General features: G+C 42.8%; 51 protein-coding genes and 2 tRNA genes (1 of these 53 running past the window's edge). 25 read left to right on the forward strand and 28 right to left on the reverse strand.

Annotated features, from left to right (window positions below; genetic code table 11):
• Positions 1-104: 104 nt before the first annotated feature.
• A tRNA-Asp gene (locus tag AYW75_RS09790) sits at positions 105-181 on the forward strand.
• A gap of 45 nt (positions 182-226) precedes the next feature.
• Positions 227-302, forward strand: a tRNA-Val gene (locus tag AYW75_RS09795).
• Positions 303-505: 203 nt separating this feature from the next.
• Here AYW75_RS09795 and AYW75_RS09800 read toward each other — a convergent pair.
• The 5 genes from AYW75_RS09800 to AYW75_RS09820 form a co-directional block, all read right to left on the reverse strand.
• The gene (locus tag AYW75_RS09800) at positions 506-1495 is read right to left on the reverse strand and encodes an NAD(P)/FAD-dependent oxidoreductase (protein WP_331709524.1); all 990 of its coding nucleotides are present in this window, start codon (positions 1493-1495) and stop codon (positions 506-508) included.
• 121 nt (positions 1496-1616) lie between these two features.
• On the reverse strand, positions 1617-2648 hold the full coding sequence (locus AYW75_RS09805) for a methionine synthase (protein WP_067099597.1): 1032 nt from the start codon (positions 2646-2648) through the stop codon (positions 1617-1619).
• A 25-nt stretch (positions 2649-2673) separates the two neighbouring features.
• The gene (locus tag AYW75_RS09810) at positions 2674-3651 is read right to left on the reverse strand and encodes a DUF1852 domain-containing protein (RefSeq protein WP_067098914.1); all 978 of its coding nucleotides are present in this window, start codon (positions 3649-3651) and stop codon (positions 2674-2676) included.
• A 360-nt stretch (positions 3652-4011) separates the two neighbouring features.
• Positions 4012-5853 carry an MFS transporter gene (locus AYW75_RS09815; protein ID WP_067098917.1) on the reverse strand — a complete coding sequence of 614 codons (1842 nt, stop codon included), beginning with the start codon at positions 5851-5853 and terminating at the stop codon, positions 4012-4014.
• 397 nt (positions 5854-6250) lie between these two features.
• Positions 6251-7075 carry a methylenetetrahydrofolate reductase gene (locus tag AYW75_RS09820; protein WP_067098920.1) on the reverse strand — a complete coding sequence of 275 codons (825 nt, stop codon included), beginning with the start codon at positions 7073-7075 and terminating at the stop codon, positions 6251-6253.
• A 280-nt stretch (positions 7076-7355) separates the two neighbouring features.
• On the opposite strand from AYW75_RS09820, the gene cydB reads away from it, so the two are divergent.
• Entirely contained in the window at positions 7356-8360 is a 1005-nt protein-coding gene (gene cydB, locus AYW75_RS09825; protein ID WP_067098922.1) for a cytochrome d ubiquinol oxidase subunit II, read from the forward strand.
• Positions 8361-8386: 26 nt separating this feature from the next.
• Here cydB and AYW75_RS09830 read toward each other — a convergent pair whose 3' ends face one another.
• Positions 8387-9799, reverse strand: a complete 1413-nt coding sequence (locus tag AYW75_RS09830; RefSeq protein WP_067098925.1) for an aminotransferase-like domain-containing protein — start codon at positions 9797-9799, stop codon at positions 8387-8389.
• Between the two features lie 237 nt (positions 9800-10036).
• Between AYW75_RS09830 and ccoG the strand changes: the two genes are divergently transcribed.
• Entirely contained in the window at positions 10037-11386 is a 1350-nt protein-coding gene (ccoG, locus tag AYW75_RS09835) for a cytochrome c oxidase accessory protein CcoG (protein WP_067098928.1), read from the forward strand.
• Between the two features lie 154 nt (positions 11387-11540).
• Here the strand turns inward: ccoG and AYW75_RS09840 are convergent, their stop codons facing one another.
• From AYW75_RS09840 to AYW75_RS09850, 4 genes are read right to left on the reverse strand one after another with little or no spacing between them, the layout of a single operon-like run.
• Positions 11541-12560: an ABC transporter substrate-binding protein gene (locus tag AYW75_RS09840; protein WP_067098931.1), complete on the reverse strand. Its 1020-nt coding sequence runs from the start codon at positions 12558-12560 to the stop codon at positions 11541-11543.
• Entirely contained in the window at positions 12541-13482 is a 942-nt protein-coding gene (locus tag AYW75_RS18645; protein WP_082856475.1) for a sensor histidine kinase, read from the reverse strand. Before AYW75_RS18645 ends, AYW75_RS09840 begins: the two co-directional genes overlap by 20 nt.
• Positions 13446-13997, reverse strand: coding sequence for a sensor histidine kinase N-terminal domain-containing protein (locus AYW75_RS18650; RefSeq protein ID WP_082856476.1), 552 nt, complete (start codon positions 13995-13997; stop codon positions 13446-13448). The genes AYW75_RS18645 and AYW75_RS18650 overlap by 37 nt, the downstream gene beginning before the upstream one ends.
• Positions 13984-14817 carry a response regulator transcription factor gene (locus tag AYW75_RS09850; RefSeq protein WP_231886181.1) on the reverse strand — a complete coding sequence of 278 codons (834 nt, stop codon included), beginning with the start codon at positions 14815-14817 and terminating at the stop codon, positions 13984-13986. Before AYW75_RS09850 ends, AYW75_RS18650 begins: the two co-directional genes overlap by 14 nt.
• On the opposite strand from AYW75_RS09850, the gene AYW75_RS09855 reads away from it, so the two are divergent.
• Genes AYW75_RS09855 through AYW75_RS09870 form a run of 4 tightly spaced genes read left to right on the forward strand, consistent with a single transcriptional unit; the run spans position 14816 to position 17041 of the window.
• The gene (locus AYW75_RS09855) at positions 14816-15736 is read left to right on the forward strand and encodes a Bug family tripartite tricarboxylate transporter substrate binding protein (RefSeq protein ID WP_231886182.1); all 921 of its coding nucleotides are present in this window, start codon (positions 14816-14818) and stop codon (positions 15734-15736) included. The two genes, AYW75_RS09850 and AYW75_RS09855, sit on opposite strands and share 2 nt — an antisense overlap.
• A gap of 15 nt (positions 15737-15751) precedes the next feature.
• Positions 15752-16243 (forward strand): tripartite tricarboxylate transporter TctB family protein, encoded by a 492-nt coding sequence (locus AYW75_RS09860; protein ID WP_067098939.1) that lies wholly within the window; start codon positions 15752-15754, stop codon positions 16241-16243.
• Positions 16244-16280: 37 nt separating this feature from the next.
• A complete protein-coding gene (locus AYW75_RS09865; protein WP_067098941.1) occupies positions 16281-16745 on the forward strand; it encodes a cupin domain-containing protein in 465 nt (154 codons plus the stop codon).
• Positions 16746-16780: 35 nt separating this feature from the next.
• Positions 16781-17041, forward strand: a complete 261-nt coding sequence (locus tag AYW75_RS09870; protein WP_269447781.1) for a helix-turn-helix domain-containing protein — start codon at positions 16781-16783, stop codon at positions 17039-17041.
• A 25-nt stretch (positions 17042-17066) separates the two neighbouring features.
• On the opposite strand, the gene AYW75_RS09875 is transcribed toward AYW75_RS09870, so the two are convergent.
• From AYW75_RS09875 to AYW75_RS09885, 3 genes are all read right to left on the reverse strand, one after another.
• Positions 17067-17909 (reverse strand): sigma-70 family RNA polymerase sigma factor, encoded by an 843-nt coding sequence (locus AYW75_RS09875; protein ID WP_067098948.1) that lies wholly within the window; start codon positions 17907-17909, stop codon positions 17067-17069.
• Between the two features lie 5 nt (positions 17910-17914).
• Positions 17915-18313: a hypothetical protein gene (locus tag AYW75_RS09880; RefSeq protein WP_067098950.1), complete on the reverse strand. Its 399-nt coding sequence runs from the start codon at positions 18311-18313 to the stop codon at positions 17915-17917.
• Between the two features lie 160 nt (positions 18314-18473).
• A complete protein-coding gene (locus tag AYW75_RS09885; RefSeq protein ID WP_067098952.1) occupies positions 18474-19328 on the reverse strand; it encodes an SDR family oxidoreductase in 855 nt (284 codons plus the stop codon).
• A gap of 128 nt (positions 19329-19456) precedes the next feature.
• Here AYW75_RS09885 and AYW75_RS09890 point away from each other — a divergent pair, with 128 nt between their 5' ends.
• From AYW75_RS09890 to AYW75_RS09930, 9 genes are all read left to right on the forward strand, one after another.
• On the forward strand, positions 19457-20359 hold the full coding sequence (locus tag AYW75_RS09890) for a LysR family transcriptional regulator (RefSeq protein ID WP_067098956.1): 903 nt from the start codon (positions 19457-19459) through the stop codon (positions 20357-20359).
• Positions 20360-20816: 457 nt separating this feature from the next.
• A complete protein-coding gene (locus AYW75_RS09895) occupies positions 20817-22256 on the forward strand; it encodes a tripartite tricarboxylate transporter permease (protein ID WP_067098959.1) in 1440 nt (479 codons plus the stop codon).
• 373 nt (positions 22257-22629) lie between these two features.
• Positions 22630-23625, forward strand: a complete 996-nt coding sequence (locus AYW75_RS09900) for a LysR family transcriptional regulator (protein WP_067098962.1) — start codon at positions 22630-22632, stop codon at positions 23623-23625.
• 471 nt (positions 23626-24096) lie between these two features.
• Positions 24097-25269, forward strand: coding sequence for a glycine betaine/L-proline ABC transporter ATP-binding protein ProV (gene proV, locus AYW75_RS09905; protein WP_067098963.1), 1173 nt, complete (start codon positions 24097-24099; stop codon positions 25267-25269).
• A 33-nt stretch (positions 25270-25302) separates the two neighbouring features.
• Positions 25303-26280, forward strand: coding sequence for a glycine betaine/L-proline ABC transporter permease ProW (proW, locus tag AYW75_RS09910; RefSeq protein WP_067098966.1), 978 nt, complete (start codon positions 25303-25305; stop codon positions 26278-26280).
• 25 nt (positions 26281-26305) lie between these two features.
• Positions 26306-27328: a glycine betaine/L-proline ABC transporter substrate-binding protein ProX gene (gene proX, locus AYW75_RS09915; protein ID WP_082856477.1), complete on the forward strand. Its 1023-nt coding sequence runs from the start codon at positions 26306-26308 to the stop codon at positions 27326-27328.
• Between the two features lie 72 nt (positions 27329-27400).
• Positions 27401-28369: a GlxA family transcriptional regulator gene (locus AYW75_RS09920; RefSeq protein WP_231886183.1), complete on the forward strand. Its 969-nt coding sequence runs from the start codon at positions 27401-27403 to the stop codon at positions 28367-28369.
• Positions 28370-28403: 34 nt separating this feature from the next.
• A complete protein-coding gene (locus tag AYW75_RS09925) occupies positions 28404-29159 on the forward strand; it encodes an SDR family NAD(P)-dependent oxidoreductase (protein ID WP_067098972.1) in 756 nt (251 codons plus the stop codon).
• 125 nt (positions 29160-29284) lie between these two features.
• A complete protein-coding gene (locus AYW75_RS09930) occupies positions 29285-30277 on the forward strand; it encodes an isopenicillin N synthase family dioxygenase (RefSeq protein ID WP_067098975.1) in 993 nt (330 codons plus the stop codon).
• Positions 30278-30430: 153 nt separating this feature from the next.
• Here AYW75_RS09930 and AYW75_RS09935 read toward each other — a convergent pair whose 3' ends face one another.
• The 6 genes from AYW75_RS09935 to AYW75_RS09960 form a co-directional block, all read right to left on the reverse strand.
• Complete coding sequence (locus AYW75_RS09935) at positions 30431-32047, reverse strand: BCCT family transporter (RefSeq protein ID WP_067098978.1); 1617 nt, start codon at positions 32045-32047, stop codon at positions 30431-30433.
• A gap of 115 nt (positions 32048-32162) precedes the next feature.
• Positions 32163-33272, reverse strand: coding sequence for a hybrid-cluster NAD(P)-dependent oxidoreductase (locus AYW75_RS09940; RefSeq protein WP_067098979.1), 1110 nt, complete (start codon positions 33270-33272; stop codon positions 32163-32165).
• Positions 33273-33318: 46 nt separating this feature from the next.
• Positions 33319-34665, reverse strand: coding sequence for an NAD(P)/FAD-dependent oxidoreductase (locus AYW75_RS09945; RefSeq protein ID WP_067099601.1), 1347 nt, complete (start codon positions 34663-34665; stop codon positions 33319-33321).
• Between the two features lie 94 nt (positions 34666-34759).
• Complete coding sequence (locus AYW75_RS09950) at positions 34760-36277, reverse strand: aldehyde dehydrogenase (RefSeq protein ID WP_067098982.1); 1518 nt, start codon at positions 36275-36277, stop codon at positions 34760-34762.
• A gap of 2 nt (positions 36278-36279) precedes the next feature.
• Positions 36280-37230, reverse strand: a complete 951-nt coding sequence (locus AYW75_RS09955) for a dihydrodipicolinate synthase family protein (RefSeq protein WP_067098984.1) — start codon at positions 37228-37230, stop codon at positions 36280-36282.
• Positions 37231-37556: 326 nt separating this feature from the next.
• On the reverse strand, positions 37557-38765 hold the full coding sequence (locus tag AYW75_RS09960; protein WP_067098987.1) for an aromatic ring-hydroxylating oxygenase subunit alpha: 1209 nt from the start codon (positions 38763-38765) through the stop codon (positions 37557-37559).
• Positions 38766-39252: 487 nt separating this feature from the next.
• Between AYW75_RS09960 and AYW75_RS09965 the strand changes: the two genes are divergently transcribed.
• Entirely contained in the window at positions 39253-40590 is a 1338-nt protein-coding gene (locus tag AYW75_RS09965) for an MmgE/PrpD family protein (protein ID WP_067098989.1), read from the forward strand.
• 245 nt (positions 40591-40835) lie between these two features.
• Complete coding sequence (locus AYW75_RS09970) at positions 40836-41774, forward strand: hypothetical protein (protein ID WP_067098992.1); 939 nt, start codon at positions 40836-40838, stop codon at positions 41772-41774.
• 4 nt (positions 41775-41778) lie between these two features.
• Here the strand turns inward: AYW75_RS09970 and AYW75_RS09975 are convergent, their stop codons facing one another.
• Positions 41779-42282 (reverse strand): GAF domain-containing protein, encoded by a 504-nt coding sequence (locus AYW75_RS09975; protein WP_082856478.1) that lies wholly within the window; start codon positions 42280-42282, stop codon positions 41779-41781.
• Positions 42283-42422: 140 nt separating this feature from the next.
• On the opposite strand from AYW75_RS09975, the gene AYW75_RS09980 reads away from it, so the two are divergent.
• Positions 42423-42695: a hypothetical protein gene (locus AYW75_RS09980; RefSeq protein ID WP_067098995.1), complete on the forward strand. Its 273-nt coding sequence runs from the start codon at positions 42423-42425 to the stop codon at positions 42693-42695.
• A gap of 91 nt (positions 42696-42786) precedes the next feature.
• Here AYW75_RS09980 and AYW75_RS09985 read toward each other — a convergent pair whose 3' ends face one another.
• The 6 genes from AYW75_RS09985 to AYW75_RS10010 form a co-directional block, all read right to left on the reverse strand.
• Positions 42787-45069: a bifunctional diguanylate cyclase/phosphodiesterase gene (locus AYW75_RS09985; protein ID WP_067098997.1), complete on the reverse strand. Its 2283-nt coding sequence runs from the start codon at positions 45067-45069 to the stop codon at positions 42787-42789.
• 117 nt (positions 45070-45186) lie between these two features.
• Positions 45187-46299: a DUF1513 domain-containing protein gene (locus AYW75_RS09990; protein WP_067099000.1), complete on the reverse strand. Its 1113-nt coding sequence runs from the start codon at positions 46297-46299 to the stop codon at positions 45187-45189.
• 6 nt (positions 46300-46305) lie between these two features.
• The gene (locus AYW75_RS09995; RefSeq protein ID WP_067099002.1) at positions 46306-47361 is read right to left on the reverse strand and encodes an imelysin family protein; all 1056 of its coding nucleotides are present in this window, start codon (positions 47359-47361) and stop codon (positions 46306-46308) included.
• On the reverse strand, positions 47361-48707 hold the full coding sequence (locus AYW75_RS10000) for a di-heme oxidoreductase family protein (protein ID WP_067099005.1): 1347 nt from the start codon (positions 48705-48707) through the stop codon (positions 47361-47363). Before AYW75_RS10000 ends, AYW75_RS09995 begins: the two co-directional genes overlap by 1 nt.
• A gap of 67 nt (positions 48708-48774) precedes the next feature.
• Positions 48775-50067 carry an imelysin family protein gene (locus AYW75_RS10005; protein WP_067099008.1) on the reverse strand — a complete coding sequence of 431 codons (1293 nt, stop codon included), beginning with the start codon at positions 50065-50067 and terminating at the stop codon, positions 48775-48777.
• Positions 50068-50233: 166 nt separating this feature from the next.
• Positions 50234-50809 (reverse strand): hypothetical protein, encoded by a 576-nt coding sequence (locus AYW75_RS10010; RefSeq protein WP_067099011.1) that lies wholly within the window; start codon positions 50807-50809, stop codon positions 50234-50236.
• A gap of 309 nt (positions 50810-51118) precedes the next feature.
• On the opposite strand from AYW75_RS10010, the gene AYW75_RS10015 reads away from it, so the two are divergent.
• Positions 51119-52300, forward strand: coding sequence for a BaiN/RdsA family NAD(P)/FAD-dependent oxidoreductase (locus AYW75_RS10015; RefSeq protein ID WP_067099014.1), 1182 nt, complete (start codon positions 51119-51121; stop codon positions 52298-52300).
• A gap of 199 nt (positions 52301-52499) precedes the next feature.
• Here the strand turns inward: AYW75_RS10015 and AYW75_RS19175 are convergent, their stop codons facing one another.
• Positions 52500-52637 (reverse strand): phage integrase N-terminal SAM-like domain-containing protein, encoded by a 138-nt coding sequence (locus AYW75_RS19175; RefSeq protein ID WP_331709523.1) that lies wholly within the window; start codon positions 52635-52637, stop codon positions 52500-52502.
• A 347-nt stretch (positions 52638-52984) separates the two neighbouring features.
• On the opposite strand from AYW75_RS19175, the gene AYW75_RS10020 reads away from it, so the two are divergent.
• The 4 genes from AYW75_RS10020 (at position 52985) to cyaB (ending at position 56659) form a co-directional block, all read left to right on the forward strand.
• Positions 52985-54448, forward strand: a complete 1464-nt coding sequence (locus AYW75_RS10020; protein ID WP_067099017.1) for a hypothetical protein — start codon at positions 52985-52987, stop codon at positions 54446-54448.
• 114 nt (positions 54449-54562) lie between these two features.
• A complete protein-coding gene (locus AYW75_RS10025; protein WP_067099019.1) occupies positions 54563-55330 on the forward strand; it encodes a hypothetical protein in 768 nt (255 codons plus the stop codon).
• A 126-nt stretch (positions 55331-55456) separates the two neighbouring features.
• Positions 55457-55975, forward strand: coding sequence for a hypothetical protein (locus AYW75_RS10030; RefSeq protein ID WP_067099023.1), 519 nt, complete (start codon positions 55457-55459; stop codon positions 55973-55975).
• 132 nt (positions 55976-56107) lie between these two features.
• A complete protein-coding gene (gene cyaB / locus AYW75_RS10035) occupies positions 56108-56659 on the forward strand; it encodes a class IV adenylate cyclase (protein WP_067099026.1) in 552 nt (183 codons plus the stop codon).
• Between the two features lie 583 nt (positions 56660-57242).
• Here the strand turns inward: cyaB and AYW75_RS10040 are convergent.
• Positions 57243-57671 carry the 3' portion of a hemerythrin domain-containing protein gene (locus tag AYW75_RS10040; RefSeq protein WP_067099029.1) on the reverse strand. The gene runs 102 nt beyond the window's last position, so only the last 429 of its 531 coding nucleotides appear in the window; the start codon falls outside the window, past its right edge — the gene reads right to left on this strand; the stop codon is at positions 57243-57245.

The raw sequence follows: 57671 nt of genomic DNA on the forward strand, positions 1-57671 counted from the left end.
GTAGCTCAGTTGGGAGAGCGTCGCCCTTACAAGGCGAATGTCGGGAGTTCGAACCTCTCCACACCCACCACTTATAGAACAGTGGCTAAACAATCTATGACAACGGAGTGGTAGTTCAGTTGGTTAGAATACCTGCCTGTCACGCAGGGGGTCGCGGGTTCGAGTCCCGTCCATTCCGCCATTTACTTTTCCCCAAAGTAAATGCGAGCGTTACCATCATTGCGATGGGTGTGTAGCTCAGTTGGGAGAGCGTCGCCCTTACAAGGCGAATGTCGGGAGTTCGAACCTCTCCACACCCACCAATATCGTAATCAAGAACATTCAATCCCCCCTAAAATGCGCTAAAACTCTTTCCATCTAATCCTTTATATTACTTCAGATTAAAATTTTTTCGCGTTTAGTTCTTAATATGTCTTTATATCTTCACCAAGTTTATGACAAAAAAACCAGCATACTCTAGGTACCACTGGCTGAGCGCAACTTAATATTTCGTTTGAGGGTGATCTTAGAGCCGCTCGAATTTATAAGGAGTAGGATCAATAATTGGTTCAGCGTTAGTGACAATGTCAGCGGCAAGCTGCCAAGCTGCCCAGCTGCCCAGCTGCCCAGCTGCTGGGCCTGTGCCAACCCCTTGACCTGAAAAACCTGTGGCAATAGTTAATCCAGGAAGTGTATTAGTTCTATCAATTATTGGGTTCGAATCAGGTGTTATATCAATCACCCCAGCCCACGACTCTTCTATGATTGCTTGGTTAAAAATAGGCCATGCTTTTCTTAAATTTGTTAGCGCTTCATTATTTAGTCCTGGGTTAGCAGCAGGATCTAGCGTTCTAATTTGCTCAAAAGGGGACTTCGAATTTGCTTTCCAGCGATGAGCCAGTTTCAGGTCTCTAAAGAACTCTTTGCCAAATGAGGTGCGTAAGAAGCCTCCTTGGGTTCGTAGCTGACTAAGATAGCGCCAACCAATTAGTAAATGATCAAGAGTAATGTGAGCGTCGAGTGCACTTCGTTGCGTGATGATAAAACCACCATCTTGATGTTTTCTGAATAAAAAATCTGGACCGCCCACTGAAATTTCACTTGGTCCTTCCATCGGTTTGGTTCGTAATACCGAGCAGACCAAAGGCAGTGTTGGTAGCGAAATACCATGATTGCCAAGAAAACGGCGCGACCACGCTCCGCCTGCAAGTAGCACCTGATCACATCGAATCTCACCCTTTTCTGTTACGACGCAACATACTTTCCCTGCGGAAGTAGATAAAGTTCGTACGGCACAGTCTTGTACCATAATCGCACCTTTAGCGATGGCAGATCTGGCCATAGCGGTGGTTGCGATAGATGGTTCTGCACGACCATCAGAAGGGGTGTAGATACCTCCACGCCAATCGCCTTTGCCTCCTGGAACTAAGTCGTCGATTTCTTTTGAACTAAGCATTTTTGAATCAAGAGACAGAGATAATTCGCGAGTTTCTAACTGGTACAGTTCGCAATGTATTGATCACATGGAACACGAAATGACAGAGTAAGTTCGCGTTTGAAAAAGGGTCATAGTTTGCATTTCATAGCGTTATCAAAAAAGGAGGATAACGCTATGAATGAGAACTTTGTTGATAAAACTAAGCAGCACCTAGCTCTTTGCGAATGATTTCTGCACCTGCGTTTAGAGCGGCCAGTTTACCGCTTGCGACCTTTCGAGACAAAGGTGCCATGCCACAGTTTGTGCAGGGATATAACTTATCAGCATCGACGTATTTCAATACATTACGCAAGGTGTCTGCAACTTCTTCAGGTGTTTCTATGTGATTAGTTGCCACGTCAATGGCACCAACCATAACCTTCTTACCTCGGACCAGTTCTAAAAGCTCAGTTGGTACTCGCGAGTTATGGCACTCAAGCGAAATGATATCAATATTAGAAGCTTGAAGTTTTGGGAAAATTTCTTCGTACTGACGCCATTCTGATCCCAGCGATTCTTTCCAGTCAGTGTTGGCCTTGATCCCGTATCCATAGCAAATATGCACGGCAGTCTCACACTTAAGACCTTCAATGGCACGTTCTAAACAGGCTATTCCCCAGTCATTGACCTCGTCAAAAAACACGTTAAAGGCAGGCTCATCAAACTGAATAATATCAACCCCTGCAGCCTCTAATTCTTTGGCTTCCTCATTTAGGATTTTAGCGAATTCCCAAGCTAGTTTTTCACGGCTTTTGTAGTGGTCGTCGTAAAGTGTATCAACCATTGTCATTGGTCCAGGCAGTGCCCATTTAATCGGTTGTTTTGTTTGCTGACGCAAAAATTTAGCGTCTTCAACGAATACTGACTTCTGACGCGAAACAGCGTTGATGACAACTGGTACGCTAGCATCATAACGATCACGTATTTTGACTGTTTTGCGATTGTCAAAATCCACACCGTTAAGGTGCTCAATAAATGTGGTTACAAAATGTTGGCGAGTTTGTTCGCCATCGCTGATGATATCAATACCAGCGTGTTGTTGTTCTTGAAGAGCAATGCGAAGAGCGTCTTGTTTACCGCTTACTAATTGGTCGTCTTGTAGTTTCCATGGTGACCAAAGCGTTTCAGGTTCAGCAAGCCAAGAGGGTTTTGGTAGGCTGCCAGCGGTCGATGTTGGTAATAGTGTCATAATAACTTGTCTTCTCTTATAAGGGTAATTAGTAAGTGATTTGCGCCGACCATTGTTCAAGGATGGCTTGGTAAGGCTTAATAAAGTGCTCTTCCGTTAACTTCCCTTGTTTCACTGCTAGTTGGCTACGTTCTTCACGATCATACTGGATATGTGTCAATGAATGATCTGGGTGCTTCAGGCTTGGCTTGAAAAGCTCACCAGCGACAGCGTTGGCATTGTAAATCTCAGGACGATAGATTTTTTGGAATGTCTCCATCGTGCTAATAGTGCTGATCAGTTCTAGGTTCGTATAGTCATTTAATAAGTCACCAAAGAAATAGAACGCTAATGGCGCAGCGCTGTTTGGTGGCATGAAGTAGCGAACGTTCAGACCCATTTTTTTGAAGTAGTTTTCTGTTAAAGAAGACTCATTTACGTGGTATTCCACACCAAGTATTGGGTGTTGATTTTTGGTACGGTGATAGGCTTTATTTTCAGAAACGCTCAGGCATATTACGGGCAGCTTGTTAAAATTTTCTTTATAAGTTTTTGAGGTAATAAATGACTGAAAGATATTGCCATGCAACTCGCCAAAGTCTGTTGGAACACTAAAATGTTCTTGGTTTTTATTATGCTCTTGAAGTAATACGCTGAAATCATAATCTCTGACATACGACGAAAAATTGTTGCCGACGATGCCTTCAACACGCGTATCTGTTTTATGGTCGAGGATATGTGTCTTCAACACTTCGATGGTTGGGAAGGTCTGACCATTCCCTTCGATATCGATCTCTACAGAGACAATTTCAAGCTCAACTGAATAGCGATTGCCATTTGTATTATCCCAATCGGCCAAGGCATTAAAGCGGTTATTAATCATTCGCAAGGTGTCACGAAGATTATCTTGACGCCTTTCACCTCTTGCCAAATTCGCAAAATTTGTTGTAGCGCGAGTGTTGTTTGATGGCTGATAGTGCTCATCGAAGGGGGTCGTTTGAATTGAAAAACTAAAATTCTGGCTCATGGTCTGTTGTCCTATTTCATGGGGCGAACCCCGAGTTAATTCCCTGCTTTCTATGGCCTGTTTCAAGCTTCGATGTCTCAGCAGCAATGTTGTATAGGACGTATTTATACGTAACTTTTTAATATGAGTAAAATTCTCTTAATTCAGGTGGTGTTGAATATTATTAATAGTTAAGGGTGCGGAAAGATTTCTTGGGTCGTTTTGATGTAAAACGAAGTGCAAGTTTTCATAAATGTTCTCTTGCGAGAATTTACGGAAGGAGAGGCCGGGCAGGGCTCTTTTTCAATTTAAGAGAGCCTGAATGAGGCTTGAGTATCCTGCATCTGAAAATAGAAACAGGATACCCGTTCAATAAGCGTATTAAGATGATTCGTCTTTGTATTTCAATGTGTCAGGAATCACCGATTCGATATCTTCAACGTGCTCGGGAGTGTTTTCAGAGATGTAGTCAACCATACCGGTGATAGTTTCTTCAACATGACTCTCTTCGGCTAACCGGTCAGCGTAGCGCATTTCCTCTAAGTGTGTCGCAGCAGACGTAGCATAGGCCTCAGCAATGTCTACGACAGTTTCAGGGTGCTCTTCCATGACTGACTCGGCAGCAGCCTCAAAGATTTCTTGACTGTGTTCAGGGTCTGCGTCGGTTATCATGGTAGTCAGCTCAGGCACTTCTTCGTAATCTGCTTCTTTAAAGACAAGGTCTACTAATTCCGAGGTAGATCCAGATGCATTAGTGATAATCGTTTGGATTAGCTCTTGCTGGTTCTCATGATTAGGGTCGTACTTATTCAATCGCTGGTACAGTTCTGTTACATCAATTCCTTCGATACTGGCCAGGGCTTTTGCAAAATCTAATACTTGCTCAGGATAGGAACGTGCCAAAATGCTGACCATTTTCAACGCAAGTTTAGGTTGTAATTGAGCAATATCGACCGCGATCGCCACCTCATGACTTAGCATAGAAGTATCAACATATTCTAAACGAGGGTCTAATTCACTACTAACCCAACCCATCGCAGCCCCTTGTGGTACGAAGGATTCTTGTTCTTCAAGCGGAATAGACTTACGGACCTTGCTTCGGTAGACAACAAATAATGCAAAGGTTAACTGAATAAGGCCCAGTGCAATAAAGAAATAGTCAATGCCAATGTGCTCCATTACAAGACCGATTACATAAGGTCCAATAATACCGCCAGCGGCATATATGATAATGATGGCACCAATGGCACCGCTCATTTGGTTTTGTTGCAATCGGTCAAATGTTTCAGAGATACCCAGTGGATAAAGGCTTGAAACGATTCCACTACTGATACTAATCAAGATCAATGAGGCAATGAAAAAGTCAAAGCCCAGAATGGTAGGGATGAGTAACGTACATACGATCGAGAACATGACGATATACAAGATCACTTTTCGTCGCTCTAACCGATCGGCAAGATAGCCGATGGGGAATTGCAGCGCCGCACCACCAATGATAGCAGCACCAACCAATAGTGATAAGTTGACACCAGAAATGCCTTTGGAATCAGCATAGACGGACAACATACTAAGTAGGGAGCTTAATACTAAGCCACAGACCAGTACCGAGCTGGCACCTACTGGGGATGTGCGAATCAGTTGAAGCATTGGCATAGGCACGGTGTCTTCGACTTGAGGTGCTGTTGCTTTGCCCATGGCAATGGGGACAACCCCGCCACACAGAAGTAGACCTGCGATGATGTACAGCGTTGCATGAGTAACATCGGCTATGTTAACGACAAATGACCCTAAGAACATTGATAACAGCACTACAATTTGGTTAGTAGCCAGGATTCTTGAACGTGTTTCAGATGTAGAACGCTCACTTAACCAACCATCAGAAACAATGTTGGTTGCGGCAATACAAAACCCCATGAGAATGCGCATAACGGCCCAGACCCACTCATTAAACCATAGGTAGCAAATTAAGATACTGATAGCGGCGAGTGCTGCTGAAGCCGTGTACATACGAATATGTCCAACACGTGTCATCAATCGCCTAGTAAACATGCCACCTAATAATAGCCCGACTGAAAACATGGACATGATTAAGCCAATATTTCCGGTACTGACTTGTTCAAAATTTAATCGTAACGGAAGCAGGACGTTAATGAGTCCATGACTTATGTAGATGAAGAAGCCGCTAGCGAATAAAGCCAATAATGAAAATAGCGTTGCTGACATAAGTTTTGGACCTGGTAAGCTTTGAGAGTTCGAAAAACGGTTAATACAAGATGTTAAAAAAATGGTAGATCAGTGCTATCTCATTAGAATAGAAACAACTTGTTTATCATGCTAGTTATGATTTAAGAGCAATAAGTGTTTTTGTCTTATAAAGATAAAAATAGGCGGATTACATCGAATTAAAACATAGTCTAAGAAAGGCAAAGGTAGCTGAATGTTGGCATTTAGACCAGACTTTTTAGCTTACTTTAGAGCATTAATCATGACAAAAGCGATGCAATCAATAAATTGATCTACTAGGCGATATGGTAGTATACGTTTCATTCTTGTTTTGAGTGTCGAATCTAGGTTGTGCTCTGTTGATTTTACGGCTTTATGGAGTTGAGCTGATTGGTCACTATAGATGTTTCTGTATCCATAATGTGTTTTTATTTACACCATCTAGAGTGTAAAGATGAAAATAGGCATTTTTAATACCCAGTCTTTCAATCTGCTGAGCCAGTCCAACGAAAATTGAGTCAGTATTCGCATCAAGCTGCAGGTTAGCGGTATCCATCTCATAATTAGCGAGTGAGTCAGCCGTAATAGGCACACCAAATAGGTTAGCGAAGTGGCGTATTGTTTTCACCTTTGTTGGGCAAGGCACGCCGATTCGAATAGTCTCTATTATCCCCATTGCCCTGATTTCTTGAACCCACTTAATAATACGTGTTGTACAAAACGCCAGCTGCGTAGTGATCTCTATCTTGTATTGATTTTTTCTTAGAAATGCGATTTTCCACTTTAATGCAACCATTAGCTGATTTGACGTTATATGAGGGTGTCCTTCTGGATAGCCCGCTATAACGATGGTTTCAACATCACAAGTCTTCAATATATTGCTTTCAAATAGCGCCAGTGAATTTTCATACGGTCCTTCAGGCGCCACTGGGTCACCGCCAACAAACATAAGTCGTTTAATGTCAGCGCGATATTTTAGCTCATTCACGAAATAGTCAAGGTCTGCTTTTGATGAGACCCTTCTTGAAGAAAGGATAGGTGTCGGCTCTAAACCGAGCGATTTAATCGTGACAGCGGCCTGAATTCTTTGCTCGTGCGTTTCATTGCCAAGAAAAGCGATATTAACGGGTGTACGAGTTGGCAACATGTCGGCAACCGTTGAGAGCTCCTTTACGCTCTTGCCTGTCGTCTCAAGGCTGAATTTAGGTAGGCAAGTAGTCATTATATGTCCAATAAAAGTCATCTCATAAACTGAATATTGGTGCTGTTTTTGCTCAATTAGTAGGGGCAGATGTTAAATAAATGATGGTGACAGAAACTGAAAATTCGCTGAGCGCTTATATCTGTCCCTATTTATTCTCTTCTTTTTTGTGCCTGTACTGAAATCTTAAATAGCCTATTATCAGCTTGTTTAGAAGCACAGCAGAGATCCCTTACATTGGTACAGCATCCTGTCAAATCACTGTCTGTTGTGAAGGTTTTATTGATTAAGAGGTAACATTATGGGATTCGACTTAATGATCATCTGGGCAATCGTGATTGGCTTTGCGCTAATGATGTATGTCTTGATGGATGGTTTTGATTTGGGTGTCGGTTTGTTGTTTATTGGGGTTCGAAATAAACAAGACCGAGATGTAATGATAAATTCCGTGGCCCCTGTATGGGACGGGAATGCAATTTGGTTAGTGCTCGGTGGGGCTTGTATGATGGCCGTGTTTCCGCTGGCGTATTCGATCATTTTAGACGCGTTATACGTTCCTTTGTTGTGTCTGTTGTTTGGTTTTATGTTGCGCGGAGTTGCCTTTCAATATCGCTTTAAAGCGGGCGCTAAAGATAAAGGTATTTGGGATGCCTTGTTCTGTGTGGGCTCTGTTGTGGCGACCTTCTTTCAAGGCGTGGCAGTAGGTGCGGTGATTGAAGGTTTTGCCGTTGAGAATGGTCAATTCGTTGGAAGTGCATGGGATTGGGTGAGTTGGTTTAGTATTCTGGTAGGTTTTTGTATTTTGCCTGCTTATGGTTTATTGGGATCCACTTGGTTACTGATCAAAACAGAAAACGCACTCAACAAAAAAATGCGCCAATACTCGCACCATTTATTAGTGTGGCTTGGCTACGCAATGACCGTACTTATCCTTGTTACGCCATTCTTAACAGAAGCCTTAAGAGAGCGTTGGTTAGGGTTACCAAATTTCTTCTATATGGGCTTCATTCCAATGCTTGGTTTAATGCAGTTTACTTGGGTGTACTATGTTATTCGATTCTCAGAGTGGCAGAGATGGCCATTTGCATTGACGCTAGGACTGCTCGGTCTGGCTTTTTTCACGTTGATTACCAGTTTGTGGCCCAACATTATCCAGCCAGATGTAACTATCTATCAAACGGCTGCGCCTGAGTCGAGTTTACAATTTACCCTATGGGGAGGCGTTATTCTTACACCGGTCATACTTTGCTGTTGCTATTGGTCTTATCATGTTTTTCTCAGTAAGGTTCAAAGTTTACGTTACTGAGGTTCCAGTAAGGTTCAAAGTTTACGTTACTGAGGTTCCAGTAAGGTTTGAAACAAAAGATGCAGCGCCGCTCGACGGCGCTCTGTCAACGGTTGCGAAAAGCTCAAACGCATGTGGTTTTTATACAATCCATGTGCTGAAAACAACACACCAGGTGTGAGTACGATGCCTTTATCCAGTAACAGCTTATAGCTTTTTCGAGTATCAATCTGATTAGGGAACTCAACCCAGCAGCTGAGTCCACCATTAGGTTTACTAAACTTAATTTTCCCTCCCCAATAACGCTTTAGCTCGTTGAGCAATTGGTCTCTTTGCTCTTTTAATTGCTGGCGATATTGATTGACGTAACGCTTGAAATGTCCCTGCTGAATAAACGCTGCTAACCCTTCTTGTACCGCTAGTGGACTAGCCAATTGCGTAATCAGTTTTAACTGGACTATTTTTGCATGCAATGAACCACCGGCGACCCAGCCGATACGAAGTTCTCTTGATAAGCACTTTGAAAACGAGCTACACAAGATCACTCGACCTTCGCGGCATTCACTTTTAATAGGTTGGCAAAGTTCACTGCGAAAACGTAGCTCACCGTAAATATCGTCTTCTATGATATAAAAATCATGTTGGTGGGCAAGTTGAAGAAGCGATCGAATATTTTCTATGGGCATTTTAGCCCCAGTTGGGGTGTTGAAATTTGGGGTGACAATGCAGGCTTTGATCGGCCAGTCTTGTATTTTTTGAGCCAACTCTTGTAAATCAACTCCTGTATTGGGGTCAGATGAAATTTCAATTACGTGCAGCCCAAGTTGCTCCAGTTGTTGTAATACACCGTAGAAGGCAGGCGATTCAATCGCGACAGTATCTCCTGGTTGGCAAGCAGCCATTAAAGCGAGAAACAAGGCATGCTGGCAGCCTGAGGTAATGCATAAGTCGTCTGGTGTTAAGTGCGTTTCACGCTGCCGATATAAGTCAGCAATAGCTTGACGCAATCCCACATGACCTTTGGGTTCATCGTAATAATGGGCTTTCTGTTCTGGATGCGTCCGAGAAGCTTTGCCTATCATGCGATTCAGAGTGACTAGATGTTGTGCCATGGGCACGGGGTCATCCGTCGGCAATATGTCGAACGCGGCACTTCGAGACATAATATCCCGAAAAATGTCAGGCACGTTTACTAATGCTGGGACCGAAGGAGTAGAGATTTTTTGCGGCGCATTGTAATCCGCGTTCGTCTCATTCACAAAGTATCCAGATTTAGGCACCGCATAGATCAGGTGATCGGCTTCTAATTTATGTAAAGCATGAACAACTGTTGCCTTAGACATCTCATGGAGTTTACAGAGTGTTCTGACAGAGGGGAGTTTTTCACCCACTTTAAAACGACCTGTTTGAATCTGTTGGCGAAGCAATACTTCAAGTGCTTGGTAACGAAATGCCCCCATAAGGTAGTGCTCCTAGTTTAATGGGTTTATCTGGGTATAGTTTATCGAATTTATTTAGAAATTTATCTATCTGGGTATGTTTTTAACGTATTAAATTTTTGGTTGGTGGCAAAAATTTGAGTTAAATCAAGGGACGGCTTTTAACCTTCTGTGCTCATGTATTTCGGGGTGATCTGTCTCTAATTCTAAAATTAAATATCACTAAAGTAGCTTCGATGTTTCATTGAGGTACAACCCATGCAAAAGATTCCCTTAAAAGACACCACTGTTTCGGATGGCAAGATTTACGTGCGCCTTATAACGGGACGCTTTCAAACGTTACGACGCTTGATTAGTTGGCCGATGTTGACTGCGTTTTTTCTGTTATGTTGGCTACGTATTGATGACGTTCCAGTGTTGATGTTCTCTTTTTCTACGCATCGTATTCTACTGTTTGGTTTGGAGTTGTCTTGGTACGATCTTCAGCTGCTTGGAGGGCTGCTTATTGCGGGGGCAACACTGATGTTTTTTTTGTCCATGTTGGCAGGACGAGTCTGGTGTGGTTTTGCATGTCCACAAAGTGTGTGGACTTGGATCTTTATTCGTATTGAAGATGTGGTCGAGGGCAAAGCCAATCGACGAGCCAAACAAGATAAGCAGCCGATTAAACAAGCGCACGTATACAGAAGGCTCTTAAAGCACGCATTATGGTTGGTCGTGTCTGTCTGGACCGCTTTAACATTCACCGGTTACTTTGTCGATTTATACAGTTTATTGTCGCAGATTATTCATTTTGAACTGCCCATTTACCTAGTGGGCTGGCTTATTACTGTTAGCGCATTCACTTACTTTAATGCTGGCATTGTTCGCGAGAAAATTTGTCTACATGCTTGCCCGTACTCACGTTTCCAATCAGTGATGTTGGATCAGCACAGTAAAGTTGTATCGTATGATGTTGTTCGCGGCGAGCCAAGGGTATCTAAGCGCCAGCTACCACAGGCATCGCGTCAAGGGGATTGTGTTGACTGTAAAATGTGTGTGCAAGTATGTCCTGTTGGGATCGACATTCGACAGGGCTTGCAGGCACCTTGTATTAATTGTGGTGCGTGTATTGACGCGTGCGACAGTGTCATGAAAAAGCTTTCCAAGCCGCTAGGATTGGTTCGTTTTGCCAGTGAATCGGAACTGGAAGGCCAACGCTATCAGCTGTTGCGTCCACGACTTATCGGGTATTTTTCAGTCATGTCTATCGCGTTTGCAACGGTCGCGTATGGCTTCACTCAGACAACGGATTTATTAGTGGAATTCAACCGCGAGCGAGGTGCAATGTACAGCATCATGGGGAATGGAGACGTGTGTAACTTTTATAAAGTCAAAGCGGAAGCGTTTAATATCGAGGCTAAAATGATGCAAATGCGGGTCGGTACTTCAGCCTACCGAATCTACGGTGATTCTGATATCGCGCTTAAGCCTGGTGATGCTTACTGGCGTTCTGTTCGGCTGTGTACAAATGCCCCGGCTGCCGGAAAAACAGCGGTTGAAATGGTGTTTACGGCAGGAGACGCTACGCTGAAAAAAACAACGACGTTTTTCGCACCGCGAGATTGAACTGCTTGAGTGTAGGCTTGTATCGTCTAGGAGAGATGCATTGGCGATTCTCCACCTCTCTGATCATCACGGCATGATCAGAGGGTTCGTTTCTAATATGGTGTGATGGGTTAATCGTTTTAAATGCCTTTCTTGTTAACGTTACGCTTCGTAGTTAAGGGTCCAATGCTAACGACCAGTTGTTTAAAAACTGCATTTTTTTATGTTGGTCCAAGTAGAGTAATAATTCAGGTCCCAGACGAATAGGGTGAAAGTTAGTAGACTTTTGCAGCTGATTATTGGTGTCATTATGGGAGCCAAGACGCCGGTCAAGTGGCATTAATGCTGTTTTTTTTGCAATGGTTTTTTGTCCGGCTGGAGATCGTAGGGATTTGATAAAAGTAGCTGCCAGTGCTGGAACGTTAGCGTTTCGGTGGACAAAAGCGGAGCGAATAATAGCCAACGTATAGTCTTCAGGAACAATTACGCCAATGTGCTCATTATGAGCCGCTTTTGCCATGGCGTAAGAACCTAAAAGGTTATAGCCGAAAACCAAATCTCCTGTTGTGAGTCGTGTCAGAAGTAATGATGTACAGCAATGAATATCGGCTCTTGCCCGACCTAAACTCTCCTGTAATCGACCTGTAAGGCCGAAAGCAACCTCGTCTTGAGAGGCCACCAAATAACCCAGACCTGAGCTGGCAGCATCATAAGTGCCAATTCTATTGTGATAAAAATTCGCTTGCTCCCTCAGCTGTTCAGCAAGTGCTTCGTGGGTGTGGGGAATGGGTTTATTGATAAACGCCTCTTTGTTGTAAACAAACACAACCGGTTCATAGGTGAATCCAAAAAGCTCGTTTGTCCATTGTGCCCAAGATTGATTGGCGGATACGTCAGGTACATCGTAAACAGGTTGGGCAAAACCATCATTAACCAGTTTTACCTTTAAATCTGAGGCAGAGCTGATCACCACATCAGGTGCGGGTAACGTTGGCGTGAGTAGCTCTTGAAAAAGTTCAATGGTATTGAACTCTCTATAGACGATCGTCGTGTTCGGATAAAACGTCTCAAATTCGTGCAGCATGGGGCGTATCGCACTAATGTCTGTAGCACTGTATATACGAAGCACGGTATCGTTCGCGAAAAGGTGGGTGGTTAAGCAAAAACTCAAGAGGCTAATAATTAAATGGCGCATTGAGTGTCTCCGTTAATCGTGGTAATGAAAAGCTAACGGCAAGACCTCCCAGTTCACTTTCAGAAAGTATAAGGTCGCCATGATGGGATAGCGCAGCACTTTGCGCGATCGCAAGTCCTAAACCAGACCCCTGAGTGTTCGTTCCGACCTTCACAAAGCGCTCTAATGCCTGCGCTCTTTGATCTTCAGGGATGCCTTGACCGTTGTCCTCTACGTACATTCTACAATCCTGATTAGATGCTTCTAGGCGAATGCGAATGATCCCATGCGTTGCAGTGTTACCTGTCTTACCATGTGCAACGGCATTATCGATGACATTTCGTAAAGCTTCTTTAAGCACTATTTCATCCCCAAGAATAATGATGTTCTCTGAGGCGGGGACATATTCAAACTCAATGTTTGTGTGCGCATAATCGCGTACTGCATACGTGATAACTTCCTGTAAAAAATCGTGCATATTGATAGGCGTAAATGTTTGATGATCACCTCTGTGAACGATAGTTGCGTGAACTAATAATTGATTAGTCAATCGTGTGAGCTTGGTGTGGTCTTGGTAGATTGCTTCAACAATGTCTCTGTCTACTAGCGCATTTTTAGATGATAAAGCGATTTCAAGCTGAGCTTTTGTTGTCGCTTGGGCTGTACGTATTTGGTGAGACGCGTCAGCAATAAAGTCGCGCATGGCTGCCAATGCGTCCAACCATTGTTGTCGATAGTTATTAATCGCATGCGTTAGTGGGGCAACCTCTAGAATTTGAGTTTCGGGCAATTGCCCATTATCCATAGGCGACTGAGGAATAAGCTGTGAAGAAAGCCAACTAAGCGGTGATAGGGCTCGATTAATAGCAACCCACATAACCAAGAGAGCAATGGCCATGACGGTCATTAAGGCAGTAAGCGCGGCATACAGTGTGTCCCGCATTGTTCATCGCGGGCAATGGTTGTTTGCCCCAAAATGATAGAGACATTGCCAGCAACAGAACGCTCGCTTAAGCGCTTATGACGCACAATAAAGCGTACTTTTTGCTGTTTGTAAAAATGCAATTCATAACGTGGCTGCGTGGACGCTTGCTCCGTTACCGATGGGGAAAGAGGTAAATCCGAATAACCACTTAAAAAATCACCATTTGGACCATAAATGGCGTAATAAACTTTATCTTCAGGGGCGAGTTGTAAAATCTCAAAAGCGGAATAGGGCAGATCAATATGTACCTTGTTTTTAGCGACATTGATGCCATCCAACATGGTAACACTGGCACTTGAGAGCAGTCGATCATATGAATAATTGGCACTTGTATTAGCATAATGCCAAACGCCGACACTCAATATAGCCAACATGGTACACATCAATAACGCTGTTCGGGTCAGCATTTTCTTTCGAAGAGAATACATTTTCGACGAAGAAGACAGGTCTAGGCGTGCTTTAATCATGGACATGTGCTAAATAACCCATGCCACGAACGGTCTTGATGATCAAAGTCGACCCTTGAATTTGCTTTCTTAGCCTCGTAAGAATCTGCTCGACCGCATTAGGTGTATAGGCCTCACCAAAATTATAAAGACGATTAGCAATATCATCTTTTGTTAGCATTCTATCCAAATGCGTTAAAAACAATTCCAGCATTTGGACTTCGCGTGGACGCAGTTCGATGATCTCATCGTCAATTTTTACGGTTTTAGTCGCGCTATTAAAGACTAAATTGCCACATTGAATTTCGTTGTCTGATTTTCCCCGTTCTCGTTTCGCCAGGGCTCGGCAACGTGCAGCCAGCTCTCTTAAATCGAACGGTTTTACCAAATAATCATCCGCCCCTAAGTCCAAGGCACTTACGCGACCATCGATGTCAGCGCGGGCTGTTAAAATTAATACAGGAAGCGGATTTTTTCGTAATCTTAAGGACGATAGCAACTCAAAGCCGCTTTTTCCTGGCAAGTTAACATCAAGAATTAACATATCAAATTCGTCATGTGCGAGTATGGAGTCCGCTTTTTCCGCGCTACTAACCCAGTCAATTGCATGCCCGTTGTCAGTGAAATAATGAACAATAGAGTTGGCTAATCCTTCATTGTCTTCGGTTAGTAAAACACGCATAGAGATACTCTTTTTTATACCTGTCAGGTTGATGTCAGTTTCGGTGCTTACTTTTACCTTACTGCGATCTTCGATGCAGAACAATAACAACAAAAGCGGAGCTTTAATAATGAAGACTTTTAAGAAATCTCTCCTAGCCCTTTCTTTCATTGGCATGACATCCATGGCTTCTGCCTATGAGCCATCTAAGCCTACCTGTGTTGCCCCAGCAAAACCTGGTGGCGGTTTTGACTTGACTTGTCGAGTTGTTACAACAGGTTTCGAACGTGCACAACTACTTGAAAAGCCAATGGCCATTAAGTTTATGCCTGGTGGTGTTGGCGCAGTTGCATACAACCATATCAACAAAGTTAATCCAGATGACGGTGATGCACTTGTGGCATTTAGCTCTGGTTCTTTGCTTAACCTAGCGCAAGGCAAATTTGGTAAAGGTTTAGACGAAAATGATGCACGCTGGGTAGGCACTGCTGGTGTTGACTACGGTGCCATCATTGTTTCATCGGACGCACCATGGCAAACACTTGGCGATCTTGTTAAAGATATGCAAAAAGATCCTACCGCCTTTGTTTTAGGTGCTGGTGGTGTTGGTAGCCAAGATTGGATGAAAGCAGCAATCTTAATGAAAGCGTCTGGCATTGATCCTAAGAAAATGCGCTACGTTGCCTACGAAGGTGGTGGTGAAGCTGTTGCGGCCCTGATGGGTGGTCACATCAAAGTTTACCCTGGTGACATCGGTGAAATGAAAGGTCAACTTGACTCAGGTAAAATACGTGTTTTAGCGGTTATGTCTCCAGAGCGTTTGGAAGGTGAGTTTTCTTCTATCCCAACGGCGCATGAAGAAGGCTTTAATGCGGAATGGACTATCATGCGTGGCTACTATCTAGGACCAAAAGTCTCTGACGACGCATACGAATACTGGTCAAACAAATTTGCCGAAGCCTACAAAACAGATGGCTTTAAGCAAACAGTTGCAGAAAAAGGTTTGATGCCATTTTACATGCACGGCGAAGCATTGGATGAATATGTAAAAGTACGTGTTCAAGACATGCGTGAATTAGCGAAAGCAGCCGGCTTGATTAAATAATGGATGGGACTTTTTATGTTTGACCGCCTATTTGCTGGCGCTCTGTTATGTCTGTCTGGGCTTATTGCCTGGACAGCGTATCATTTCGATGTGCCTTTTCAGTATGAACCGCTTGGGCCTAAAGCCTTTCCTCTTATCTTATCAACAGTAATGGCTTTTTGTTCTGTTTGGTTATTCGTTAAACCCAGCCCAAATAAATGGGCACCAACGAGCGCGGTGCTGCTAAAACTTCTAAGCGGTGTTGCGTTAATGACAGGTTACGCTTTTCTATTTGAAAAAGCAGGATTTATAGTGTCGACGGCCATTGTTGGTTCGATATTTTCTATTCTGTTTGGTGAAAAACCAATCCGAGCAATTATTTACTCTGTCACCTTAAGTGTCATCAGTTACTTCTTGATGAAACATCTACTGCAACTAAACGAATTAAACAAAAAGGCCAGTCTAACTGGCCTTTTACCTAAGATGTTGAGGTATGTCTGTGTTTATTTGACGATCCTATTGGTCTAATGCGTTTAAATGTTGAAATTTATATGAAAGCACGTATATGCCTGTTCAAGGTTCCTGCGAACTACATGTTTCAGGAGAAGGTGATTGGGTATTAGAACAAGGTGATGTCGTAATTTTTCGCAAGGAACTGGATCATTCGATGAATCCAGTTAAAGTCAGTAACGCATCAAGTCAAATACTCCCCATAGACCAAGCTCAGCACTTAGAGGGCACCAGTATGTTGTGCGGTTCTATTAACTTTAACCATTCAGGCTCGGGGCTATTATTTAATTTACTTCCCAAAGTTGTGGTGATTAGAAAAACCGACAATCAGTACTGGCTACCCCAATTGACTGATCTCATAATGCATGAAAATATCACAAGCTCAAGTTTGGAAAATCCTGTATTAAACCGACTTTGTGAAGTTATGATTGCCTGTACACTTCGACAGTTTTGTCAGCAAAGCGACACACTAGCGGATTACTTGCAATTTACGCCCACCCGCAGCTGTATCAAACCGTAAAAGCAATTCATAGTCACCCTGAGAAACAATGGGATTTGTCGAGTTTAGCCAAGGAAGCATGGATGTCTCGCACGCGCTATTCCCAATTATTTACAAGTATTGCAGGTATCACTGCCACTCAATATCTTACGTGGTGGAGAATGCAAATAGCATACGCTAAATTGAAACAAAGGCACTCGATTCAAGAAGTGGCTCAATTGGTGAGATATCAGTCGGATGCTGCGTTTTCTAGAGCGTTTAAAAAAGACTTTGACGAAACGGTTGGCGCGGTGAGACGAAAACAATCTTTGTACTAAAAGCTATCCTTGTTATTACACTTGATTAGTCAGCGCGTTGCGCCACAGCATAATACTGGCTAAGCAAAGACTGTAACCAATTTCCGAAATCTTGGCTTTTCACTTCTATCTTATGAGCCCGAAAAAGAGCAGCGGTGCGTCGAGCACTTTCTAGTACACGAACCTTTTCTAATACGTCGGGAAATTGCTTTGCTTCTTTGAGTGACGACGCAAATATTAAGTTGTCTTTATTTACTCGTCCACAATTCGTTGCTGGTTTCACTCTTTTATGACATCGACAATGATTGGTTGTTTTAATTAACCCACAATGACTTCGCATGAAATTCTCAACAAGGGCTTTTGCTCGTGATATCCGTTTTCTATAAGCAGCAGGTGACAAATTTAATACATGAGCAGCTTCAATATGCGTAAACTCTAGGATTTCACCCACAATATAAGCTACCCTTAAGTTACTCTCCAAACATTGCAAGATAGCTAAAGTACAACCTATTCGAACTTCCGATAACAAACTCGCTTCAAAACCACTTGATTCAGCACTGCCATCTGCGGCGTGTTGTAGATCATCTGCAAATTCATCAAACGACATACTGTGGACTTTTTTTCCCTTTCCCAAATCGATTAAATGATTAGTCGCAATGCGATATACCCAGGTTTTAAAAGCACTATTTTGTTTGAATTGCGCCAACCTTAGCATAATTTTAAGTAGAATATCCTGTGTGGCATCTTCGGCTTCATGTGGCAGCATAAGAAACCGTAAACTCAATTTATAAACGTCGGGTTGAATAGCCCGTAGCAACGACTCCATAGCACGTCGATTGCCATCGAGTGCATTCACTACCCACTCGGTAATTTGCTCCGGACTATTCATGTTTATTATTTTTCCAGTATGATCTTAAGTTCTTCTAACTCTTTTTCAAGAATAGAACATTGTTGAGAAAGCACACCTTCCAATTCTTCTAAAGGTAAAGGAGGTGGAGTAAGCGTAAAACTATAAAGCATTGTATCATCACTTAATGGCGATACTCTTGAATAGGCAATACCTTCACTTCCATCGGGGAAAGTCATCACCCAATCTACATTACCTGCATCTTTATCTGTAAGCGTTTTAAGTTTTATTGGAACCTGCCCTTGTGGGGTTTCGAGTAAAGCTGCACCATCTTTCACAGAGCTAAACGCATTTGCCCATTTCGGCAAGTTTTCTGGGTTAGAGATGTAGCCATAAACCTTTGAGAAAGGTTGTTGAATTATAGTATTTCTGATTGCATATAACATAAATTAAATCCTCCAAATTTGTTATGCAATCTTTTAGACGAGTCACGAGCAAAATGTGTGACATGAAATTACACATTTATAAAGAAAATTCTGATCTTTTCGCATTGAATACACATCCATGTGCTTGGCTAAAATCCTTTTGTGTTTTTTAAGCGTTTGCTTATTTAATCAAATCATCCAATCCCAAGGCTTGAACAGTTTGCGTTTGAATTGGCGCAGTCGCGTCGTTAATTGCTGCACTACCAAAATCCGCGCCCACAATTGCTCTGTCGGGACGTTTGCCGTTTTCCGTGTTAATTATGGTTGAGACGGTTTGTGCAACATCTGCTGGGTTTGGAGCGTCTTGCGCTTCAAACATTGACATAAAATGTGCAAACATGGCATTTGGAATTTCTCCCACCTCTCCATAAGAAGAAGTACAACTTGCGTCTACCGGAGTTTGAACACTGCTATACATAGACGTAGGGTAAGCACTAGGTTGAACAAGTACTGCGTCTACACCAAACTTAGATAACTCGTAGCGATAGCTGTCTGTTATCGCCTCAAGCGCATACTTACTGGCACCGTACAAACCGAAAAAAGGAAATGTAACCCGGCCAAGTATTGAACCGATATTGATGACCAAGCCTTCACCTCGAGCGCGCATAGCGGGTAACACTGCTCGACTTAAACGCTGAACCCCAAATACGTTCACATCGAATAAATCTTTTAGCTGTTGGTCAGAAAAAGCTTCCGATACCCCAGCAGACGCAATACCTGCATTGTTCACTAATACATCTATTTTTCCAGCTTGTTCAACAATGTGATTCACGGCTCTTTGTACCGAATCATTGTTAGTAACATCCAGTTCAATCACTGAAATACCCGCTGCCTCAAGCGTGTGTGCATGATCGCGATTTTTCCCGCTAGGAGAACGCATTGACGCATACACTTTGTGTCCCTCTGCAGATAAGGTGGTCGCCATTAAATGACCAAAGCCTGTAGATGTTCCCGTGATAAGTATTGTTTTAGACATAATTTAAACCTCGTATTTTTGAACTTTAATGTTAAATGTGTGCGTAAATGCAACGATGACTAGAATACTTGATTAAAATTTGCTAAAAACAGGGTACAAAACACATCACTTATGCAATTAAAGCAAGAATGAAAGATTTAGTTTCGATATCTCTATTTGTGCGCGTCGTCCAGCTAGGAAGTTTATCCGCGGTTGCTAGAGAGATGGGTGCCTTGCCATCATCAGTATCTAGACAAATTGCGTCGCTGGAAGAACATTTAGGCTCGCGGTTATTTCAAAGGACAACGCGGACCCAGTCGTTAACCGAAGCAGGTGCAGTATTTTATGACTATGCATTACGCCTTACACAAGAATTAGAAGAAGCAAAACACGCTGTTAATCGATTGAGTAATAGCGTAACGGGTACGTTGCAAATTGCTATGGAGGCTGACTTCTCTCAGGTATTCGTTGCACCTATCCTGCCGGAATTCTTTGAGCGTTATCCCAGTATCCGAGTCAGAATGAACTTAAATACAAAAATATTAGACTTGGTAGAAAGCGGAACAGACTTGGCGATTAGAATGGGACATTTATCTGATTCCAGTTTAGTTGCGCGTAAAATTGCTGTAAGTCGTTCCGTTATTTGCTGTAGTCCCCAGTATTTAAAGAAATATAAAATTCCACAATGTCCTGAAGATCTGTCGGCGTTAAACTGCATGTCATTTAAAACCGACATTGGCAGCTATTCATGGCGTTTTCAGAAACAAGACTCAATCACAGAGGTGGTAATAACGGGTGCCGTAAACGTAAATAGTTTAGGTTTTTTAAAGCAGATGGCTCTTGCCCACCAAGGGGTGAGCATGATGCCATTGTGGATGGTTCAAAATGAATTAGCGTCAGGACAATTAATGACCTTGTTAGACGAACATCAACTAGTTCCGAGTACTACGCCAATACACGCACTTTTCCCTAGCAGTAACATGCTTGCCCCTAAAGTGCGTGTATTTGTAGATTATTTAATAGAAAAATTGTCCGATTCTAATTTATCTTAATCATTCGGGTACATTTTTTCCTCTGTCAATTTACTGTAAATAATCAATGAGCTATTAAATCTAGTATGTGTAGTAGCATAGTTAATTTTGCCACCTACTTAGAGGTGTTAGCATGCATCTCATCAAACGTTAGGTGATACAAATGACAATGAAAAAGCGTCCAAATTTTAGTCCTGAATTTCGGCTAGAAACAGTACAATTAGCTTTTGATAATATTTATACCCACGAAGATGCAGCGAAGGCCATGGGTGCTGGTTAATCCACTGTTAGCAAATGGGTTAAACAATTAAAAGAAGAGCGAAAAGGTAAATCCTATGACCGCTAATCAATTAACAATACGTGAACTTGAAAAAAGATTGAACGCATTGAGTTAGAAAAGCCGACTGGTATGTTATTCGGAGGGTAATATGGAACGCTCGGATTTCTAGCGACGGGCTTTTCGGTCGCTCTCGCGCCAATGAACTTGGCATTAGTATTAATTGGTTGTTTTGTTGGCACGCTCATTGGTTCACTTCCAGGTATCGGACCAATCAACGGTGTCGCTATTTTACTACCGTTGGCTTATGCCATGGGTTTTCCACCTGAATCAGCGCTAATTTTGTTAGCCGGTGTGTACTACGGTGCTGAATATGGCGGCCGTATATCCAGTATCTTATTAAACGTGCCCGGTGATGCTGGGGCGATCATGACAACCCTAGATGGTTACCCACTCGCTCAAAAAGGTGAGGGTGGTAGAGCTTTAGCGCTATCGGCGGTAGCATCATTTTTCGGTAGCATGGGTGCACTTATTTTAATTGTATTCTTTGCACCAATGTTAAGTAATCTTGCGCTTAAGTTTGGCCCAAGCGAATTTGTTTGGCTGATGACATTCGCATTTACATGTCTTGCGACCATGGTTGGCAGCCGTCCACTTAAAACCACCATTGGTGTGATCATAGGTTTGCTATTAGCCACTGTTGGTGTTGACTCCGGTACGGGTATCCTACGTTTTACGATGGACATTCCTAACTTCTTTGATGGTGTAGATTTCTTAGTCGTTGTGATCGGTATGTTCGCGATCAGTGAAGTATTAGTGTTATTGGAAAGCTGGCTACGCAACGATATGAAGCTGACACCAGTTGGCAAAAGCTTTGTATCAATGAGTGATTTGATGGCAGTGAAATGGGTCGTACTACGCTCTACTATCGTTGGCTTTGTTATTGGTGTTTTGCCAGGCACAGGAGCGTCTATCGGTAGCGCCGTGGCTTACGGTACCGAAAAGCGTTTCGCAGAAGGTAACGATGATCAATTTGGTAAAGGTGATATTCGCGGTCTAGCGGCTCCAGAAGCGGCTAATAATGCTTCAGCGGCTGGTTCAATGTTACCAATGCTGACGCTGGGCATCCCAGGTAGTGGTACTACTGCAATTCTACTTGGCGCGTTGTTGATGTTTAACATCACACCAGGACCACTTTTGTTTGAACAGCAACCTGAAATTGCATGGGGTCTGATTGCCTCAATGTTTGTTGGTAACATTGCTTTGCTGGTAATGAACTTACCACTAATTGGTATGTTTGTTCGATTGCTGTCTATTAAGCAATCGTATCTAGTCCCCATTATCGTAATGTTGACGTTTATCGGTATCTACTCAATCCACGGTGATAGCTTTGATCTTTACTTTATGGTCGTGTTGGGTGTGTTTGCGTTTATTTTACGCAAGCTAGGGTTCTCACTAGCCCCTGTTATTCTTGGCTTAGTGTTAGGGGCTGTACTGGAAGAAAACTTGCGTCGTGCGTTGTCTATTAGTGGCGGAGACTGGGGCATTCTACTAAATGGACCCATTACCATTACATTAGCGATCGCAACGCTGTGTGCTTTGGTTGGACCATTTTTAATCAAAAAGCTGAAAAAACGTTAAACTAAGTTTTGAATGCTACAAAAGCCACCTTTAAGGTGGCTTTTTGCATTTCTTGGAGATGAAAAACTATGCTCTCTTTAAGAGCATAGTATGGGAAAGAAACTGAGTACAACGCGTTTTTTCAATAAAGAATAGTAGCTTTGTAAAACATTAATACGCTCTGGCAGTTTCACTCATCAGCCAAGGCCACCTTTAGTTTGTCAAAATTAAGTCATTTCAATATAGGCTTATATTGTCTAGGGGAGTGGCTTTTGCTACTCTCAAAGAACTCTTATAATATCTGCATTATCAGGTATTTAGCTTCCTATACTGCTTTATGGGTTAACAAATTCAGGCTGCGCTAGTATGAGTTTGTTGCCTACAAGGAATCTTAATGGCAAACCATATTGAACCGGATCAAATTCTTTTAAAAATGCCCTCATTACGAGCGGTAAAATCATTTGTGGCGGCGGCGAAGTATCAGAATTTCACACGTGCAGCAGAGGCGTTGTGTGTTACCCAAGCTGCCATCAGCCGACAAATTAGGGAATTGGAATCCGCGTTAGGTGTAGAGTTATTTAGACGCTCAGGAAGAACAGTGGAGCTGACGGAAGCGGGCACTATGTTTTATGATGCAGCGTATCTTTCCTTCGTCAATATCGCTCAAGCTGCACAGCGTATTCAAAATACACAGCAATTAAAACAAGAACTGAGTATTTGTTGTACACCCGCATTTTCAGCTTTTTGGCTATCTCAATATTTGGGAGAGTTCTTAACGGAAAATCCAGATATCCATGTCAGTGTGATTTCCACCAGCAACTTGCTCAACGCCAGTTCTGGGGATCCAGGCGTTGCACCAGACCTGTTTATTAGTAAGATTAACGACCCGCGAGATGGTTACCATTCCATTCCAATTTTCCATGATATCGTCTATCCAGTGTGTTCTCCTGACTATTTAGAGAAGCATCCTGAGATCAATAAAATGAAAGGGTTGAGAGAAGCTGATCTGCTGAACTTAACGCCTTACGGTCGTTCGCAAGTTGCCGAGCATGTTGACTGGGATGTATGGCTTAGAACACTCGGCATGGAGATCGATCTTGCAAAGCAAGCGCATATTTTTAATGCCAATGATTACAGTATGCTAGTTCAGCTTGCGATATCTGGCCAAGGTGTTTGTTTAGGTTGGCATCACTTAGTCGGTCGTTTAGTGCAAGAAGGAAAGCTCATTGCGGTTGGTGAAAAGCAGATCGTATACAAAGAAAAATGTCACTACCTCACTTATCAAGAAAAAATGGAAAACAACGAAGCTTTTACTAAGTTACGAAGTTGGCTTATTAATACTGTTTCGACAACTTTATCGGATGTTTCAATTCCTATCACTGGTGAATAATTTACCTAGAAACGGCAGCCATTCGGTAGCCGTTTTTTTTTATGCTATTTATTCCGATTCTTACTTATACCCTCTGTTCATTTTCTCTTTTATAAAGTTTTAATAAAAGAGCGCACATTCTTAATGAAATTAATCCCTTCATCTGCAAAAAACAGCTATTTAAGCTCAATAATAGTGCCTGATTTTTAAGGTCACCTTAAATATATACTTCCAAAAAGTCTAATGAAATATAATAAAAAGTATAAAAATCATATGGTTATATTTTTTTTGGTTTCTTTCTTGTGCCATTTGATAGGCGAAATAGCATCATCTATTCGATTAATTACCTGCAGTTATCAATGACGCCGAAAATATGTGATTGGACGCTTCATCGCAAAATTCTTAACTTAGAGTTAGTCACTTTTTGACCAAAATAATAATTCAAAAAGCTCAATGCCATTGGTAACTGATTATGAGTACAAAGAGGAACATATGAGTAACACGCAAGAAATTCTTGAGGTGAATAACGTATTTAAAGTGTTTGGTAGCGCTCCAGACAAAGCAATGGAAATGTTACGTAACGGCGCTTCTAAAGAGCATGTGTTAAGTGAAACTGGCCAAAATGTGGGAGTGTTTGACGCCAGTTTTTCAGTAAAACGAGGCGAAATATTTGTCATTATGGGGTTGTCCGGTTCCGGGAAATCGACTCTCGTACGTTTATTAAACCGCTTGATTGAGCCCAGCTCAGGATCAATCAAATTAAAAGGTCAGACCATTACCAATTTAGCAGATAAAGATTTACTAAATGTTCGCAGAAACGATATGAGCATGGTGTTTCAGTCATTTGCATTAATGCCACATATGTCGGTGATTGATAATGCGGCATTTGGTCTGGAAATTTCTGGTGTTGATAAGAAGACTCGCCATGAAAGAGCCATTGAAGCGTTAGAACAAGTTGGCCTTGGCAGCTATGCCTACAGTCGTCCTGATCAATTGTCAGGTGGTATGCAGCAGCGTGTTGGATTAGCGCGTGCATTGGCCAATGATCCCACGATTTTACTTATGGATGAAGCATTTTCAGCGTTAGATCCTCTGATCCGCTATGAGATGCAAGGTGAGTTGATCCGACTACAAAAAGAGCAAGAGCGTACAATTGTATTCATTTCTCATGACTTAGATGAGGCAATTCGTATTGGCGATCGTATCGCCATCATGGAAGGAGGGCGCATTGTCCAAATTGGCACGCCTGAAGAAATTATGAACAATCCTGCCGATGACTATGTAGCTTCTTTCTTCAAAGGCGTCGACACCACCAAGACCATCAAAGTAAAAGACATTGCTCAAACGAGTGCTCTCACTGTTGCGGTTAACCAACATCAAGCCATCGATTTCTCTAATAATCCAAATGAGTTTGTCTACTTACTGGATAGCAACAATAAGTTTGTCGGCGTTGCGCCAAGTACTGTCAACGGTGACTTATCCCTTGAGAGTTTGATGGCTAATCGAATCACACCTCAGTTTAGCGTTAATGGTTCAACCTCTCTTAAAGAGTCCATTTCAATTGTATCCGAATCACCGTATCCCGTCCCAGTATTGGATGACAAGGGCGGTTATCAAGGTACTTTGTCGAAAGAGTATGTTTTATCACTCCTTGCGAATAATTAATAAAAAAGAGAACGAACACAAAAGGCACAAATTATGATTGATGTAAGTTTTTTAGATCCGTTTCAACAACTCACTATTCCTGTTGGAGAATGGGTTGAAGCTATGTTGAATTATTTAGTTCAGAATTTTCGTGATGTATTTCGTGCCGCACGTTGGCCAATTGATCAGATTCTGGACTTAGTAGAAGGTGTTCTTAGTGCCATCCCACCACTAATTGGCATCATCTTATCTGTTCTGTTTGGTTGGCAAGTAGCAGGTGCTCGAATGGGGGTTTTCTGCGCGATCACTTTAACCTTACTAGGGTTGATAGGGGTGTGGGAGCAGTCCATGGTCACGTTGTCTCTTGTTATTACCTCGCTGTTTTTCTGTGTTGTGATTGGTGTACCTCTCGGCATTTTGAGTGCTCGCTACGATCGAATGGAGAAAACGATTCGTCCTGTATTGGATGCGATGCAAACTTTACCTGCCTTTGTATATCTAGTTCCTGTCGTTATGTTATTTGGTATTGGTAACGTACCAGGTGTATTGGTGACCATTATCTTTGCTTTGCCACCATTGGTTCGTTTGACCAATCTAGGCATTCGACAGATTCCTGCCGATAAGATTGAAGCTGCACGAGCGTTCGGTTGTACCCCGCAACAGATGCTAGTCAAAGTTCAATTACCACTCGCAACGCCCACGATTATGGCTGGTGTAAACCAAACGCTGATGTTGTCTCTTTCAATGGTAGTCATTGCATCAATGATCTCAGTTGAAGGTTTGGGACAAATGGTATTACGCGGTATTGGACGTCTAGATATGGGGTTGGCAACTGTAGGTGGTTTGGGTCTAGTCCTATTGGCTATTTTCCTAGATCGCTTAACCCAAGCAATGGGTGAACGTTCGAACGCCAGTGGTGCTGTTCGTTGGTTCCAAGTTGGCCCGATTGGCTTTGTTGTCTCTCTGTTTGGAGTTAGTGCAGCAAAGCAGCAAGTGGTTAAACCACAACCTAAAAAAGCAACTCAAGAATAAGCATAATCAAGCAAAAGGAAACTCTATGAACACTGTTACGAATTTTCTAAAAAATGGCACGTTTAAAACGACTTTAACAGCAGCAGCGGTTGCAACAATTTGTTCTTCTGCATTGGCGAATGATATGCCTGGTGAGGGTGTGGAAGTCACACCAATTTTCCCATCAATTGCTGAGGAGCGTTTTCGTGGTGAAATTGCCATGGCTGGCCTAGAAGCGCTAGGTTATGAGGTGGAAGAGCCAAAAGAATCAGAATACGCAACCATGCTTCTTGCACTTAGCTATGGTGACGCCGACTTTACAGTACATTTGTGGGATAAGCTTCACGATACCTTTTATGAGAAAGCGGGTGGTGATGACACCATGCTAAAAGTGGGCAGTATTATGCCAGGCGTTTTGCAAGGCTATCAAATAGATAAAAAAACAGCTGACCAATACGGTATTACCTCTTTAGAAGATCTTAAAAAGCCTGAAATTGCTAAGCTGTTTGACAGTAACGATGATGGAAAAGCAGATCTTACAGGTTGTAATCCAGGGTGGGGCTGCGAGTTAGTGATTGATCATCATATCGAAGCCTATGGTTTAGGCGATTGGGTAACTCACAATCGCGGTTCATACTTTGCCTTAATGGCCGATACCATAGCTCGTTACCAAGATGGCAAGCCAGTGTTGTACTTCACTTGGGTACCTCAATGGATCGCAGGGGTATTGAAAGTGAATGAAGATGTGGTTTGGTTAGAGGTGCCATATACAGACCTTCCAGGAGGTGATAACGATGTTATCACGACATATAAAAACAAAAACTTAGGCTTTGCAGTGGACGAGGTTATGTCTGTAGTGAATAGAGACTTCGGCTTAGAAAATCCCTCAGCCATGGCGCTATTGTCACAGGTTCAAATTAGCTCAGATGATGAAAGTGCGCAAAATCTGAAAATGCGAAACGGAGAGAATTCTCAAAAAGATATTAAGCGCCATGCACAAGAATGGATTTCAGAGCACCAAGCTGAATTTAATGGTTGGCTAGATATCGCTCGTCAAGCTTCTAACTAATTTTATATCACTGCAAAAAAGGCCAGAGCTTTCTGGCCTTTTTAACATTTAGATTTATTAATGAGGCATTGCTTGTCAAAAAGTATTGCAATTATCCTGTTACCTGGCTTCGCTTTAACATCATTTTCGCTGACGGTTGAAGCATTTAGTGTCGCCAACTTACTGTCTGAAAAAGATATTTATCATTGTACAGTTTACAGTGGTTCAGATAACCCAAAAAAAATGTCGGTAATTAGTTCAAATAACATCCCAATTCAAACGACAAAACACATATCTGAATTTGAATCAGCCGATATTATTTGTTTATGTGCTTATCAAGGTGCTTCTCGATATTATAATGACGCACTTAATTTTTTATTAAAAAAACATTATAGATCTGGAAAAAAACTCGCATCCTTATCTAGTGGCAGTTTTATTTTTGCCAAAGCAGGATTGCTCGCAAAAACTGCGTGTACGGTCACAGCAGAGCAAGAAGACATTTTCCGTGAGCTGTATCCAAAAGTGACGCTGCAAGAAAGCTTGTATACCGTGTCAGAGCAGATCTTTACCTGTCGTGGTGGTACCACTGCGCTTGATCTGATGATGTATTTAATTGGCATGGATAATGGTACTGAGCTTACTGAGCAAATTTCCTTGCGCTTCCAAAGTGACCGTATACGCACACTGGCAGAAATAAACAAAAGCAATCAGTACCTAAAGCTTCGATTTAAGGCGCCTATGCTGGGTGCGGCCGTTGAAATAATGGAAGCTAATATTGAAGAGCCTTATAGCATAGAGCGCTTAAGTGAAATGATTGGTAGCTCCGTACGACATTTAGAACAGTTATTCAAAAAGCATTTAAAAGTGACGCCTAATAAATACTACTTAAATATTCGCTTACAGCGTGTATTAAAGTTAGTTGAAGAAACTAGTTTACCTCTTTCAGAAGTCGCTAATGCCTGCGGATTTTCTTCGCACAGTTATATGGGGCAATGTTTCCGTAAAAAGTATGGTGATCATCCTTCAGCATTTCGTAAGCGCGTATTGACTCAAGATGTTTAACCCTTTTTAAATACAAAAAATTGAAGGCAATCTTATGTTAACGAATAAATTTGCCATCGTAACCGGTGGCGGAAGAGGCATAGGAAGAGGTATTACGCTTGCTTTATTAAAGGCAGGCGCTACGGTCATGATTGTCCAACGCCAGAGTTTAGACAGTACGCTCAGTCACAATAATAGGGTGCACTGGTGCCAAGCCGATCTAGCCGATGTTCACGCACCGCAGCAGATTGTAAAAGCCATACCAGAGCAGGTTAATACAGTGGACATACTGGTTAACAACGCTGGCTTTATGTTTGAGCTGTCTTTAGACGAAATGATCGAAGCGGATTGGGACCGCATGATGACAGTTAATATGCGTGCGCCTGTTTTTATCACCAAAGCCTTGCTGCCACTGCTTCGAGCAAAAGGGGCTGCGAGTATTATTAATATAGGTTCTATAGAAGGATTGGCAGCAAACCCACATCACATAGCCTATTGCGCTACAAAATCAGGCGTGCATGGCTTTACCAAAGCGTTGGCAGTGGATTTAGGCAAAGACGGTATTCGCTGTAATGCCATTGCCCCAGGCTGGATTAATACCGATCTAAGTGATCAATACATTGGTGCCCAAAAGAATCCTGCTCAAGCCCGAGAAGACTTATTAAGGCTACATCCCATTGGTAGGACTGGAGAACCGAGCGACATTGGTGAAATGGTGGCTTTTTTGGCATCCGACGCATCAAAATTCATAACAGGCCAAATAATCGTTGTAGATGGTGGTCGAACCAGTAAGTTACCACTCCCATTTTAGATTATAAGTAATATTGAAAGGTGTTAGAAACTGTTAGTTATATTCGTTTTTCTAATATCAGCCGATGACCTGAAATTCCCATAATAGTGCTCTAACTCTAACAAAAGCATAACAGGAGAGAGTATATGTCAATCGAGATTCATAGCTATTTAAATGCTGAAGATACCGATGTTGAGAGCATTCCAGTCATTGATATCAGTCGACTAATAAACGGTACCGATCCAGAAGCTGTTGCAAAGAAAATTGGCGACGTATGCGAACATTTGGGTTTTTTATACATCGTTAATCATGGCGTTAGCGCAGAATTAATGACCAAAGTTCAAGACTATACCGAAAAATTTTTTGCACTGCCGTTAGAGGAAAAACAGAAACTTAGCATAGAAAACAGTGGCGAAACGTTACGTGGTTATATTCCGATGTTTGGTGAAAATGTTGATCCAGAGTTTACTCAGGATTTTAAAGAATGTTTTGACTACGCCGCTCATGAAGAGCATGTATCACCATTTTTTGGGCCAAACCTGATGCCAGAATCGTCATTGCCAGGCTTTAAAGAAACGATGGAAGCTTACCATGCTGAAATGCTTAAACTAGCGAATAAATTAATCGGAGCCATTGCTTTAAGCCTTGGATTACCATTTGACTACTTCTACAAAATGCAGCAAAAGCCCATCTCTATTCAGCGTATTTTGCACTATCCACCGCAAACGGGTGCAATATCTCGTGAAAAAATTGGTATCGGTGAGCATACTGATTACGGCTTTTTAACCATTCTATCGCAGGATTCTGTCGGCGGCTTACAAGTAAAGAATCGTGAGGGGCAGTGGATAAGTGCCCCACCGATCGAGGGCAGCTTTATCGTAAACATTGGCGACTTGGTGCAAACGTACACCAATGATCGCTACATCTCTACTTACCATCGCGTGATTAACACCAGTGGTAAAGAGCGATATTCATATCCATTCTTCATGGATATGGACTTCGATGCTGTGGTGGAGCCTGTGGCAACTTGCGTGTCCGGTGAAACTCCAGCGAAATACTCGGCGTATACTTGTGGTGAACACAAGTTTCGTCGATTCGTTGATAGCTATGAACACCTTCAAGTTGAGAAGAGTGCTTAACGTTATCAGCATGGTACAAAAATCACCCTTTAGCCGTAAGGTCACCCTTACGGTTTTTTTAAATACTTTTCTAAGCGTGAAAAATCAAACACAAAAAAGCACCATTTGCCTCTCATCAAATGGTGCTTAGGTTTTGCTATGAGCAGGCTAAATTTAGCCTATCATACGTTTTTCATCCTGTAGGCCACGTAAAACGGAATAGCACATTAATACGCATAGTATGGCAAATGGAAATCCTGTTGCAATGGCCAGTGCTTGAAGTGAACCCAGACCACCGCCAAGTAGAAGGGCGATGGCAATAAGGCCCTCAAATAAACACCAGAACATGCGTTGCATTACTGGTGTTGTCTCAACTCCACCGGCACAAATAGTGTCTACAACAAGTGAGCCAGAATCAGAAGAAGTGATAAAGAACACTAATACCAAGACGATGCCTAAGGCGGAAGAGATCGTTGCGAATGGTAGCTCTTGAAGCATCACAAAAAGCGAAAGTTCTGGCGTCCAGTTTAAAAGAGTTTGTTGTACTTCCATGTAGCCTCCAACCATTTGCGAAATGGCATTACCGCCAAAACCGGCCATCCAAGCAGTACTAACTAGTGTCGGAACAAGTAACATACAGATAATGAATTCACGAATAGTTCTACCGACTGAGATTCTCGCGATAAACATCCCCACGAAGGGTGACCATGCGATCCACCATGCCCAATAAAGCGTGGTCCACCCATGGAAATAGCCTGTATCTTCACGGCCAACCCAATTTGAAAGAGCAGGCAATTCAATGAAATAGCCTTTCAACCCTAACAAAAATGTCATCAAAATATCAGTGGTTGCACCGACAAAAACGATGAATAAAAACAAAACTAGAGCCAACAGCATATTCAACTCTGAAAGGCGTTTAACGCCGCCATCTAAGCCGCGATATACTGAAAACATAGCGATACCAGTGACCACTAGAATGATCACCACCATTAAGGTGTTGTCTGCTTCGATACCAAAAATGTAGTTAATACCTGCCGCGGCTTGCGTGGCACCATAGCCAAGCGATGTGGCCAAGCCTGCCAGTGTTGCCAAAGCAGCAAACGTATCAATACAGTGACCAGGCCAGCCCCATACTTTCTCGCCCAGTATAGGGTAGAAAGCGGAGCGAATAGTCATTGGCATTCCTTTGTTGTAGCAAAAAATACCTAAACCTAGAGAGACAACGGCATAAGCTGCCCAAGGGTGAATACCCCAATGAAAAAGCGTGGCCGCCATCCCGCTTTGTACGGCTGCATTACGGTCAAAGCTAGGGATTAAAGTGCCGTCAGCATTAATAGTCGCTTCTTGGCCTAAGGGTGGGAATAATGTGTGCTGCATCGGTTCAAGCACACCATAAAATACCAACCCGATACCCATGCCTGCAGCAAACAGCATTGAAAACCAACTGATACGTGAATAGGCGGGTTTAGCATTTACACCACCCAGTTTGATTTTACTGTACGGAGAGACGATTAAGTACAAACAAAATACCACGAAAACATTCATACTGATGGCAAAGACCCAGTCAAATTGAGTCGTGAGCCAAGGTCTTAATGTGCCAAAAATATCGCTGGCGGTTTCTGAGAAGATTAAGCAAAAGGCAACCAAAAGCACTACTAAGCATGCGGTTAAACTAAACACGGATTGGTGAATATCGACACTAAATGGGCCGATTTTTACTTGGGCATTATCCTGTCCCGCTTGGTAGTCCGTCACGTAATCCGACTGTCTAGGTTTATTATCACTAGTCATAATTATGTGTTCCTTTAAAGTTTATAAACGCAAATTAGCCTATAAACAGATTCGTTATTTCATTGATAGATTAAGTAGAGCGAGAGGAGGGCGCAGGGCGAACCCTGCGGGAGCGTTAAATCTCGATTTCAATATCACTTTTAACGCGAGTACAGCAAGAAAGTACATAGCCTTCTTCAATTTCTTCTTCTGAAATGCCGCCGTTATGATTCATGTCGTACTCGCCATGAATCACTTTTACTCGACACGCACCGCAAATGCCTAAGCCACAGGCTTTAGAAATATTGACCCCAGCTTCAGCTGCGGCTTCATTGAGCGTTAAGTCTAGCCCAACTTCTTGCAGAATGCCCATTTCAGGAATTCGTAACATGACCGCAGGTTTAGGTTGTAAGTCTTCAAGCTCTGCTTGAGCGGCATGTTTTTCGGCTTGTTCAACATCTTTAATCGGTGTCTCACCAAAAGACTCTTCATGATAGCGACTCATGTCAAAGCCAGAATTTTCTAGCAGTGCGCGAATGGCTTTCATGTAAGGGCTAGGGCCGCAACAGAACACTTCACGTTCCATAAAATCAGGGGCAAGTAGCTGTAGCATGTGCGAATTAAGGTAACCGCGATAACCGCCCCAAGCTTCGCCCACATTAGTGCGTTCACAGATTAAATGCATTTTGAAGTTGTCTATCCGAGTAGACATGTATTCAAGTTCTTTTGCGTAGATAATATCTTTCGGTGAGCGGGCACTGTGCGCAAACACCATATCTACTTCTGAGTCGGTATTAAACCACCAACGAGCCATTGACATGACAGGCGTGATTCCGACACCACCAGATAGTAGAAGTACTTTGTCAGATGGAAAATCCATGCAGTTAAATCGGCCCACTGGACCGTGAACCGCTATTTGATCGCCTGCTTTTAGATTATCGTGTAACCAATTTGAAACGACACCGCCAGGTACTCGCTTGACGGTAATTGAGAAGCTGTAAGGAATTGAGGGTGAACTCGAAATTGTATAGGAGCGCATGATGCGCTCTTCAGCAATATCAAGCTCCAATGTCACGAATTGACCAGGTTTAAAAAAGAACATCACAGGTTCATTCATACTAAAGGTAAAGGTCGTGACATCGTGAGTTTCTGGGATGACAGTCACACATCGAACAAGATGACGTCCATTACCCCAGATTTGAGTGTTCATCGGATTTAAAAAATCAGATGTATTAAAGTCGCTCATAACATTCTCCCGAAGCGCTTTGGGCATTTCTATTCAATAAAGCGGATTACAGTTCTTTGCCAGCCTGCCATTGCTTCCAGCGCATCGTTATATTGGCACCGATTGACAAGAAGGGCTCAGGGGGTAGCTTGCTGGGTTGATCATGTTCTAAAAATTGATTAAGCAACTCAGATTGACCCATTACGGCTTGTTCTGCAGCAGCCATCCCTGAAAGCGTGCCTTTTACAGTGCCTAAACCATTCTGGCAGCAAGCAGACCAAATTCTCTCTTCAATTTCACCGAAGGCCGGCATCGAATTAAGTGATAAACATAAGCGCCCGCCCCAACGGTGTTCCATGTCCACCCCGTGCAGCATAGGAAAGCGGTCTTTGAAGGACTGATCTTGCATGGCTTTCGCACGTCTCATATCAGCCTGTGGTGCTTCAAGGGATTGATTTAGGGTCGCTAAATTTCTAATGATGATGCGATCACCGCTGCCCGCGTAATTAGAAACTTTACGAACGGTTGTGCCCATCGGGTCGGCAGGTAGAATGCCCCAATCGCTTTGACCGCCAAGCTTTGACAGCTCGCTTGAGGTAAGTTTTCGTGTCATTGAAGCGTAGGTAAACACATGCAACAAACGTTTTGGAAAGAAACCAAACGACTGGATGTGGCCATTAACAGCCAAGATGATGTGCTTGCTTTTCACGGCACCTTTTGGAGTGCGTAAGGTATGAAGATCACCTGAAGTTAGCTCAACGACCGGAGTATTTTCATAGATACTGACACGTTGGCTGAGGCCTCTAGCGCAACGTCGGATAAATGCTGCTGGTTGCACCATTGCTCCGCCCTCAGTTTGCAGTCCCTTAATATAAAAAGACGAACCAGTCATGGCTGTCATTTCCCCAGCATTTTTAACTGAAAAAGTTTCACCAATATCGGCAAGGTGTTTTGCGTAACTAAGTATGTGTTGAATACCTTGTTGCGTCGAAGCTCCGGTGACTTTGCAGCTACGGCTAAAGACCGCTTTAGGCATATCGTATTCCATAGCAGCTTGTTCGGCAAAATCGATAGCATGTCGATTAAGAAGAATACTGTTTAGATCACGTTCGTTACTGCCTGCGTAAGAGTCAGAGTTTAGCTCATGCGGTAGATCAATCATGAAACCACTGTTGCGTCCAGCAGGGCCTTCCGCGATACGTGATGCTTCGAGTACAACGATTTTTTCACTTTCAGGAAGCAGTTGCGTAAGACGACGAGTAGCCGCTAATCCGGCCCATCCTGCTCCAACAATGACCCAGTCAGCGGTTATATCTTGCTCCAGTGTTGGGTAGCCCACATCTGGGTGTAGAATACTATTCCAAGCCGCTGGACCTGGATCTTTTGGGAGTCGTGTAATTTTTTTTTGTATCATATCCAATCCCATCAATTGAGCAGAAGAGAAGTTCCTCCTCTATCCGAAAAATCCGGAAAGAGGAGGCTTCCCGTTGCAAATCGACCCTAGGTGTTTAGTCGATTGCACCGTCCACGGCACTGTCACTTAAATCAATCCAGATGGTTTTAAGCTCAGTGTATTGATCATGGGCATGGATAGAATTGTCGCGACCTCCAAAGCCAGACTGTTTGTAACCACCGAAAGGTGTTGTGACATCCCCTTCACCGAAACAATTGACGGTGACGGTCCCTGCTTTGATCGCTTGGGCGGCCCGAATTGCTTTCTTCGCATTCGCAGTGAAGACTGATGCTGCTAGACCGTATTCTGTGTCATTGGCTACTTGCAATGCTTCCTCGTAGCTGTTGACTGTGATGACAGACAAGACCGGCCCAAAGATTTCTTCACGAGCCAATTCGTCTGAGTTTGACACGCCGTCAAAAATCGTTGGTTGGATAAATATCCCATCGATAGTTTCGCCGCCGACAACTACGTTGTAACCGGCTTGTTTGCCTTTTTCTAGAAAACCGGAGACTTTTTCAAAATGGCCTTTATCGATCATAGCGCCTAACGCATTTTGAGGGTCTAAAGGGTTACCAACTTTCCATTCCCGAGCATGTGCTTTGACGCGCGTCATTAAGGCATCTTTTACACCTGATTGAACAATCAGGCGTGAACCTGCAGAACAATTCTCCCCCATGTTCCAGAAGGCCGCGGCACAAACTTGCTCAGCGACAAAGTCTAGGTCTTCGGCATCGTCTAAAACAATGCACGGGTTCTTGCCACCAAGTTCTAAGACGACTTTCTTCATATTTGAATCTGCTGAATAGCGAAGGAAGCGTCGACCGGTTGCGGTGGAGCCGGTGAACGTCACCATGTCTACATCCATGTGCAAACCAAGCGGTTCGCCAACGTCAGCTCCTCCACCTGTTACGATGTTAAGCACACCACGAGGTATCCCAGCTTCTGCTGCGAGTTCAGCGATACGAAGTGCTGTTAACGATGTTTGAGCAGCAGGCTTGATCACCATTGAACAACCCGCTGCTAAAGCTGGAGCAATTTTCCAAACCAACATTAGCAGTGGGAAGTTCCAAGGTAAAACAGCACCGACCACACCGATTGGTTCACGTACGATCATTGAAATAGCATCCGAACCAACCGGTGCAGTTTGGTCATAAATCTTATCGGCCAACTCAGCATGCCAGTTCATAATGTGAACGAACTCATCAATGTCTAGGTTTTCACAGTCAGTAATGGGTTTACCTGAATCAAGGCTTTCCATAACGGCCAGTTCATGTCGGTTACGAAGTACCAGCTTAGACAGTTTAATGAGTATTTCTTTGCGCTCACTTGGATGCAATTTACTCCAACGGCCGTCTTCGAACGCTTCACGAGCTTTATCGACGGCAAAATCTACATCTTCTTTAGCACACGCAGCGATGTTAGCTAAGTGTTCGCCTGTTGCAGGGTTTGTTGTTACAAATGTCTTGCCAGATGCAGCTGGGCGATACTTACCATCGATGAATGCCATGGATGGTAATGTTAGAGAGCCAGCAATGGCTTGGTATTCTTGCAAAGTTAATACGTTTGACATGCTTAGGCTCCCGCTTTTTTGTTGGCTTTGGCTGTTTGACCCTGCGCTGGTGCTTCTTCTAGAATACTGGCAATGGCCGTTTTCAAGGTACGTACGACTTGTTCCATTTGGCGTTTGTCGTCTTTGTTAAGATCACGTAGAGGGCTGCGTACAGTTCCTGCAAAGCGGCCATCCATAGTGACACCGTATTTAACGGACTGGATGAATTTTCCACCCTGTTCAAGAACACGCATTAGCGGCATCATGGCAGACATGATTCGACGGCCTTTGACGAAGTCATTTTCCAAAACACATGCTTGGTATAAAGCGATGTGCTCTTTTGCAAGGAAGTTAGAACCAGCGCAAACCCAGCTGCGAGCGCCCCATGCAAAAAACTCCAACGCTTGATCATCCATCCCACATGCCGTTTGAATGTGAGGGTAATCACGCATCATCATGTGTAATCGGTTAATATCTCCAGAGCTCTCTTTGATGCCGCAGAAGTTTTTAGATTGACCAACGCGGTCAAGAAACTCTTCTTCCATATTAACGCCCATACGATCTGGGTAGTTATAAAGCATGATGGGCATGTCGGCTGCACGATCGATAGCGAGCGCATGCAGTGACAGCTCTCGCTGTGTTGGAAGGGAGTAAGGAGGTGTTGCGACAAGTAGCACATCAGCGCCGCTTTTAGCGCCTGCTTCAGCCAGTTTTAAAGAGGCTTTTGGATCCAAAGACCCTGTGCCAAAGATGATTTGTGCTTGATCGCCAACGACTTCTTTTGCTTTCGTCAACAACTCAACACGTTCTTCATGACTTTCAACGTAGTATTCACCGGTGGTGCCACCGATCATTAAACCGTGTACACCTTCGTTCACAAGGTGCTTGACATGTGTTTGGTAGGCGTCAAAGTCAATAGAACTGTCATCTCTAAAAGGGGTAATGACAGGTGTATAAATGCCTTCAAATTTCATTTTTATCTCTCACTTTAATGTCGATTTATTGCGGGTCAGGCAATGAACTCTTAGGTGTTAAATATTTATTCGTGATAAAAATATTACTTATTTATTGGCATTACTCACAATCAACCTTTTTTCGGTATCTAGCCTAACTTCTCGTTATCAATTGCAAGTTTTGCTTCTGTTTATTAAGGGATAAACTCATTTCAGATTTTTTTAGGCTGTTTAGCCATCTGAAAAGTGAAGGTTAATTTCAATTGATAGGCTGGGATTATTTAATTTCTTTAGTCAAAAAAAATGCGACCGTTTGGCCGCATTTTAAAGATGGGTGTTAATGAGTATTAGCTAAGTCGTTTTTTCATTGTATCGCAGTACCAATCAACAAACTGGCAAACACCATTTTCGGCAATATCAGAAAATGGTCCCGGCTTATAAGCGGGAGACTGAACACCTTTAAATGTTTCTTCTACCAATTGTCGATCTTGATCGTTAGTAGCAAGCCAAACTTTGGTTAGGTCATCCAGATCATAGTCTTCACCTTCCACAGCGTCTTTTGGTACCAGCCACTTAGTTGTGACCAGTGTCTCCCCAGAGCTTAAAGGTAGAACGCGGAAGCTAAGTGCATGGTCGCCTAAGAAATGGTTCCAGTTGTTCGGGTACAAGAAATACAGCAGTGCACCAATGTCTTCTACACCAGAGTTGTCTAGTCGTCCATTGACCGCAGGGTCACCGGACATCGTATAGCTGACAGCTTTGGCAGACAAAGGAATTCGAGTCATACGGAAAATACCGTCTTCAGCCATTTCTAGTCGGCTAGGTAACCCTGCGGCTTCGCATTTATCCCAATGAGCAACTAGCTCAGGATCCTCATCACCACCAACACCAGCAACCGATAAGTTTTCTACAAATGAGTTAAGCAATTCTGGATGACTGCCATCACAGTGATAACATTCGCGGTTATTTTCAAAAACAAGTTTCCAGTTACCTTTTTCAATGAGGTTTGATTCAAAGGCCACTTTACAGTCATCTAGATTATGAGGAGCCGTAAATCGACCCATAACATCTCTGAATGCCTCAAAATCAGGTGCTTTATCAGCGACACATACATAGATATAACTATTAATGGTTTCACAATGAACAGCTTGAAGTCCGTGCTCGGAGGTATCGAAATTGTCGCCCATATTACCAGCAAAAAGAAGCTTGCCATCTAAGTCGAATGTCCACTTGTGGTAAGGACATACAAGTTTAGCGCTTTTACCTTTCGCATTTTGACAAATACGGGAGCCGCGATGACGACAGGCATTGTGGAAGGCACGTACTTCACCTTTAGCGCCACGGACAACAACAACAGGGTATTGACCAACTTGAAGCGTGATGTATTCACCTGGTTTATCAATTTCAAATGTGTGGCCAGCGAAGATCCATTCTTTATGCCAAATTTGCGCTAAGTCCTGTTGGAATACATTTTCGTCGGTATACAGTTCGCGACTTAGGGCGTGTCTAGGCTTGCGCTCATTGATTAAATCTAAGGTAGTCTTTTGGCTACTCATTGTTCTACTCCGTAATGTCTGGCATCGGCAGATCAAAAAAACGCTCAAACAGTATGGCGTTAATTAAAATCTGGTTCCCCCCGATGTGGGCTTTAAGCCTGTTTAAATAAGGCGATGGTGACTGGCAGCGCCATTGTTAGCTGGTTCCAATTGGATGTCCAAGCCTGAGTTAAAGTTTATGAGTGACCCTAGAAAGGGTAAAGCGACCTTTTTTAAGGACGTTCGAAAACTTCAGGTTATCAATGCGATTATTGTATTGATTTAAAAAAGTGATTTTTAATACTCTAAATTCTAATGAAATTAATGGTTTAGAGTTGATTAAAGGGGCTTTTAGAGATTGATTTAGGGTCTTATTTGATGAATTTTTAAATATAAAATCTGGTTTTATCTTCGAATTAAGAATTGACTTTTATCAAGTCTTATTATTAATTTGCCCTTCTTAGGGTTTAAAGAACCAATCAAGTTTAATGTTAAGGACGTGTACTTTATGTCTAAATTCTTTGATTTTGTTAATGGCTTTAATTTTAAAGACGCACCTATTTCAACCCAATTTTTAATTAAAAATTCGTTATTAGATATTATAGGTGTTATCGCAGCGGCAAAGGATAACAACACTAATGTTAAACTTCGAAACTTTGTTTTAGAGCAATATCCAAAAGGGGATTTTGGCGCAAGAATCTTATTTGATGGACGCGTTATTTCACCACTTGGTGCAGCGTGGACAGGAGGTTTTGCTGCGGACAGTTTGGATGCTCATGAAGGACACTTTTTATCAAAGGGCCACGCTGGAGCAACAGTTGTTCCGGGATTGCTATCATTAATTGACGCCTATAAGGAGGGCGGTAAATCGGTATCAGGTGAAGAGTTTTTAAGCCTTTTAACCATTGCTTACGAAACCTCTTTACGAGCGGGTGTTGCACTTATGAACAGTGCCAGCGATTATCATGCATCAGGTGCATTTTCAGGTGTCGGCTTGGTTGCCGCTGGCGCTCGTGCGTTAAATTTTAAGCAAGATGCTTTGTTTCATGCATTGGGTATTGCGGAATATTTTGCGCCTCGTTGCCCCATGATGCGTTTGGTCGATCATCCTACCAATTTACGTGATGCCCATGGCGCGGGAGCATTTTCTGGAATGAATGCCTTAATGATGGCAAAGAACGGCGTTACTGGTGCACCAGCTGATCTCATTTTTGCTGAATCTTCAGCGTCTGCATGGCGAACGTTATGGACAGAGTGGGAGATCGATAATCAATATTTTAAGCCTTGGCCCGTATGTCGCTGGGCACAACCAGCATTAACCGCAGTTGAAGCAATGCTCGAATTGGACGCTAATATTCAAGAGCCTAATATAGAATCCATTACGATCAAAACGTTCCATGAATCGATGCGTTTGCAAGGGCATCAACCCAGCAATGCAGATGAAGCCCAATATGGTTTGGCATTTCCTGTTGCAGCCATGATTTGTCATGGCCAATTAGGGCCGAAACAAGTAAGTGACGAAGCCGTTTTTGACGAAAGAGTATTAGCACTTTGCTCGCGCATTCACATCGTTGAATCCGAAGAGTTATCTAATCGCTTTCCAGCTGAAATCTTGTCGATAGTAGAGATTACGCTAAGCGATGGTGCAGTAATTAAGAGCCCTATTAGCCAAGCAAAAGGTGATCCTAATACGGCGATGACGAAAGAAGATATAATTCAGAAATTTGTCCAATACACGTCGCCAGTGATGACTGTCGATCTGCAAAACGCTTTGATCGAAGAAGTATACAGTTTGGAGCAACGGCCAGATGTATCACGTTTATTGGATTTGATTACAGGTAACTGATTAGGTTTAAAGAATTCCTATGACTTAGTGAAAAGAGGTCATTAGGTACCAAGTGATGTCGTCTCGTTAAGTATAAGCAACGGCATTGAGCAATCGTAAATGGGGGGAGTGCTCAATTGCTAGGATGGTATGTGCCTCTCATACTTTTTCTTAGCTTAACTGGACCATCCGCTTAGGGAAATGTATATGACTCAAAATCGTCATATACATTTCCCTTTTTCATATTGCTAGGGAGTATGTGTTGTATGGATGTTATTGAGCATATGCTCAGTTCCGGACGGCTAGCGCTGGACTTAGCGTTATACGTAATGTTGCCTATTACCGTGATTATGGGCAGCATTATGATGGTATTTGACCATCGTGGCGTGCTTAAGTGGTTATCGGATTTATTAACACCTATCTCCAACCTGTTTGGGGCTTCGGGATTAAGCTTAATTGCCTTATCTAAAATGCTATTTGTTAGTTCTATCGCACCACTGCCAACGCTGAATAAACTCGATATACAGGAGCGTGATAACCGTAAACTGGCCGCCTCACTGGCGCTAGTGCTGACAGCGACTCAAGGCAATGTGTCTTTTCCAATGATTGCTTACGGCTTAGATTTTGGTGTTCTGCTTGCCTCTTCAATTATTGGTGGTGTGTTGGCGTCTGCCATCACTTATTACCTATTTGCTGCCAAGCTTAGCAGTGACTTTCAGAAGAATACACCTGACTGTTCGGCGCCAATATCTAGGCCTCGAAAGACGGTCGTTCAATCTCTTTCCGAAGGCGGCATGGAAGGTATGAAAATAGCCGTCAATATGATCCCCATGTTAACGGTGACGTTATTTTTATTGGCCGTGTTAAAGGAATTGAATGCGATTCAATGGCTCACCGAATGTTTATCTCCGGCATTCTCTGCTAATGGGCTGCCAAGCTCTGCGGCGTTACCTGTGATTACTAAGTATATTGCAGGAGGAACCGCTTATATGGGCGTAATGATTGATCTAATAGAGCAGGGAAGCATGACTGTTAGAGATATTAACATCATTGCAGGATTAGCGAGCAACCCCGTTGATTTGGTTGGGGTTGCGGTTTTTTCCGCTATTGGTCCACGTATAGGTAAGATATTTCGATATGCGATAATGGGGGCCGTAATAGGGCTAATAGCGCGGGCACTGATCCATATCTACTGGTTTAGTTAGATTTCTACGATAGCTGCCAAGACCAATCGCAGGACTGTATAAACGTATTGACCAGTTGCTCAATGCCTTGTTGGTCGTCTTCGCTAAAGCGATGAGTTTTTGGGCTGTCGATATCAAATACGGCTTTAATATTGCCGTCCACAAGGATAGGAACAACCAATTCCGCGTTCGATTCTGCATCACAGGCTATGTGATCCGAAATGGCGTGCACATCATCAACTCGTTGTGTGGTTTGTGTTCTTGCTGCCGCGCCGCACACGCCTCGACTAAAGGGGATTCGTGTACAAGCGACTTTACCTACATAAGGTCCTAATACCAGCTCGTTATTACGAACAAAGTAAAATCCCGCCCAATTAAAGTCAGGTAAGGTCTGCATAATAAAAGCAGAGAACTGCGCTGCATTGCAGATCAGGTCGTGTTCACCGCTTAATAAAGCATTTAGCTGCTCATTCAGTGCTTTATAAAACGCTGCTTTAGGAAGAGATGGGTTGGTTTCAATTGAATACATACTGTCTCGACTCTGTGATCGTTTCTATTAGGGGTTATATTTTAGCATGACGACTTAACGCTCTCTGTCATTTTGTTCCATTCTCTAAGGGCGGTCATTATGATTTAATAGAGGTGTTTATAATTTTGTCTGAGGTAGCTATGGCGAAACCACTTGTTTCACAATTTGTTAAAATGGCTTTTGCTGGATTACTAGTTTCAGGCGCCAGCATTGCTTCCGCTCAGGTGGTAGATGATTGTACGCCTCGACTTGAGAAGTATTTAGATACCTTACGTAAGAACGTTGCCTCGGAGCATATATCTCCTCGCCAAAAAGAGGCGTCTCAGAAGCTGATCGATAAGGCGGCTCGTTTAAGAGCTAACACAGAGTACACTTACACAGATTGTGCTGTATTTGATAAATTACTGTTCTAATTTACATTATCTATCATAAAAAAGCTGGACTAGGTTTTGTTCCCAAGGCCAGCTTTTTTATATCTGAACATAGGGCTGACCCTATCCTAGGCTAATACACCATACGCAGTTGTTTGGCTTTTTCATGGTTGTTATTAGTCCACTCAGAGATAGGTAAAGGTTTTCCAAAGTAGTATCCCTGCAACGTATCACAACCAAGCCCAATCAAAAGGTTCGCTTGTTCTCGCGTCTCAATACCTTCCGCAATCACACTCATATTCAACGATTTAGCCAATTGAATGGTGGATTTCACAATATCTAAATGACGTTTATCGTCGGGCAGTGGTGACACAAAACGGCGATCAATTTTTAAGATATTGGCAGGAATATCTATTAGTTGACCTAATGAGGCTTGGCCTGTACCGAAGTCATCAATTGCAATTGAAAAACCATATTGAGATAAAGCGCGCAAACGTTTGTGGATCAAAGGGTGAGTCATGACAGGACTGGTCTCAGTGATTTCCAACTCAAGCATATCGCTTAACCAAGGGCGTTCAGACGTCAGGGACATTAACAGCGCAAAGAACACGTCATTCATCAACTCTTGACCAGCAAGGTTAAACGCAATGGGAGTCTTGATACTTTCTTCGTGCCATGCTTCAAGCACCAAAATTAACTGACGTAGCAAGTTCTCTGCTAATTTCGGTAATAGGCCCAACTCTTCGGCCAGTTTAATAAATATAATAGGTGATATGAACGAGCCGTCATCTAAACGCCAACGGGCTAATGCTTCAAAAGAACGAATTTCACTTGAAGAGACCACTTGAGGTTGTAGCCACATTTCAATTTTATTGTTTTTGACAGCTTCAGCCAAAGCCAGCCCCAACTTGTGCTCTTGAATGAGCTTTGCTTCGAGTTGCTGATCAAAGAAAGCAATACGTTCTGCAGAAGTTGAGTACTCTAAAGCCATTTCGCAGCGTTCTAGTAATTCTTCTGAAGTTTCGCCTTCATTTTGATAGTAAGACACGCCAATCTGATAATCGATATTGAGAATATCATCGCCAATTCGAATCTGATCTGGCAGAACCGATTTGATTAAGGTACGTAAATTACGCTGAATTAAATACGTCTGACCGATTGGCATGAAGCAGGCGAACTTAACTCCACGCAAGCGCCCGGAGATGGTTTTGTCTGATAGCCTAGCTTGCAAAGTACGTGAAAAGTTCAAAATCACTCTATTGGCTTGTTCGCGGCCGTATTGTTTATTTAGTAATTTAAACTGGCTGATACGAATAATAAACATCGCCCCAGTGTAATAGTCAGACACATTACGAATGCGGTGGTTAACTTGATTACAGAAATTCTGGTGATTGGGTAAACGTGTTAAAGAGTCAAAGTGAGCTAATCGAGAGTTGGTCTGTTGAGTGGTTTCAAGCTCTTCTGTTAGGGCACGTAAATGAGTGACATCCTGAAGATGTAATACATAATGTCCATGAGTTGTTAAACTCGAACGGTGTACTTCTAGAAAGCTTTTAGTATTAGATTTAAGGACACATTCGGACACATTTTTTTGCCAAAAAAAGCGGTTTGAAGTATCCGACGTTGATGCGATCCAGTCGTTAATTTTAGTGCCTTCGATGGATGCAGCCAACACACTTGGAAAAAGATCTAACGCTTTTTGGTTGAGTTTTAAAACGACCCCTTTTTTGTCGCACAGTAGGGTCGGTGTACCTGTATGTTCAAAGATTTCTTCATATAAGTCTGAATGATGATTGAGGCTGCTAGCCAAATCTTTTAGTCGGGAAATTGTATTTTTTAAAGTCAAAATGACGCGAGAAACAGCAAGAGGTAACGCGAAATTAAGTAGGATGAAAATCATCATCTGCAAATACAGCATGCTGACACCCTCGCTTCCAGCAAGGGTGCGAGCATGGCCAAGGTTTATATACATATCTATGGCAAAGGTAAGGCAGTTCGCAAAGCTGATTAGTAAAGATGCTTTAAAACTGTAGAAAAGGCGAACAATAAGGGGGACGAAATACAGCGTAATGACACCAAATTCGATACCAATTGGGGAAGCTGATAGAGCAATAAAGCTGATGCCAGTGACGCCTAACAACCCAATTAAAGCCATCGCTGAAAAATGATGGTAACGACGAGAACAGGAAAGTAAAAAGGTGATCAATGCAATATAGATCACTCCTAATGAAGCAAATGTAAAGCCTTCATCTGAGCCATCAAGGCGTATCACAGTATGAATAGTATAAGATGATACAACAAGTAGGCAGGCTACGAGTAATATACGTAAAGTACTGATGCGAAAACTCTCGGAGTTTCCTGATTCGCACTCTGTATCACCAATGACAAAAAATTGTTTTAAAACGTCTAAAAACATCAAGTCACTACAATCAGGTTAGGGCTACTTCTATGCATATAATGTGCGAGCCAACCAACTAACATTACAGAAAAAAACTGCTTCTGACCATCCTGAGTATGATGCAATTCACTAAAATTATATTTTCAGATCAAGACGTTTTAAGTGATTATCCCAATGCACTTCTGCGAGTTGATTTATTTGGCTGATTTTACGCTGGCGTGGTTGTGAAATCAGCTGTTTACCTGTGCCACTGGTCAAAATAAACTCATGTTTATGTTTTGTCGCAACCAATCCGCAGACATCGCGGCAATTATCAACACCTAAGAATGTCTTGCTAGGAACATCCCAATAGGCAACAAGGCCGCCACGAGGGGTACTGATGGCTAATGTTTCACCACTTTGATCAAAACAAACACTACCACAATATTGTTTAAAACGGGTTCTGACGTGGTCCGGCATGCCAATATAATCTAAATGGTCAGATTTTACATCTGAAAGTGCTACTAAGGGAACTTTTTCCCACGGCTCACCGTGGTATTGAAATCCTAAAGCCACCGTACCTTGTGCTGTCACATCTAGATGGCGAATACTTAACTGGTGTAAAGCATCTTCATGTTGAGCCTGATTGATTAACCTACCGTCTGATAATGACAAATATGTTACATTTGGCTTCATTGTCTCTAAGTTTATGATTTCACGGTCATTATCAGGATGAGTTTGCAAGCCACCATTGGCAATAACCAGTGTGTCGTCAGACATCAAAACGGACTCATGAGGGCCAATTCCACCACTGCTGTATTCATTAAGAACCTCACCATCGGGCCAACGACGAGTGACAATTTTCCCCTGTCCCGTTGGATAATGATTTTCTTGGGTGATTAATTGCAAACCATCTTTGCTAAAGACTGCATGACCATAAAAGTGATGATCAGTGAGAGGCGTAATACGTTTGATTGCTTTGCCCGATAAAGGGTTAAAGAAATCGATATAAAAGCCAGGGCGTCGCGCAACAGCCCCGATTACCGAGTAAGTTGGATGAACGACTGGTGCATGGGCACGCTCTGGTAAAGGCATAGACCAACGCAATTTTCCGTTGCTACCAAATGCACCAATAAAATGAGCAGTTTTGCTTTTTGAGAAAGCTGAAATGAACAGCTCTCCATTCGTTTCAATAGGCAAAGCCGATGCCCATGTTGGGATCGACAATGCCGCTAATGATGATGTTAAAAACGCACGACGAGAGAGCATGATTGGTTAATCTCCATCTCGGCTATTGAAGCCAATCTGGAATCCTAATGCGGTCACTAAATTGGTCAGCTGGGTTTGGCTGTTTGAGATAGCACGAACCAAAGGTTTCGCCAACGCGACACGCTTATCTTGCGAATACTCACCCGTGAAGTAATCTTGTGGAAGTTGCAGCGCCAATTTCAAACTGTCTGATAAGGCTGCTTCTAGTGCTTTGGCAAGCTCAGGTTGTTCCGCACTGGCAGCATCGTAAAGAGAAGGTTGACCAACATGGTACAGCGCACGATAGGCTTTTAAATTGGTGATGATTACAGCTAACGACGCTTCACTGCGATAAAACTCAGCGAGCTTTAGGTTGGGGCGATCTTTGTAGCCAATCGGGGTTTCAAGCTTCGCGTCTTTTACCACAGACATGTGTTCAAGCCATTGTTGAACTAACTGTTCTAGTACTAAATGCTCAGGTGTTACGCTGGCGCCTTCTTCCGGGTAGATCCAGTCTGTTGCTTTACTTTGCTGCCATTGGCTTAGAACATCCTCCGTTGTTTTAGCATGATGGCGGCTAATCGCTTCTAATACTTCACAATCACTTTTGCGCTGAATAACATTGAAGTCCCCATGAAAAAGTAGTGACTCAATCGCCGTCATGCCGCGCACAGCAATGCTGGCTGATGTCCAAAATTTGGGTGCCGCCATCATACTCGGATCAGAGCTTAGATTGCGCAATTGGCGCTGGGTAACGCCTTTCTTGTCGGGCCAGTATTCATACGCGTAATAACGCATGAAATATGTGACAGGGCCAAAGTTTAGCCACTGAACTTGTTGCCAATCACTAATGTTTTGCCTAAAAGCCATTTGAGCCGCTGATAATGTTGCGTTAGACGGAGCGGCACACAGCGCATCAGTTGCATCGGCTAATTGATTGGCGCTAGAGCTGAATTGTTGGTACTTCGGCACAATGTACTGAGATTGAATTTGCTCAAGTGTAGTATCCCATTGATCAGCAAATACTGAGGTGCCTGCCAGCATGGTAAGGGAAGCGGCAATAACTTTTTTAAGACATAGCATCAGAGTGACTCCAAAAATCTAACAAATAAAGCGCGTTGTTTAGCGTTAAGGGACTTGTAAGCTTTTTTACTAGCCTGGGCTTCGCCACCGTGCCAAAGAATAGCTTCTTCAATAGTGCGCGCACGACCATCGTGAAGAAAGCCGTTACGACCAGAAACAGACTCAGATAAGCCTATCCCCCATAGCGGAGCAGTTCGCCACTCCTGCGGTGAAGCGTTAAATACGGGAAAACCATTGGCGAGCTCAGACCCCAAATCGTGCAAAAGCATATCAGTAAACGGATAAAAGTCTCTATGACTTAAGGTAGTAAACTTTGATAAGCCTGTTGTAAGTTTAGGAATATGGCAGCTACCACATTCCAATTGATCAAATATCTGCTTGGCATCTTTAAACCACGCTTGATCTAAATTACGCATAGCTGGTGGCATGCTGAGTGCCACATAGGTATCCAGCACCGCCATTTGTTCTTTACTGACTTCTAAGCCATCAAGATGTTGACTGTTTCCGTTAGGTGCTTGCATACAGTCAGTTTGTGCAACCGTGCAGTCACCACTGGGAAAGGGAAATAGTTCTGTCGATAAGCCAAGATCCCCATTAAAAGCAGACTGGTTTTGTTCATTCAGTGAGGAAACGCTTGCTTTGTGGCCAAAACGTCCGAGTAGCCTATCGTCATCGCGTTCGATCCAATTAGCTTTACCGCTGATGCCATTCTGATCAAGATCATCTGGGTCAGCATTCTCAAGAATGAGCGAGTCGGGTACTAAGTCCAGTAGCCCCATGCCAACCAGAGGCGGCGAAACACGCATAGAGAAACCGGTTGTTTCTTGAAAATCACCGTGGTTCAACGATAGCCATTCAAGCGAGGGATTGCGCAATGTCACTTGAGAGCCGTCGTCAAATGTCTCAATGGATTCTTGCCAATGGATACGATAATCGCCTTCGGTTTTAACATTCGTCGCACTGAGAGGGTGAAACTGGCGGCCATACATATAATCGCCAATCACGCGATCAGGCGCAGCTTTATCAGAGTTTCCTAAGCGAATAAAGAAAGAAGGAACGTCACTGCCCAACTGGTCTGTTGTCGGAGCATGACCGCGGCCACTGTTTACGTGACAACTGTGACATGAGCGAGCGTTAAAGTGTGGCCCTAAGCCATCGCTGGCGGTAGTAGAAGAGGGCGCCGGTACCCAAAGACGCTCAAACATGCTTTGCCCTAGATAAAAAGCTTGCTTCTCCGTAGCACTAATATTGGGAAATGGCTGTTGATACGCTTTACTATCAGCAAGAGCGAAAACACTGTATAAGCATGCGAACAATGGAATTAAGAAACTATAGCATCGAGTCATAATCGTAACGCTCAAACGGCAAAAGGGGTGACTGAGTCACCCCTATAAAAACCTCAACAAGTATTCTTTAGAATACAGAGCTTGGGTTATCTAAGCTGTCAGAACCTTCAAGTGCGATGCCTTCAAGGTTCAACGCGCGAATCACTTCTTCAGTGGTGCGTGTTTGATCCACAAGTGAGTCAACAAAGTTCTGAACAAGCGCATTACCGCCAGCGTTGTTCATTGCAATCAATACATCAAACGTCTGACCTTGCTTAGCTGCGTCCACCATAGCTTGGCCTGCGGCTTCTGTAACATCAAGGTCTGCTTTCATTTCAACATCCAAAGCAGGATTTTTTTCAGCAACTAGAGCAGACAGTGACGGGCCTTTAACCCAGCTACCATCGACACGTTGATATTCACCAAGGTAAACGTTTTTAATGCCTTTGGCATCGTAGTAGTGTGACCAATGGGTATTATCAGAAAAACAATCGTGCTCTTCTTCAGGGTCATGCAACATCAAGCCAAGCTTAGTACGCTCTCCACCGAGTTCACCATACGCCAAACTGCCCATTCCGGTTAAAATGGTGCTTAGACCTTCTTCAGGAGATTGCTCTTGTAGCGCAGTACGTGCTTCGCCACCGTCTTTCCAAGCATCAGCCATGTATTCTAGGTCGGAAACCAAAAGCGCTGTTACAGCAGCTAAGTATTGACGACGACGATCACAGTTACCGTTACTGCAGTTGTCTAGGTCGTAATCTGAAGCAGGGCGTTCACCCGCACCTGGTTTTGTGCCATAGAGATCTTGGCCCCATAGCAAAAACTCAATCGCGTGGTATCCACTTGCGACGTTTGCTTCAATGCCATCTGCTTCTTGTAGTGAATCAGCAATTAATTCAGGTGTGATGGTTGTCGCATCGACCGTTTTACCGCCGATGACTAATGAAGAATTAGCGACGACGTTGGCAGTATAAAGCGGGTTAAGATCTGACTCTGATCCATAAGACGACGCAGAGACGTAGTCAATTAACCCCTCGTCCAGTGGCCAAGCATTTACTTTGCCTTCCCAGTCATCAACGACGGCATTGCCAAAACGATACACTTCGGTTTGCTGATATGGAACGCGTGCAGCAATCCATGCATCTTTCGCAATTTGCAAGTTTGCTTCCGTTGGCTCATCTAAAAAAACATCAATAGAGGACTGTAGTGCTTGTGCTGTCGTCAAAGAGTCGCCGTATGCGGCTACTGCGATGTCGGCATATTGATCGACAACGGAACTAGCTGAAAGCGCAACATCATCAGATTTAACAGACTGAGTACCGCATGCAGTTAGCAGACCTGCAGCAACAAGTGCGGCAATCGGGGTCAATACTTTTTTCATTAATTACTGCTCCATATGCAAAATAATGTTGCAACAGCTTATTAGAAATGAAAATGATTATCAATGGTGCTTTCGTCTCTTTCTGGAAATAATGTTGATATAACGCAATAAATGCAAAAAAGATCTAAATTTCAGCAGTGCTATACGCATTAAGCGTTACAGCGTGTTACTCACAGGTTACACCGAATTGACTCAGTGATTCTGTGGATAACGGATATTGACAACTGGCATCACGAAAGTGATTACCTGTTTCCCAAGAGATCGAGACACTTTCCGGTGAGCTTTGTTGATAACTTGGAATGAAGCGATATGAAGCCAATACTTCAATCTCACTATTTGGCCCTAATTCAACAGAATGGCCTATTAAACGCTGACGCGTTGCAGGGTCATATAAAGTGTAATCAGTAGTGTACTCTCGGTTGCCGCTTTCATGTTCAAAATACAGCCAAATTTTTCGGTAGGTTACCGATTCTCTGCTGGGGTTTTTCAACGTGAATTTCGTGAAAATTTGCTGAGGCATGGTCAAAGATTGACTGGCTTTCATAAAGCCCGTGCTTGCATCTTGGTTTTTCCAAGGGCTACCAGCACCAAAAGAGATGGTCGTAAGTTCAATGTTAGCTTTGGCAACAGAGTTGCTTGCAAACGCCAGCAGATCTTTGGTTGGTGCATAAAGCCCGACAATGATGGCTGCGATTGCAAAATAGAAGGTTTTACCGCGTAAATAGTGGACTAAAGCGTTCATAGATTCACCTATACTGTATCGATATACAGTACTGTATATAAAATCAGCTAAAGTGTGCAAGGTTTTTCTTGACGAATTCTTGAAGCTGCGTGGTTGTTGATGCAGAGCGAAGCATCCAAAGAAAATGCTAAAAAACGCTTGATTTAAAAAATATCATTGATTTTTAAAGGAAAAAATGGAATTCCCACAGTGTTTTTCACGGTTTCTGTGGAAATAAACTGGAACGCCTTTTGCTATGCCCAGTTGCACAATGCAGGCATAATTTCTGTCGCTTATGTATAATGCCCATCCACAAAAATAGGGGTAATAATGGAACATTTCGACGTCGTCATCATTGGAGCTGGAGCATCAGGCTTATTCTGCGCAGCGCAAGCAGGCTACCGTGGCCGTAAAGTATTGGTGTTAGATCATGCCAATAAAGCCGGTAAAAAAATCCTCATGTCTGGGGGAGGGCGTTGTAATTTCACCAATTTAGACGCTGCCCCAAAACACTTTTTGTCTGAAAATCCACACTTTTGTATCTCTGCATTAAAGCGATACACCTCCTATGACTTTGTTGAATTAGTAGACAGACATGGGCTTGAATACGTCGAAAAAGCACCCGGACAATACTTTTGTGAGCATTCTGCGAAAGATTTGCTCACCATCTTGCTAACCGAGTGCGAATGGTCTGGCTCAGAAATTCGCCTAGACACCAAAATCAACACAATTAATAAGCTAGAAAATGGCTTTAAATTGGCCACAAGTGGGGGACAAATTCAGTGTGAATCACTGGTTGTGGCTACCGGCGGTTTATCCATTCCGACACTCGGTGCAAGTGGTTTCGGTTATCAAATCGCAGAGCAATTTGACCTAAAGCTTTTACCGCGCCGTGCCAGTCTCGTGCCGATCACAATCCAGCCGATCATGAAAGAAAAGTTATCCACACTCTCTGGTATAAGTCTTGACATCGAAGCCACAGCGAATGGCGTGACCTTCAAAGAGCCGATGTTATTTACCCATCGTGGTATTAGCGGTCCCGCCATCTTGCAGATCAGTAATTTCTGGCAGCCGGGTGATGAACTGCAATTAAACCTCTTGCCAGACATGGATCCCGATGCCCACTTTAAAACACTGCGCCAAGACAAACCGAAGCGTGCGCTAGAAACTGAACTTAACAGCTTATTACCAAAACGATTTGTTGAAGTGATGAAACAAGACGTCCCTTGGATGACCAAACCTATGGCTGAATTATCCAATGAGCAATTGGCGCAAGTGATCCAATACTTAACGCACTTTGATGTGCAACCCAACGGCACGGAAGGCTACCGTACCGCCGAAGTGACGCTGGGTGGTGTCGACACCAACGAAGTCAGCTCCAAAACCTTTGAATGCAACAATGTAAAAGGGTTATACCTAATAGGGGAGGTGCTAGACGTCACCGGCTGGCTAGGGGGCTACAACTTCCAGTTTGCATGGTCATCGGGCTTTGCCGCAGGACAGTTTGTTTGATGGTGGGTTTAATAAATTAAACCGTTAACTATTTAATTGCACCGTTAACTTTCTCCGGTTTCCATTAAATTAGACCGTTAACTTTTCAGCTCCAATTCTCTTCAAATCGCCTCAGTGCTTGATGCACTGGGGCTTTCAGTGTTTTCTTATCAAAATCCCGCCAAAAATGGAATTAGAGTGTTAACTTTTGAGATTCACACTAATACGGTGCGCCTTTCGAATTATGAAAACGAATGAAATAACGAATCCAGTATAAGTAGGATTTATCCGTTTTCATGCTGTAGCTACGTATAAGCAACTTGCTTCGAAGGTAATTCATAAAAGGGCTGGAAGACATCACACACTCCTTGTGGATATTTTTACAAAACTGTATATATACAGTTTATTTTTGCCTTCGCAAGTTGTTTGCCTGTTTTCATAATCTGAGTGTGGTTCAGTTTCTCGATTTGTCATAGAAGCGTCAACGAAAAAGTATTAAGATCAATAACTAACCAATATCGCAGCCAGAATAACGTGCTATGGACAACTGATATAACGCGCATTCTCGATTTCATGTTTTGAATTGCTATGGGGTAAGCTAGGAAAATGTTTTTAAAACAGAGCATTAGAGTGTTTTTCCTGAGCTTTCCAGCACTGCGTAAACACGCATGCGCACTATTAAAATGTTAACCCCCAAGGAAGATTATGAGCGTCAAATTAATATTCTCAGAATACTTTGAAATAGAAGAAAAAGAGTTGGATGATCATGGCGCTCTGAATATATGTTTAACTTCAGATTTGCCGCTGTTTATCGATCCATTCCTACTGTTTGCATCAGATAAGCCAGAGTATAAAGAGCAACATGACAAAATCGTTTCCCATCTGATTTTACTAAAAGAGATTGCAGTAAATGAGGGAGACGGTGCAAATGCAAACCTCTTCAAATTTCCAGAGATAAAGCAAAACTGGCTTGGCCTCTGTAAGTATGGGAATAATGGCAAGGGTCTAGGCGAAAAATTTGCTAAAGATATAATTGCAGCGTTCAACGGATTCTATTCAAATTTCGGCGAAGAGACGATTTCATCTGCTACTCACATTGAGAAGCTGACTCTTGTAGGTGCGGGAATTGGAAAAGACTTTATTAGTGACTTCGCCACTAATTTAATGCTCGAATACCTATTAGAATACACGCAAAGTTTTGCCAGAAAATCATTGCAACCCCATCAAAGAAAAGTTTTCAGCGTTAGATGTTCTTATGATGAAAACCTGATGATATGGAAGCCAAAAGAATATGAGTTACCATATTTCCACCTTGAGAAAGGTGGGGATTTTATACTGCTTACCCCTCTAGACATACTTACAAAAGATGAAGCATTTATATGTCATAGTGAACTTTCGGGTGATTTCAGAAGAATAGCTAGCTCAATCGGTAATGCTGCATTGCGCGAATCTGTAAACTCATACTTCCTTAAAGCTTTGCCAATTTCACCTAAGAAAAAAGATATTGAGTACGCCGTATCAAAAACAATAAATGAATTTCCAGAGATTCTGGACTATTACATAAAGCAAAAAGAAGACAAAAAAGACCAATCCACGAAAATATCAAAAGAGAAAATTGAAAAAATACGCGGCGAGCTTATCAATACCCTTTCACTTTTCTGTGAAAATCTACTCGAATCTAGTGATTTCTTCGAAGTTAAACCTAATAGCTACGACGAAGCTCTACAAAGAGCCAATTTCCTTAAAGACAATATAGAAAATAATGACGGGTACAGAATTTTCTATCAAAAAGGAAAGCCTATTGCTTCCGAAGATACTATTCAGCGTGTGTTTAGATTGACTTGGTACGCCTCTCCGTATGACGTAAACTCTGAAGTCAACAACGGTCGAGGTCCTGCGGACTATAAGGTTTCTTTTGGTAGTGGCGACTCGACAATTATTGAGTTTAAGTTAGCCCGATCTTCATCGCTGAAAAATAATCTTAAAAATCAAACAGAGATATACAAAAAGGCATCTAAATCTATCTCCGATATCAAAGTAATCCTCTGCTACACGAAGTCAGAGGTAGCAAAAGTAGATAGAATTCTAAAGGCTATGGAACAACAAGGAGCTGAAAATATAGTGATAATTGATGCATCACCAAAAGTGTCAGCGTCAAAGGTTGTCTAGGGTTAACAAGGCGCTGCTGTCGGACAGATTTTCCGCTGCGCTCCAAATTTGCCGCAGAGCGCGGCGTTAGGCTTCAAAAATATTCAAATTAGGAGGTGTGTTTTGGAGGAGAGTATGAATAAGAAAAAAGAATCAAATGGATTTTTTCATTTTGTTACAGAGTTGAGCGTAATCCAAACCTTAGTGTTAACTGCAATTGCAGTTTTGTTTCCGACATTTAAGAATGTCGACTTTTTTGGTAGGCTGAAATCCTTAGATTTTGATGGGTTGATGCTCTATCAGGGCTTGTTTGCATCCATAGCTGTTGTGTCGGCATTTCTTATTTTATACATAGTTAGTAAGCTTGCAGCATCTTCTACCGCTTGTACTACATTTAAGAAATATTTCTACTACGTATTAACCTTTTCGCTTATTTTTATCTTTTCACTGAGTCTTAGAGAATTTTATGCCCCAACTTCTTCATTAACATCTTATATAGTTGGTAAAGAAATGAAGGTCAATTATGGTTTGGTTCAAGTTGAATCAGGGCTGGAGTATGAGGTTCAGAGTTGCTCCAGATCTGGTACGCTAATCCAATGTGACCTGAAAGTTTCCAATAAAACGGACGAGGATTATAATGTTTCTAGGTTTGATCGTGTTTTCTTGTATGACCAGAGAAATAATCAAGGGGCTCGCGAAAAAGTGATCTTTGATAATAAAGGAGTTGGACGTTGGGAAAAAATTCACTTGACTAAAAAGTCTTCTGCCAACTTAGTTCTATATTTTAAAATGTCTGCCAAATCAAATTCCAATCTGGTTAAAAAACTTCAGATTAACTTTCACTATTTTGGGGCAGATCGTTCAGTTACGTTTAGGAACTTGAAGCTAGAGTCTGCACAATAAAAGCCTAACAAACCCATCAAGCCGACCTCCTTTCGTTACCATTTTTGGGATTGGCGCGAGCGCCAGCCCCAAAAATGGCTCTGATTTTCTGCGGCTTATGGGAGCGTTATGCCTTAAGGAGAAATTGTGACGATTCTCGATGAAATTGAAACGGAGACTTGGCACATCTTGACATCAATCTACACGCATCAGCGGTTGATGGAAGGGCTCACAAAAGCCGGAACAAGATATGATTTGGCAAACCAACTTGTAGCCCTCAATGCATTGCTAGAAATGCTGGTGATACGCATAGCTCGCCTTGCAGATAAACGGAAAGATGCAAGGTCTGTATCAATGCTCATAAAACGAGGTTCTTTTCCAGCCCCTGCTCAGGCAGTGAAAGACGCAGCAGATAAATTTCTTTTACTCGCTGAGCCCGTAGTCAAGATGCGACATGAGCGAGTTGCGCATATGAAACCAGGAGTACTAAGCAGCTATGATCCTCAAGACCTTCCTGTTGAAGCTCTAAGAGCGGCAGAATCCCTTGTAAATCTAATAGATATTGCTAGAGGGCAGCCTCTTTCCTATAAATACAAGGTCGGTTCCATGGAGTCCGTCATTGACTTGCGAGCATCATTGACTGCTGGTGAGTTGGTCACGGCATAACAAATCAATTAACTACGCGCCTTTGGCGCCGGACGCAGCAAAGCTGCGCCGGTTATTGAGGCGCTATGCGTACGGCCATGTTTAGCTAATCATGCTTATGTTAAAGTTCTCATTTTAAAATTGGATTACAAAATGAGCGATGAGCATTTTCAAGGCAAATATGAGGTAGAGCTTAAGTACCGCATTGAGTCGAAGACTAATTTTTTGAATGTTTTGAAACATATACCCCATGAAATCATGCTTGAGGATAATTTAGAATCCGACTGTTATTTTGATACACCTAATAAATCATTGTACAGTCAGAATAAGAGCGTCTGTATTCGTACTATGAATCCATCAGGTATAAAGCTTTGGATTGTTAAAGGCCCAGAAGGTGACCGGTGTGAAGCGACTAATATTACTGATGCGGAAAGTGCTAAAAGTATGCTTGAAACGATGGGGTATGAAATTACATTGAAAGCGACCAAAACTCGAAGTATCTATTTTATCGGTAAGTTTCATATCACGGTTGATACTTTGGATGACATTGGCGACTTTGCTGAGTTCGCCATCATGACAGATGATGAATCGATGTTAAGTGCTTATAAATCAGAACTTGAAACCCTAGCTAGTAAGTTTGGGTTAACAGAATCAGCATTGCAGACTAAATCCTATAAACAGATGTTCGCGGAAAAATACGCATAAAAAAGCGTTTAAGGCAGATTAGCAACGCTCTGCATTCTCAGTTTGCTCTGCATTTAGTGTGTACTTCACAATGGTTAGGTTACTTAGTATGTTGCTCACTACTTAATGCGGTGTTAAACGTAATCATTAGGATGTACCGTACCGTACGTGATTTCAGATTGTTAAAATTATGAGTCGACCAAAAAATCTATTCTAGATATTTTTAGTTCTGAACCTAATTATTAACTTGCTCTGGCGCGATCTGTGTTTGAGCCATTTAGGTAACCACTCTGGGTTACAATAGACTGCTTTCAAATCCTCACCTGACTGTTTCCCGAGCTGAATCTTTACGACTCTTTTTTCACTCAAGAGTACTTGCCCCAGTTCGGCTTACACACTTCCCATCTTTTTGATTCCTGCTCTTTACTAGAGGCTTTAACAAAAAATCATAGGAACCATTAGGGTCAGATGAGCATTAAACACTGTGTTCATTTGACTCTAAAGATTACTAAAGATTAGCAAGTGATCTTTGCTGCTGTACCCCATCATGCTTGAGTGCTGGGGTGGCCTACCATCGAACTAGTCGTTAGATGGTTGATCGGTGTTATGACTGTTTCACTGTTTGCACAGGTTCCTCGACGTAGTCGTCAACATCTTTGTTTTTGACAGCCACGCCGGTTAGATGATTACTTTGAAACTCAAGGAATTGGACACCCAGTTTATGGCGTACTTCAAGAGAGTTGCGCTGACGGAAATCCACGAGGCATTGGCGCTCTTCTTCGCCCATGTGATCGCTATTGGCTACTTCGCAGTCTGCGACGGCTGAAAACCAATCTGGTGACCCTACTTCATAGTTCTGTACCTTTTCACCTGTATCCCGAATGTCATTGTGATCGCCAATGGCGTCGCGCGTTTCGTCTTCTGCATCATCGGCATCGGCTGCGCCAGTCCCAGTTTTCAATAAGTCAGGGTAGAAAAAACGTTCTTCGGCTTCGGCATGAGTATCTAGCAAATCTTTTAAGCGCCCCCACAC

This window comes from Marinomonas atlantica (genome assembly GCF_001639725.1).
Classification (GTDB): domain Bacteria; phylum Pseudomonadota; class Gammaproteobacteria; order Pseudomonadales; family Marinomonadaceae; genus Marinomonas; species Marinomonas atlantica.

Bases quoted from the DNA above. Each gene is read 5' to 3' on its own strand.
- AYW75_RS09810 (WP_067098914.1), bottom strand. From the start codon at position 3,651: ATGAGCCAGAATTTTAGTTTTTCAATTCAAACGACCCCCTTCGATGAG.
- AYW75_RS09815 (WP_067098917.1), bottom strand. From the start codon at position 5,853: ATGTCAGCAACGCTATTTTCATTATTGGCTTTATTCGCTAGCGGCTTC.
- AYW75_RS09820 (WP_067098920.1), bottom strand. From the start codon at position 7,075: ATGACTACTTGCCTACCTAAATTCAGCCTTGAGACGACAGGCAAGAGC.
- cydB (WP_067098922.1), top strand. From the start codon at position 7,356: ATGGGATTCGACTTAATGATCATCTGGGCAATCGTGATTGGCTTTGCG.
- AYW75_RS09830 (WP_067098925.1), bottom strand. From the start codon at position 9,799: ATGGGGGCATTTCGTTACCAAGCACTTGAAGTATTGCTTCGCCAACAG.
- ccoG (WP_067098928.1), top strand. From the start codon at position 10,037: ATGCAAAAGATTCCCTTAAAAGACACCACTGTTTCGGATGGCAAGATT.
- AYW75_RS09840 (WP_067098931.1), bottom strand. From the start codon at position 12,560: ATGCGCCATTTAATTATTAGCCTCTTGAGTTTTTGCTTAACCACCCAC.
- AYW75_RS18645 (WP_082856475.1), bottom strand. From the start codon at position 13,482: ATGCGGGACACACTGTATGCCGCGCTTACTGCCTTAATGACCGTCATG.
- AYW75_RS18650 (WP_082856476.1), bottom strand. From the start codon at position 13,997: ATGTCCATGATTAAAGCACGCCTAGACCTGTCTTCTTCGTCGAAAATG.
- AYW75_RS09855 (WP_231886182.1), top strand. From the start codon at position 14,816: ATGGCTTCTGCCTATGAGCCATCTAAGCCTACCTGTGTTGCCCCAGCA.
- AYW75_RS09850 (WP_231886181.1), bottom strand. From the start codon at position 14,817: ATGGATGTCATGCCAATGAAAGAAAGGGCTAGGAGAGATTTCTTAAAA.
- AYW75_RS09860 (WP_067098939.1), top strand. From the start codon at position 15,752: ATGTTTGACCGCCTATTTGCTGGCGCTCTGTTATGTCTGTCTGGGCTT.
- AYW75_RS09865 (WP_067098941.1), top strand. From the start codon at position 16,281: ATGCCTGTTCAAGGTTCCTGCGAACTACATGTTTCAGGAGAAGGTGAT.
- AYW75_RS09875 (WP_067098948.1), bottom strand. From the start codon at position 17,909: ATGAATAGTCCGGAGCAAATTACCGAGTGGGTAGTGAATGCACTCGAT.
- AYW75_RS09880 (WP_067098950.1), bottom strand. From the start codon at position 18,313: ATGTTATATGCAATCAGAAATACTATAATTCAACAACCTTTCTCAAAG.
- AYW75_RS09885 (WP_067098952.1), bottom strand. From the start codon at position 19,328: ATGTCTAAAACAATACTTATCACGGGAACATCTACAGGCTTTGGTCAT.
- AYW75_RS09890 (WP_067098956.1), top strand. From the start codon at position 19,457: ATGAAAGATTTAGTTTCGATATCTCTATTTGTGCGCGTCGTCCAGCTA.
- AYW75_RS09895 (WP_067098959.1), top strand. From the start codon at position 20,817: ATGAACTTGGCATTAGTATTAATTGGTTGTTTTGTTGGCACGCTCATT.
- AYW75_RS09900 (WP_067098962.1), top strand. From the start codon at position 22,630: ATGGCAAACCATATTGAACCGGATCAAATTCTTTTAAAAATGCCCTCA.
- proV (WP_067098963.1), top strand. From the start codon at position 24,097: ATGAGTAACACGCAAGAAATTCTTGAGGTGAATAACGTATTTAAAGTG.
- proW (WP_067098966.1), top strand. From the start codon at position 25,303: ATGATTGATGTAAGTTTTTTAGATCCGTTTCAACAACTCACTATTCCT.
- proX (WP_082856477.1), top strand. From the start codon at position 26,306: ATGAACACTGTTACGAATTTTCTAAAAAATGGCACGTTTAAAACGACT.
- AYW75_RS09925 (WP_067098972.1), top strand. From the start codon at position 28,404: ATGTTAACGAATAAATTTGCCATCGTAACCGGTGGCGGAAGAGGCATA.
- AYW75_RS09930 (WP_067098975.1), top strand. From the start codon at position 29,285: ATGTCAATCGAGATTCATAGCTATTTAAATGCTGAAGATACCGATGTT.
- AYW75_RS09935 (WP_067098978.1), bottom strand. From the start codon at position 32,047: ATGACTAGTGATAATAAACCTAGACAGTCGGATTACGTGACGGACTAC.
- AYW75_RS09940 (WP_067098979.1), bottom strand. From the start codon at position 33,272: ATGAGCGACTTTAATACATCTGATTTTTTAAATCCGATGAACACTCAA.
- AYW75_RS09945 (WP_067099601.1), bottom strand. From the start codon at position 34,665: ATGATACAAAAAAAAATTACACGACTCCCAAAAGATCCAGGTCCAGCG.
- AYW75_RS09950 (WP_067098982.1), bottom strand. From the start codon at position 36,277: ATGTCAAACGTATTAACTTTGCAAGAATACCAAGCCATTGCTGGCTCT.
- AYW75_RS09955 (WP_067098984.1), bottom strand. From the start codon at position 37,230: ATGAAATTTGAAGGCATTTATACACCTGTCATTACCCCTTTTAGAGAT.
- AYW75_RS09960 (WP_067098987.1), bottom strand. From the start codon at position 38,765: ATGAGTAGCCAAAAGACTACCTTAGATTTAATCAATGAGCGCAAGCCT.
- AYW75_RS09965 (WP_067098989.1), top strand. From the start codon at position 39,253: ATGTCTAAATTCTTTGATTTTGTTAATGGCTTTAATTTTAAAGACGCA.
- AYW75_RS09970 (WP_067098992.1), top strand. From the start codon at position 40,836: ATGGATGTTATTGAGCATATGCTCAGTTCCGGACGGCTAGCGCTGGAC.
- AYW75_RS09975 (WP_082856478.1), bottom strand. From the start codon at position 42,282: ATGTATTCAATTGAAACCAACCCATCTCTTCCTAAAGCAGCGTTTTAT.
- AYW75_RS09980 (WP_067098995.1), top strand. From the start codon at position 42,423: ATGGCGAAACCACTTGTTTCACAATTTGTTAAAATGGCTTTTGCTGGA.
- AYW75_RS09985 (WP_067098997.1), bottom strand. From the start codon at position 45,069: ATGTTTTTAGACGTTTTAAAACAATTTTTTGTCATTGGTGATACAGAG.
- AYW75_RS09990 (WP_067099000.1), bottom strand. From the start codon at position 46,299: ATGCTCTCTCGTCGTGCGTTTTTAACATCATCATTAGCGGCATTGTCG.
- AYW75_RS09995 (WP_067099002.1), bottom strand. From the start codon at position 47,361: ATGCTATGTCTTAAAAAAGTTATTGCCGCTTCCCTTACCATGCTGGCA.
- AYW75_RS10000 (WP_067099005.1), bottom strand. From the start codon at position 48,707: ATGACTCGATGCTATAGTTTCTTAATTCCATTGTTCGCATGCTTATAC.
- AYW75_RS10005 (WP_067099008.1), bottom strand. From the start codon at position 50,067: ATGAAAAAAGTATTGACCCCGATTGCCGCACTTGTTGCTGCAGGTCTG.
- AYW75_RS10010 (WP_067099011.1), bottom strand. From the start codon at position 50,809: ATGAACGCTTTAGTCCACTATTTACGCGGTAAAACCTTCTATTTTGCA.
- AYW75_RS10015 (WP_067099014.1), top strand. From the start codon at position 51,119: ATGGAACATTTCGACGTCGTCATCATTGGAGCTGGAGCATCAGGCTTA.
- AYW75_RS19175 (WP_331709523.1), bottom strand. From the start codon at position 52,637: ATGTCTTCCAGCCCTTTTATGAATTACCTTCGAAGCAAGTTGCTTATA.
- AYW75_RS10020 (WP_067099017.1), top strand. From the start codon at position 52,985: ATGAGCGTCAAATTAATATTCTCAGAATACTTTGAAATAGAAGAAAAA.
- AYW75_RS10025 (WP_067099019.1), top strand. From the start codon at position 54,563: ATGAATAAGAAAAAAGAATCAAATGGATTTTTTCATTTTGTTACAGAG.
- cyaB (WP_067099026.1), top strand. From the start codon at position 56,108: ATGAGCGATGAGCATTTTCAAGGCAAATATGAGGTAGAGCTTAAGTAC.